Annotated in this window: 54 protein-coding genes (1 of these 54 running past the window's edge); 32 read left to right on the top strand and 22 right to left on the bottom strand. The window is 72.9% G+C overall.

Features of this window, described 5'->3' with window-relative positions; all coding sequences use genetic code 11:
* The 3 genes from folB to folP all read right to left on the bottom strand — a co-directional run.
* Positions 1-37, bottom strand: the 5' portion of a protein-coding gene (gene folB / locus ACIF8S_RS18470; protein WP_024885844.1) for a dihydroneopterin aldolase. 323 nt of this gene lie to the left of the window's left edge; 37 of the gene's 360 nt are visible here — the first part of the coding sequence; its start codon is at positions 35-37; its stop codon lies beyond the left edge, outside the window.
* A 252-nt stretch (positions 38-289) separates the two neighbouring features.
* Positions 290-790: a nuclear transport factor 2 family protein gene (locus ACIF8S_RS18465; RefSeq protein ID WP_400000108.1), complete on the bottom strand. Its 501-nt coding sequence runs from the start codon at positions 788-790 to the stop codon at positions 290-292.
* Positions 787-1692, bottom strand: a complete 906-nt coding sequence (folP, locus tag ACIF8S_RS18460) for a dihydropteroate synthase (RefSeq protein ID WP_400000107.1) — start codon at positions 1690-1692, stop codon at positions 787-789. Before folP ends, ACIF8S_RS18465 begins: the two co-directional genes overlap by 4 nt.
* A 576-nt stretch (positions 1693-2268) precedes the next feature.
* On the opposite strand from folP, the gene ACIF8S_RS18455 reads away from it, so the two are divergent.
* A complete protein-coding gene (locus ACIF8S_RS18455; RefSeq protein ID WP_400000366.1) occupies positions 2269-3639 on the top strand; it encodes a hypothetical protein in 1371 nt (456 codons plus the stop codon).
* A 64-nt stretch (positions 3640-3703) separates the two neighbouring features.
* On the opposite strand, the gene ACIF8S_RS18450 is transcribed toward ACIF8S_RS18455, so the two are convergent.
* A complete protein-coding gene (locus ACIF8S_RS18450) occupies positions 3704-5038 on the bottom strand; it encodes a PH domain-containing protein (RefSeq protein WP_400000106.1) in 1335 nt (444 codons plus the stop codon).
* Complete coding sequence (locus ACIF8S_RS18445; protein ID WP_400000105.1) at positions 5035-5631, bottom strand: PH domain-containing protein; 597 nt, start codon at positions 5629-5631, stop codon at positions 5035-5037. Before ACIF8S_RS18445 ends, ACIF8S_RS18450 begins: the two co-directional genes overlap by 4 nt.
* Before the next feature lie 31 nt (positions 5632-5662).
* Here ACIF8S_RS18445 and ACIF8S_RS18440 point away from each other — a divergent pair, with 31 nt between their 5' ends.
* Positions 5663-6814 (top strand): NADH-quinone oxidoreductase subunit D, encoded by a 1152-nt coding sequence (locus ACIF8S_RS18440; RefSeq protein ID WP_349795156.1) that lies wholly within the window; start codon positions 5663-5665, stop codon positions 6812-6814.
* Positions 6815-6817: 3 nt separating this feature from the next.
* On the opposite strand, the gene ACIF8S_RS18435 is transcribed toward ACIF8S_RS18440, so the two are convergent.
* Positions 6818-7840, bottom strand: coding sequence for an SAM-dependent methyltransferase (locus ACIF8S_RS18435; protein WP_400000364.1), 1023 nt, complete (start codon positions 7838-7840; stop codon positions 6818-6820).
* A gap of 173 nt (positions 7841-8013) precedes the next feature.
* Here ACIF8S_RS18435 and ACIF8S_RS18430 point away from each other — a divergent pair, with 173 nt between their 5' ends.
* The 3 genes from ACIF8S_RS18430 (at position 8014) to ACIF8S_RS18420 (ending at position 10615) form a co-directional block, all read left to right on the top strand.
* Complete coding sequence (locus ACIF8S_RS18430) at positions 8014-9216, top strand: sensor histidine kinase (protein WP_400000104.1); 1203 nt, start codon at positions 8014-8016, stop codon at positions 9214-9216.
* A gap of 74 nt (positions 9217-9290) precedes the next feature.
* Positions 9291-9962 carry a response regulator transcription factor gene (locus tag ACIF8S_RS18425; protein ID WP_349795154.1) on the top strand — a complete coding sequence of 224 codons (672 nt, stop codon included), beginning with the start codon at positions 9291-9293 and terminating at the stop codon, positions 9960-9962.
* A 32-nt stretch (positions 9963-9994) separates the two neighbouring features.
* Complete coding sequence (locus ACIF8S_RS18420; protein ID WP_400000103.1) at positions 9995-10615, top strand: AAA family ATPase; 621 nt, start codon at positions 9995-9997, stop codon at positions 10613-10615.
* A 39-nt stretch (positions 10616-10654) separates the two neighbouring features.
* On the opposite strand, the gene ACIF8S_RS18415 is transcribed toward ACIF8S_RS18420, so the two are convergent.
* Entirely contained in the window at positions 10655-11761 is a 1107-nt protein-coding gene (locus tag ACIF8S_RS18415; protein ID WP_400000102.1) for a DUF5937 family protein, read from the bottom strand.
* Positions 11762-11860: 99 nt separating this feature from the next.
* On the opposite strand from ACIF8S_RS18415, the gene ACIF8S_RS18410 reads away from it, so the two are divergent.
* A complete protein-coding gene (locus ACIF8S_RS18410) occupies positions 11861-12220 on the top strand; it encodes a hypothetical protein (protein WP_400000101.1) in 360 nt (119 codons plus the stop codon).
* 41 nt (positions 12221-12261) lie between these two features.
* Here the strand turns inward: ACIF8S_RS18410 and ACIF8S_RS18405 are convergent, their stop codons facing one another.
* Complete coding sequence (locus tag ACIF8S_RS18405) at positions 12262-13464, bottom strand: threonine aldolase family protein (RefSeq protein WP_400000100.1); 1203 nt, start codon at positions 13462-13464, stop codon at positions 12262-12264.
* Positions 13465-13659: 195 nt separating this feature from the next.
* Between ACIF8S_RS18405 and ACIF8S_RS18400 the strand changes: the two genes are divergently transcribed.
* From ACIF8S_RS18400 to ACIF8S_RS18355, 10 genes are all read left to right on the top strand, one after another.
* On the top strand, positions 13660-14607 hold the full coding sequence (locus ACIF8S_RS18400) for a Rossmann-like and DUF2520 domain-containing protein (RefSeq protein ID WP_400000099.1): 948 nt from the start codon (positions 13660-13662) through the stop codon (positions 14605-14607).
* Positions 14608-14680: 73 nt separating this feature from the next.
* The gene (gene panC, locus ACIF8S_RS18395; protein ID WP_400000098.1) at positions 14681-15679 is read left to right on the top strand and encodes a pantoate--beta-alanine ligase; all 999 of its coding nucleotides are present in this window, start codon (positions 14681-14683) and stop codon (positions 15677-15679) included.
* Positions 15676-17379 carry an L-aspartate oxidase gene (locus tag ACIF8S_RS18390; RefSeq protein ID WP_400000097.1) on the top strand — a complete coding sequence of 568 codons (1704 nt, stop codon included), beginning with the start codon at positions 15676-15678 and terminating at the stop codon, positions 17377-17379. The genes panC and ACIF8S_RS18390 overlap by 4 nt, the downstream gene beginning before the upstream one ends.
* A 5-nt stretch (positions 17380-17384) precedes the next feature.
* Positions 17385-18362 carry a carboxylating nicotinate-nucleotide diphosphorylase gene (nadC, locus tag ACIF8S_RS18385; protein ID WP_400000096.1) on the top strand — a complete coding sequence of 326 codons (978 nt, stop codon included), beginning with the start codon at positions 17385-17387 and terminating at the stop codon, positions 18360-18362.
* An 8-nt stretch (positions 18363-18370) separates the two neighbouring features.
* On the top strand, positions 18371-19168 hold the full coding sequence (locus tag ACIF8S_RS18380) for a type III pantothenate kinase (protein ID WP_349795146.1): 798 nt from the start codon (positions 18371-18373) through the stop codon (positions 19166-19168).
* A 123-nt stretch (positions 19169-19291) separates the two neighbouring features.
* Positions 19292-19882, top strand: a complete 591-nt coding sequence (locus tag ACIF8S_RS18375) for a hypothetical protein (RefSeq protein ID WP_400000095.1) — start codon at positions 19292-19294, stop codon at positions 19880-19882.
* 26 nt (positions 19883-19908) lie between these two features.
* Positions 19909-20091: a hypothetical protein gene (locus ACIF8S_RS18370; protein WP_400000094.1), complete on the top strand. Its 183-nt coding sequence runs from the start codon at positions 19909-19911 to the stop codon at positions 20089-20091.
* A gap of 157 nt (positions 20092-20248) precedes the next feature.
* Positions 20249-20647 (top strand): BlaI/MecI/CopY family transcriptional regulator, encoded by a 399-nt coding sequence (locus ACIF8S_RS18365; protein ID WP_400000093.1) that lies wholly within the window; start codon positions 20249-20251, stop codon positions 20645-20647.
* 9 nt (positions 20648-20656) lie between these two features.
* Complete coding sequence (locus tag ACIF8S_RS18360) at positions 20657-21190, top strand: amino-acid N-acetyltransferase (RefSeq protein ID WP_145829316.1); 534 nt, start codon at positions 20657-20659, stop codon at positions 21188-21190.
* Positions 21191-21403: 213 nt separating this feature from the next.
* Complete coding sequence (locus ACIF8S_RS18355) at positions 21404-21739, top strand: Lsr2 family protein (RefSeq protein ID WP_024885867.1); 336 nt, start codon at positions 21404-21406, stop codon at positions 21737-21739.
* Here ACIF8S_RS18355 and ACIF8S_RS18350 read toward each other — a convergent pair.
* Positions 21718-22395, bottom strand: coding sequence for an SCO3374 family protein (locus ACIF8S_RS18350; RefSeq protein ID WP_400000092.1), 678 nt, complete (start codon positions 22393-22395; stop codon positions 21718-21720). The two genes, ACIF8S_RS18355 and ACIF8S_RS18350, sit on opposite strands and share 22 nt — an antisense overlap.
* A 431-nt stretch (positions 22396-22826) precedes the next feature.
* Here ACIF8S_RS18350 and ACIF8S_RS18345 point away from each other — a divergent pair, with 431 nt between their 5' ends.
* Positions 22827-25352, top strand: a complete 2526-nt coding sequence (locus tag ACIF8S_RS18345; RefSeq protein ID WP_024885869.1) for an ATP-dependent Clp protease ATP-binding subunit — start codon at positions 22827-22829, stop codon at positions 25350-25352.
* A 74-nt stretch (positions 25353-25426) separates the two neighbouring features.
* On the opposite strand, the gene ACIF8S_RS18340 is transcribed toward ACIF8S_RS18345, so the two are convergent.
* On the bottom strand, positions 25427-26110 hold the full coding sequence (locus ACIF8S_RS18340; protein WP_400000091.1) for an HAD family acid phosphatase: 684 nt from the start codon (positions 26108-26110) through the stop codon (positions 25427-25429).
* Between the two features lie 440 nt (positions 26111-26550).
* Between ACIF8S_RS18340 and ACIF8S_RS18335 the strand changes: the two genes are divergently transcribed.
* Complete coding sequence (locus tag ACIF8S_RS18335) at positions 26551-27288, top strand: M23 family metallopeptidase (RefSeq protein WP_400000090.1); 738 nt, start codon at positions 26551-26553, stop codon at positions 27286-27288.
* A gap of 53 nt (positions 27289-27341) precedes the next feature.
* Here the strand turns inward: ACIF8S_RS18335 and ACIF8S_RS18330 are convergent, their stop codons facing one another.
* Entirely contained in the window at positions 27342-27938 is a 597-nt protein-coding gene (locus ACIF8S_RS18330) for a TetR/AcrR family transcriptional regulator (protein WP_400000089.1), read from the bottom strand.
* A 137-nt stretch (positions 27939-28075) separates the two neighbouring features.
* On the opposite strand from ACIF8S_RS18330, the gene ACIF8S_RS18325 reads away from it, so the two are divergent.
* Positions 28076-29650: an MDR family MFS transporter gene (locus tag ACIF8S_RS18325; RefSeq protein WP_400000088.1), complete on the top strand. Its 1575-nt coding sequence runs from the start codon at positions 28076-28078 to the stop codon at positions 29648-29650.
* 45 nt (positions 29651-29695) lie between these two features.
* Here ACIF8S_RS18325 and cseC read toward each other — a convergent pair whose 3' ends face one another.
* The 6 genes from cseC to ACIF8S_RS18295 form a co-directional block, all read right to left on the bottom strand.
* Entirely contained in the window at positions 29696-31039 is a 1344-nt protein-coding gene (gene cseC / locus ACIF8S_RS18320) for a two-component system sensor histidine kinase CseC (RefSeq protein WP_400000087.1), read from the bottom strand.
* Positions 31040-31047: 8 nt separating this feature from the next.
* Positions 31048-31746: a two-component system response regulator CseB gene (gene cseB, locus ACIF8S_RS18315; RefSeq protein WP_400000086.1), complete on the bottom strand. Its 699-nt coding sequence runs from the start codon at positions 31744-31746 to the stop codon at positions 31048-31050.
* Positions 31747-31914: 168 nt separating this feature from the next.
* Positions 31915-32574 (bottom strand): hypothetical protein, encoded by a 660-nt coding sequence (locus ACIF8S_RS18310; protein ID WP_400000085.1) that lies wholly within the window; start codon positions 32572-32574, stop codon positions 31915-31917.
* Positions 32562-33101, bottom strand: coding sequence for a SigE family RNA polymerase sigma factor (locus tag ACIF8S_RS18305; protein ID WP_024885877.1), 540 nt, complete (start codon positions 33099-33101; stop codon positions 32562-32564). Before ACIF8S_RS18305 ends, ACIF8S_RS18310 begins: the two co-directional genes overlap by 13 nt.
* A 284-nt stretch (positions 33102-33385) precedes the next feature.
* Positions 33386-34321 (bottom strand): A/G-specific adenine glycosylase, encoded by a 936-nt coding sequence (locus tag ACIF8S_RS18300; protein WP_024885878.1) that lies wholly within the window; start codon positions 34319-34321, stop codon positions 33386-33388.
* A 763-nt stretch (positions 34322-35084) separates the two neighbouring features.
* Positions 35085-35738 carry a phosphatase PAP2 family protein gene (locus ACIF8S_RS18295; protein ID WP_400000084.1) on the bottom strand — a complete coding sequence of 218 codons (654 nt, stop codon included), beginning with the start codon at positions 35736-35738 and terminating at the stop codon, positions 35085-35087.
* 173 nt (positions 35739-35911) lie between these two features.
* On the opposite strand from ACIF8S_RS18295, the gene ACIF8S_RS18290 reads away from it, so the two are divergent.
* Complete coding sequence (locus ACIF8S_RS18290; RefSeq protein WP_400000083.1) at positions 35912-36787, top strand: hypothetical protein; 876 nt, start codon at positions 35912-35914, stop codon at positions 36785-36787.
* Positions 36788-36864: 77 nt separating this feature from the next.
* Here the strand turns inward: ACIF8S_RS18290 and disA are convergent, their stop codons facing one another.
* Positions 36865-37989, bottom strand: a complete 1125-nt coding sequence (disA, locus tag ACIF8S_RS18285) for a DNA integrity scanning diadenylate cyclase DisA (RefSeq protein ID WP_024885883.1) — start codon at positions 37987-37989, stop codon at positions 36865-36867.
* 69 nt (positions 37990-38058) lie between these two features.
* The gene (gene radA / locus ACIF8S_RS18280; RefSeq protein WP_145829330.1) at positions 38059-39471 is read right to left on the bottom strand and encodes a DNA repair protein RadA; all 1413 of its coding nucleotides are present in this window, start codon (positions 39469-39471) and stop codon (positions 38059-38061) included.
* A gap of 207 nt (positions 39472-39678) precedes the next feature.
* Between radA and ACIF8S_RS18275 the strand changes: the two genes are divergently transcribed.
* Positions 39679-41481 (top strand): hypothetical protein, encoded by a 1803-nt coding sequence (locus ACIF8S_RS18275; RefSeq protein ID WP_400000082.1) that lies wholly within the window; start codon positions 39679-39681, stop codon positions 41479-41481.
* Between the two features lie 105 nt (positions 41482-41586).
* Here ACIF8S_RS18275 and ACIF8S_RS18270 read toward each other — a convergent pair whose 3' ends face one another.
* Entirely contained in the window at positions 41587-42459 is an 873-nt protein-coding gene (locus tag ACIF8S_RS18270; RefSeq protein WP_400000081.1) for a hypothetical protein, read from the bottom strand.
* A 95-nt stretch (positions 42460-42554) separates the two neighbouring features.
* On the opposite strand from ACIF8S_RS18270, the gene ACIF8S_RS18265 reads away from it, so the two are divergent.
* The 4 genes from ACIF8S_RS18265 to ilvD all read left to right on the top strand — a co-directional run bounded on the left by ACIF8S_RS18265 (position 42555) and on the right by ilvD (position 47169).
* A complete protein-coding gene (locus ACIF8S_RS18265) occupies positions 42555-43487 on the top strand; it encodes a Ppx/GppA family phosphatase (RefSeq protein ID WP_400000080.1) in 933 nt (310 codons plus the stop codon).
* 175 nt (positions 43488-43662) lie between these two features.
* The gene (locus tag ACIF8S_RS18260) at positions 43663-44508 is read left to right on the top strand and encodes a sugar phosphate isomerase/epimerase (protein WP_024885888.1); all 846 of its coding nucleotides are present in this window, start codon (positions 43663-43665) and stop codon (positions 44506-44508) included.
* Complete coding sequence (locus ACIF8S_RS18255; RefSeq protein WP_400000079.1) at positions 44505-45146, top strand: TetR family transcriptional regulator; 642 nt, start codon at positions 44505-44507, stop codon at positions 45144-45146. Before ACIF8S_RS18260 ends, ACIF8S_RS18255 begins: the two co-directional genes overlap by 4 nt.
* 169 nt (positions 45147-45315) lie before the next feature.
* Positions 45316-47169: a dihydroxy-acid dehydratase gene (gene ilvD, locus ACIF8S_RS18250; RefSeq protein WP_400000078.1), complete on the top strand. Its 1854-nt coding sequence runs from the start codon at positions 45316-45318 to the stop codon at positions 47167-47169.
* A 34-nt stretch (positions 47170-47203) separates the two neighbouring features.
* On the opposite strand, the gene ACIF8S_RS18245 is transcribed toward ilvD, so the two are convergent.
* Entirely contained in the window at positions 47204-49312 is a 2109-nt protein-coding gene (locus tag ACIF8S_RS18245) for a serine/threonine-protein kinase (protein ID WP_400000077.1), read from the bottom strand.
* Positions 49313-49492: 180 nt separating this feature from the next.
* Here ACIF8S_RS18245 and ACIF8S_RS18240 point away from each other — a divergent pair, with 180 nt between their 5' ends.
* The 7 genes from ACIF8S_RS18240 (at position 49493) to proC (ending at position 54109) form a co-directional block, all read left to right on the top strand.
* Entirely contained in the window at positions 49493-49810 is a 318-nt protein-coding gene (locus tag ACIF8S_RS18240; RefSeq protein WP_400000076.1) for an SH3 domain-containing protein, read from the top strand.
* Between the two features lie 82 nt (positions 49811-49892).
* Positions 49893-50174, top strand: a complete 282-nt coding sequence (locus ACIF8S_RS18235; protein ID WP_400000363.1) for an SH3 domain-containing protein — start codon at positions 49893-49895, stop codon at positions 50172-50174.
* A gap of 103 nt (positions 50175-50277) precedes the next feature.
* Positions 50278-50787, top strand: a complete 510-nt coding sequence (locus ACIF8S_RS18230) for an EamA/RhaT family transporter (protein WP_400000075.1) — start codon at positions 50278-50280, stop codon at positions 50785-50787.
* 40 nt (positions 50788-50827) lie between these two features.
* Positions 50828-51613 carry a class I SAM-dependent methyltransferase gene (locus ACIF8S_RS18225; RefSeq protein WP_400000074.1) on the top strand — a complete coding sequence of 262 codons (786 nt, stop codon included), beginning with the start codon at positions 50828-50830 and terminating at the stop codon, positions 51611-51613.
* 32 nt (positions 51614-51645) lie between these two features.
* Entirely contained in the window at positions 51646-52449 is an 804-nt protein-coding gene (locus ACIF8S_RS18220; protein ID WP_400000073.1) for an ABC transporter ATP-binding protein, read from the top strand.
* Complete coding sequence (locus ACIF8S_RS18215) at positions 52446-53201, top strand: ABC transporter permease (protein ID WP_400000072.1); 756 nt, start codon at positions 52446-52448, stop codon at positions 53199-53201. Before ACIF8S_RS18220 ends, ACIF8S_RS18215 begins: the two co-directional genes overlap by 4 nt.
* Positions 53202-53296: 95 nt before the next feature.
* Complete coding sequence (proC, locus tag ACIF8S_RS18210) at positions 53297-54109, top strand: pyrroline-5-carboxylate reductase (protein ID WP_400000071.1); 813 nt, start codon at positions 53297-53299, stop codon at positions 54107-54109.
* An 8-nt stretch (positions 54110-54117) separates the two neighbouring features.
* On the opposite strand, the gene trpS is transcribed toward proC, so the two are convergent.
* Positions 54118-55149 carry a tryptophan--tRNA ligase gene (trpS, locus tag ACIF8S_RS18205; protein WP_400000070.1) on the bottom strand — a complete coding sequence of 344 codons (1032 nt, stop codon included), beginning with the start codon at positions 55147-55149 and terminating at the stop codon, positions 54118-54120.
* Positions 55150-55796 lie beyond the last annotated feature (647 nt).

The following is a 55796-nucleotide window of genomic DNA, read 5'->3' as shown; positions in this document are numbered from 1 at the left end:
CGCGGGCCTTCAGGCCGCGCAGCGCGACACGATCCACGCGAATCACTCCTGCAGTCGTCGGTCCGGCCGGTCGGTGCCTGTGCGGACGGCACACCGGCCCGTCCTCGAATCTACCCGCGGCGGACGACGGAGCCGGTGGCGCGGGGTGGCCGCCGCGGTCCGGCGTCCGTTGTCCTCACTGTGCGTCTGCCCAGCCGGGGCGGGGTGCTCACGGGCCGGTGGCGCCCGTCGCACCCCCTGTGGTGATTCCCGCCACGCGGGGCGGGCCGCCGGGCGCGTCCCGTGCCGGTCAGGCCGGTGCCTCGTCGTCCTCGTCGTCCTCCTGGGCGAGGACGGGCGAGGCGTGGTGGGACCAGAGCTTCCAGCCGGCCGGGGTGCGGCGGTAGACGTTGGTGGCGACGACGAGCTGGCCGACCAGCGGGCCCAGCTCCTCGCCGGCCTCGGGGGCCGGCCCGCCGCTGAGGATGTTCTCCGTGCAGGTCACCACGGCGGTGTCACCGGTGACGGAGACATGCACGTCGGTGAGGAAGAACTGGATGTAGTCGGTGTTCGCCATGATCAGGGCGTACGACCTGAGGACCTCGCCGCGCCCGGTGAGCACGGGCCAGCCGGGGTGCACGCAGGAGACCACGCCGCTGTCGGCGGGGTCGTGGTAGGTCTCGTCGACGCCGAGGTCGGCGGGGGTGAGCCAGGCGGAGGCGACCTCTTCGAAGTCGCCCCGCTCCAGTGCCTCGTAGAAGGCGGTGTTGGCGGCTTCGACCTGCTCGACGTCGGTGTGGGGAGCGGTCACCGGGCTCCTTCCGCGCCGGATGCGGGAGACGCGGGGCCGTCGGCGCGCGCCTGGGTTATCGCTCGGACGACCCGTACGGCGTCGGCGCTGGCGCGGACCTCGTGCACGCGCACCGCCCAGGCGCCGGCCTGTGCGGAGAGGGCGGAGACGGCGGCGGTGGCCGCGTCGCGCTCCCGGGCGGGCGGGGGCGGGGCGTCGGGGCCGGCCAGCACCCGGCCGAGGAACCGCTTGCGGGACGCGGCGACGAGCAGGGGGTGGCCGAGGTCGGTCAGGCGGTCGAGCCGGGCGAGCAGCGCGAGGTCGTGTCCGGCGTCCTTGGAGAAGCCGAGGCCGGGGTCGACGATCACGCGGTCGGCGGCCACACCGCCCTCCAGCACGGCCTCCACGCGTGCGCGCAGTTCGTCGGCGACCTCGGTGACCACGTCGTCGTACACGCCCCGGACGTTGCCGCCCTCCAGGAATCCGCGCCAGTGCATGACGACGAACGGCGCGCCGGCGGCGGCCACGACGCCGATCATGGCGGGGTCGGCGAGGCCGCCGCTGACGTCGTTGACCAGGGCGGCGCCGGCCGCGAGCGACTGCTCGGCGACGGAGGCGCGCATGGTGTCGACGGAGACGGTGACGCCTTCGGCGGCGAGGCCGCGGACGACCGGGATGACGCGCTTGAGTTCCTCGGCCTCGTCGACGCGGGTGGCGCCGGGGCGGGTGGACTCGCCGCCCACGTCGACCAGGTCGGCGCCCTGGGCGACCAGGTCGAGGCCGTGCTTGACGGCGGTCGTCGTGTCGAACCAGCGGCCGCCGTCGGAGAAGGAGTCGGGGGTGACGTTCACGACTCCCATGACCGCGCACCGGTCCCAGTGGGGGAGGCCCGCGATCCGACGGCGTCCGCTGTGATTGCTCATACGTTCAGCGTAGGCCCCGGGGCGGGTCCCGGACGCCGCGCGGGCCGGTGGGCGGGGAGCGGGGAAACGCGGTGGCGGGGATTGCGGTGTCTTTCGCCGTCGCTTTGCGGCGGGGCCGTGCGCGTGAGATCGCGGGGGGCGGGAAAGGGCGGGAATCGTGGTTCACCGGGGGTGGGCGGAACGGGATCTCCGGCCGGTGGATCGGCATCGGGGAGGCGGCCCGGGTGGGGTGCCGTTGTGGGGCGAGCGGGTGGGAGCGGGCCGGGGACGGGCGCGGCGCGGGCGGGGGCGCGCCCGGAGGGTGGGGCGCGGGACGGGGCGCGGAGAGGGCTTCGGCGTGGCGGCGGCGGCGAAGTGGAATGCCGGGAGGGGGAGTTGTACGGTGATCCGGCTCGGAAATGATCTTGATGAAATTGCAAGGTGCCGCTATTCACGACTGCCCGGGTTCGCCGTTGGGCTGTGAAACGCCTCAACTCGCTTTCTTTTTGCGGGGCGGGGCACCATCATTCGCCTACGCGCGGTAAGTTTCTGGCCATGCCACGTGGACGTCACCGTCATTCCCCGCCTCTGCACAGGATGCTGCCCCCGTCGGCGATCGCAGGCGTCTCCGTCGTCTGCGCCCTGGGGCCCTGGGTGTTCACACAACCGGTGGTGCTTCGTCTCCTGGCCGCGGCCGCCGCGGTCACGGCGATCGCGGGTGCCGTCGTGATGCGTCACTGGGACGCCCAGGCGGGCAAACGCGTCGCCGATCTGACGCGCGCGCGGGCGAGCGACGAGTGGCGTTTCGAGGAACGGGTCGCCGAACTCGAGTCGGACCTCGAGGAGTCGCGTGAGCTGCGGATGAAGCTGGAGCAGCGGCTGCGCGCCAAGCGCGCGGAACTCGCCGGACTGCGCAACGAGCACGCTTCGCTGCTGCGCCGGTACGCGGCGGCCGAGGTGGACCGGGCGAGCGTCCTGGAGGAACGCCGGGTGCTCGAGATAGAGGCCACCGTCCCGGCGCGCGCGCTGCCGGCGGGGACCTCGTCGGCGCCCGCGGCCGAGCCCGTGGAGGCACCGGAGCCCACGGCACCCGTGACCCCGGAGAGCGCGGCGGACACCGTGGCGGACGCCGACGAGCCGAAGGGCGGGCAGGACCCGGAGACCTCCGGCGTCTTCTCCCCGGAGGGGTCGAAGCTGTACCTGCGGGCCGACGCGGCCCTGGCCCGGTTCACCGGGAAGCCGGGGCCCGAGGGTGCGAAGGCCCCGGACGCCGGCCGCGACGACGCGACGGACACCGGCGCGGCGGACACCGAGGCGACCGACGCCAAGGCGACCGACACCGAGGCGACGGAGCAGGCCGCCCCCGAGGCCGCCGTACCTGCCGCGCGGAAGGAGAGCGCCCCGGGCGCTCCCGCCGCCCGGCCCATCTCCGAGGACACCCCGCATCGGGGCGGCGCCCCCAGGACCGACTCCGCCCCCAAGGGCGGCGGCACGCCCGAGGACGACGGTCCCGAGCCCACGAAGCGGCCCCGGCCGGATCAGGCGCAGGAGGACGAGGCCGGGGGGCAGTCCCGGGCGGTCGGCGACCATGAGCGCGCGGCCGCCCCCACCGGACCGGCCACTCCCGGCAGTTCGGCCGTGCGGCAGCCCTCGGGGCACTTCACCGTGCCGACCGCCGTCGCGGTCGTCCCGCCGACGGCGCCCGTGCGGCGGCCCGTGACGGGGGGCGGCTTCGACTTCTTCGGCACGAAGCAGGAGACGGAGCGCTCCGCCCTGGACGCCGTGCAGAACGAGGACCTCGCCGACGTGGTCGGCCAGGAGGCGCTCGCGCTGCACAAGGCGGAGGCCGAGGCGCGGTACAAGCCGGCCGCCGAGGAGACGCGCGGTGCCGGTCAGGTCATCGACCTGACGGCCCACGACGAGACCGAGCACATCGACGTCCAGGGTCTGCGCAGCGCGGTCTCCTGAGTCCGCCCGCGACCGTCGACGGGGCCCCGCACTCGCGGGGCCCCGTTCGCCTGTCCGGGGCCGGTCAGGCCATCCAGCGGTCCGGAAGGGCGTCCCCGCGGCCGGTGCGGGATCGTTCCGCCTGTGCGCGCAGCAGCACGGCGGCCTCGTCGGCGGGGCGAAGGCGGGCCGCGACGGTGCTGTTGGCGCCGGTGTCCACATGGACGTCGGCGACCCCGCGGGCCCGCTGCCACGGCCCCTGGACCAGCCGGACGCTCTGCACCTTCGCGTGCGGCACCAGCGACAGGCTGCGCCGCAGCAGCCCGCGCCGGGCGGCGAACACCGCGTCGGTGACGGCGAGTCCGTAGCCCCGCCACCACACCGGCACGCACCAGCGCGCGCGTCGCGGCGGGCGGACGAGTGCCTCGGGCGTCGGGACGGTCACCCCGGGCAGCACGCGGGCGACGACCGACTCGGCGATCTCGCGCGGCGCCACCGGCAGCAGCAGGGAGTTGGACGAACCGGCCACGTCGAGTTCCACGCGCACCCAGCCGCGCCTGCGCCACAGCAGCGGCTCGACCAGCCGCACGGTCTGCACGCGGCCCGGCGGGACCGTCTCGTGCGCCCGGTCCAGCAGCCCGTGGTCGATCCGGAGACCGTCGGGCGACTCGCCCAGCGTCCAGTCGTACTCGGCGACGAAGCGTCCCACGCTGCTCGCGCCCGCCGCGCCGAGCATCGGCACGCCCGCCGCGAGCACCGTCCACAGGCTGTGGGTGGCCGTCCACAGCAGCGGCAGCGCCACCGCGGCGACCAGCAGCCAGACCCAGGTCGCGCCGGTCAGCAGCAGTGAGACGGCGAGGACGCCCGGCGGCACCCGCAGCATCTGCCGGGAGGGTGCCTCGCCCACCTCGTGCGCGGTGTCCGGGGCGAACCCGGCCGCCCGCGCCAGCAGTTCCGCGCGCAGCGCCCGCGCCTCGCCGGCCCCGAGAAAGGCGAGCTCGTCCTTCTTGTCGGTGCCTATGACGTCGAGTTTCAGCTTCGCCACGCCCGCGACCCGCGCCAGCAGCGGCTGGGTGACGTCGATGGCCTGGATCCGCTCCAGCCGGATGTGCGCGGTGCGCCGGAACAGCAGCCCGGTCCGCACCCGCAGTTCGCCGTCGGTCACCGCGAAATGGGTGAACCACCAGCTCAGGAAGCCGTAGAGGGCGGCGGCCGGGATGAGCACCCCGAGCCCGACCAGCAGCGTGGTGGTGGTCAGCCGGGTGAGCTGGCGCTGCGCCCCGTCGAGGTCGTGCACCACCCAGCCCATCAGGACGGCCACGGGCGCCCATGCCCGCCGCAGCGGCGTGACCGGGTGCAGCCGCCTCTCGGTCACGGGCGGCCGGTCGTGTACGTCCTTCTGGACGCCGGTGGTCGTCACAGTCCCGCCGACCGGGCCTCGCCCAGCTCGGTGAGCCGGTCGCGCAGCCGTTCCGCCTCGGCCGGGTCGAGGCCGGGGATGGTGGCGTCGGTGGCCGCGGCGGCCGTGTGCAGCTGCACGCTGGCCAGCCCGAAGTACCGCTCGACGGGTCCGGACGTGACCTCCACCAGCTGCATCCGCCCGTACGGCACGACCGTCTCCTCGCGCCAGAGGACACCGCGGCTGATCAGCAAATCGTCGGCGCGCTCGGCGTACCGCCAGGAGCGCCAGTTGCGCTCCAGCATCACCCAGCCCCAGACGAGCACGGCCAGCGGCAGCACCGCGAAGGCGGCCCAGCCGGGTCCGGTCAGCAGGCCCGGCACCAGCGCGGTGGCCAGTGTCAGCAGTCCCAGCCACACCACGACCAGCAGCCGTCGCATCTTCAGCAGCCCGGGCGGCAGCGCCCGCCACACCGGCTCCGCCGCACCGGCACCCGGCTCCGCCACCGCTTCCGCCGCACCGGCATCCGGTACGGCCGGCGCGTGTGCCGCGTCCGGCGCCGCCGCCTCCGGCACGTCCGCTGTCCCCGTGTCGTGCGGGCTCCCCGTCTCCATGGAGCCAGCGTACGTAGGACAGACTGTGTGCATGACTCCTACGACGGAGACCATGGTCGGAATCGGCGGCGCCGCGGAGAGCACCGACATGGTGCTCAACATCGGCCCGCAGCACCCGTCGACGCACGGCGTGCTGCGGCTGAAGCTCGTCCTGGACGGCGAGCGGATCGTCCGCGCGGAGCCCGTGATCGGCTACATGCACCGGGGCGCGGAGAAGCTGTTCGAGGCCCGCGACTACCGCCAGATCATCGTGCTGGCCAACCGTCACGACTGGCTGTCGGCCTTCTCCAACGAGCTGGGCGTGGTCCTGGCCGTGGAGCGGATGCTCGGCATGGAGGTCCCCGAGCGCGCGGTGTGGCTGCGCACGCTGCTCGCCGAGCTGAACCGGGTGCTCAACCACCTGATGTTCCTCGGCTCCTATCCGCTGGAGCTCGGCGGCATCACCCCGATCTTCTACGCCTTCACCGAACGCGAGGAGCTCCAGCACGTCATGGAGGAGGTCTCCGGCGGGCGCATGCACTACATGTTCAACCGTGTGGGCGGCCTCAAGGAGGACCTCCCGGCGGGCTGGACGTCCCGGGCCCGCGGCGCCGTCGCCGGGGTGCGCTCCCGCATGGACCGCTTCGACGACCTGGTGCTCGGCAACGAGATCTTCCGGGGCCGCACCCGGGGCGTCGGTGTGCTGTCCGCCGAGGCCGTGCACGCGTACGGGGTGAGCGGGCCGATCGGGCGCGCCTCGGGCGTCGACTTCGACCTGCGCCGCGACGAGCCGTACCTGGCCTACGGCGAGCTGGGTGACGTCCTGAAGGTGGTCACCCGCGAGGAGGGCGACTGCCTCGCCCGCTTCGAGTGCCTGCTGGAGCAGACGCACAACGCCCTGGACCTCGCCGACGCCTGCCTGGACCGGCTGGCGGAGCTGCCTCCCGGCCCGGTGAACCAGCGGCTCCCGAAGGTCCTCAAGGCCCCGGAGGGCCACACGTACGCGTGGACCGAGAACCCGCTCGGCATCAACGGCTACTACCTGGTCAGCAAGGGCGAGAAGACGCCGTACCGGCTGAAGCTGCGTTCGGCGTCGTACAACAACATCCAGGCGCTCACCGAGCTGCTGCCGGGCACGCTGGTCGCGGACATGGTGGCGATCCTCGGGTCGCTGTTCTTCGTCGTCGGTGACATCGACAAGTAGCCGTCACCCGGTGAGGACGTCCCCGGTCCCCACCGGCTGCGCCAGCCAGCCGAAGTCCCCGAGGCCGCCCGCGGCGGTGAGTTCGGCGGCTTCCCCGGCGGCGGCGAGGGCGCGGACGTAGCCGGCCGGGTCGGTGCCCGCCAGGGACAGCGGAGGACGCCCGCCTGTCACGCCGAGCGTGCGCAGGGCGTCCCGCTGCGTCAGCAGGCGCGCGCCCGGCAGGGCGGGGGCGGCGGCGCACGCGTCCAGCGCGACGTGCGCCGTGAGATCGCGGGAGCCGTCCGGCACCGGCGCCGTCTCGCGTCCCTCCCGGAACGCGGTCAGCGTGCCGAACGGGGGCCGCGCGCCGGCCGTGTGCGCGTAGTCCACGGCGACGGCCAGCCCGCGCTCCAGGGTGCCGACGGCCGCCGCCCAGGCCTCGTCCCGGGGCAGTCCGATCTCCGCGCGCAGTCCCTCCTCGGCGGGCAGCGGCCACCACCGGGCCAGCCACGCGGCCTCCGGTCCGGTGAGGGGTTCCCCGAGCCGCTCGGTGCCGTCCGCCCGCACCAGCACCCGCCGGGGGACGCCGGAGGCGTCCACCTCGGCGACGTCCACGGGCACGTTGTCCAGCCACTCGTTGGCGAACAGCAGGCCAGTGACCCGCTCCGGCGGCGCGGCCCGCCACTCGACCCGCCCGTCGAGCCCTTCCGGACGCCCGGCCAGCTCGACGGCGTACGGGCGCACCCGGTCCGCCACGTCGGCGGGGAGTGCGCTCAGGACGCCGGTGACCAGTTCGCCCCGGCCGGCCGCCATGTCCACGAGGTCGAGCGCCGGCGGGCGTCCCAGCGCCTCGTCGACCCGGCACAGCAGCCGTGCCACGGCCCCGGCGAACAGCGGCGACGCGTGCACGGAGGTACGGAAGTGTCCGGCCGGACCCGCTCCGCCGGGCCGGCGGTAGAAGCCGTCCGGCCCGTACAGGGCCTCCTCGGCCGCCTCCCGCCAGCCGCGGAAGCCGTCCCGTGCCGTCCCCGCGGTCCCCGCCGTCACCGCTTCCCCGCGCTCGTCGCCGCCGTCGTCACCGGCCCAGAGTACGTGCGCGCGGCGGCCCGGATCAGGTGCGCGCATCGGTCCGGCCTCCACCTTGCGGAGTACACGTACCGGGCGGGGATCGGCCCTCCGGTTGACCCCTGCACGCATTTCACTTCCCTACGCTGGGTTACGTGCAGCGCCTCTATGACTTCCTCCGCAGGCACCCGACGTGGGTCGACGGCTTCTGGGCCGTGATCCTCTTCGGGATTTCGGTGGTCGGCGGAGCGGCCACGGGGGCGTCCAGGGGCACCGACCGGGCGGCTCTCGTCGTACCGGTCGTCCTGTTCCTGTCCCTGGTGGTGGCGCTGCGCCGCCGGATGCCCGAGCGGATGCTGGTCCTCGCCGTGGCGGTCGGCCTGGGACAGCTCGCCGCCGACGTGGCCCCCCTGCCCGCCGACTTCGCCCTGCTGGTGATCGTCTACACGGTCGCGGCGACCGGTGCCCGCTGGGCCTCCCGCCTCGCGCTGACCGCGGGCCTGTGCGCGGCCCCGTTCGCGACGCTGCGCTGGCCCAGCGAGGACACGGGGACGGCCGGCAACATCGCCATCACGGTCTTCCAGGCCGTGCCGTTCGCCCTGGCGTGGGTGCTGGGCGACTCCATCCGCACCCGGCGCGCGTACTTCGCGCAGCTGGAGGAACGCGCGGCCCGGCTGGAGAAGGAGCGCGAGGCGCAGGCCAAGGTGGCGGTCGCCGCCGAACGCGCCCGCATAGCCCGCGAGCTCCACGACGTGGTCGCGCACAACGTGTCGGTGATGGTGGTGCAGGCCGACGGCGCCGCCTACGTCCTCGACGCGGCGCCCGACCAGGCCAAGAACGCCCTGGAGACCATCTCCAGCACCGGCCGGCAGGCCCTCGCCGAGATGCGCCGCCTGCTGGGCGTCCTGCGCACCGGCGAGCACCAGGAGGCGGGGGAGTACGTCCCGCAGCCGGGGGTGCAGCAGATCGAGGACCTCGTCGAGCAGTGCCGGGAGTCCGGGCTGCCCGTGGACTTCAAGATCGAGGGCACCTCGCGCGAGCTGCCCAGCGGGGTCGAGCTGACCGCGTACCGCATCGTGCAGGAGGCCCTGACCAACACCCGCAAGCACGGCGGGCCCAACGCGGGCGCGAGCGTGCGGCTGGTGTACTTCGACGACGGGCTCGGCCTGCTCGTGGAGGACGACGGCAAGGGAGCCCCGCACGAGCTGTACGAGGAGGGCGGGCTCGACGGCCAGGGACACGGACTGATCGGGATGCGTGAGCGGGTCGGCATGGTCGGCGGAACGCTGGACGCCGGACCGCGGCCGGGCGGAGGATTCCGCATCAGTGTGCTGCTGCCGCTCAAACCCGCGCATTGACGCATCCGCACGCCCCCTGTTGACACCTGTCACGCCCCCTGCGGCGACCCGACGACCGAACGGAAGAAGCCACGATGACGATCCGCGTGATGCTCGTCGACGACCAGGTGCTGCTGCGCACCGGGTTCCGGATGGTGCTCGCCGCCCAGCCGGACATGGAGGTCGTGGCGGAGGCGGGCAACGGCGTGGAGGCCCTGGAGGTGCTGCGGTCCACAGCCGTCGACGTGGTGCTGATGGACGTCCGCATGCCCAAGCTCGACGGGGTGGAGGCCACCCGCAGGATCTGCGCGGACACCGACCCGCCGAAGGTGCTCATCCTGACGACCTTCGACCTCGACGAGTACGCCTTCTCCGGGCTGAAGGCGGGCGCGTCCGGCTTCATGCTCAAGGACGTGCCGCCCGGTGAACTGCTGACCGCGATCCGCGCGGTGCACAGCGGCGACGCGGTGGTCGCCCCGTCCACCACCCGCCGGCTCCTGGACCGGTTCGCGCCGATGCTGCCCAGCACCGGCAAGCAGCCCGAGCACAAGGAACTGGAGCGGCTCACCGAGCGCGAGCGCGAGGTCATGGTGCTGGTCGCCCAGGGCCTGTCCAACGGGGAGATCGCGGCGCGGCTGGTGCTGTCAGAGGCGACCGTGAAGACGCACGTGGGCCGCATCCTCACCAAGCTGGGGCTGCGGGACCGGGTGCAGGTGGTCGTCCTCGCCTACGAGACGGGTCTGGTGCGGGCCGGCGGACACGGCTGAGCCGAGCCCCGCCCGCCGGTAGGGTGCCGCGCATGCTCCTGTGGATCAACGGCCCCTTCGGGGGCGGCAAGACACAGACCGCACACGAGATACGGCGCCGCCTGCCCGGCAGCGTCGTCTGCGACCCGGAGCAGCCCGGCTTCGGCCTGCACCGCATGCTGCCGCCCGAACTGCGCGGCGACTTCCGGGATCTGAGGTCCTGGCGGCACGGGGTCGTCGAGGTCCTCGACCTCACCCTCACCCGGCGCGAGGGCGTGGTGATCGCGCCGATGACCGTCACCGACCCCGGCCACTTCGCCGAGACTGTGCACCGGCTGCGCGAACTGGGCCACGAGGTGCGGCACTTCACGCTTCTCGCCGAGCGGGAGACGGTGCTGCGGCGGCTGCGGGAGCGGGGCCTCGGGCACCTGCTGGGCGGCGCCCGGAGCCTGCGCCGGGAGAGCTGGGCGGTCGAGCGGCTCGACCACTGCCTGGAGCGGCTCGCCGAGCCGGAGTTCGCCGAACACCTGTGGACCGACCACACCACGGTGCCGAGGACGGCGGACCGCATCGCCGTCCTCGCCGGCCTCACCCTGCGCCCCAACCACGAGGGCCGGCTGCGCACCCGCCTCCGCCAGGCGGGCGTGGGCGTCCGGCACATCCGGCTGGGCTGACGGCGGGCATACGTCCCCGTGCACGGCCCGGGGGTGGCCTCAGCGGAGGATGCTCTCCAGGAAGTCGCTGCCGAGGCGGGCCACGACGGTCACGTCCAGCTGGTGGAGGACGTACCGGCCGCGGCGCCGGGTGGTGATCAGCCCCGCCTTCTTCAGCGCGGCCAGGTGCCGGGATATCTCCGGCGCGGTCATGCCGTGCACCTGGGCCAGCTCGCTCGTGGTGAACGCGCCGCGGGCGAGGTTGCGGCACATCCGCATGCGCACCGGATGGGACAGCGCGGTCATCCGCAGGCTCAGCTGGCCGACGCTCGGCGGCGCGGCCGGCTCCGGTGAGCCGACGGGATAGTGCAGCACCGGCTGCCAGTCGTGGCGGTGCAGCACCATCAGATGCGGCCAGCCGAGGCTGGTGGGGATCAGCAGCAGCCCGCCGTCCCCCGTGACGGAACGCCCGTCGCCCAGCTTGTCGACGGTGATCCGGGCCGCCGCCGCGTCCAGCGTCACGGCGGGGGAGACCGCGGCCAGTGCCTCGCCCAGCCCTTTGTGCCGCAGCAGGTCCGTCTTGAGACGGGCGTCCGCGGCGAGCTGGTGCCGCAGCCGGGACCACGTCTCCGCGAAGAACGCCTCGTCGCAGTCGTGCAGGAACTGCCGCAGCCAGTCCCTGATCCGCGGCGGGTCGGCCAGCAGCCGCTCGGTGAACAGCACCTGGCTCGGCCCGCGCGCGGCGGCCAGTTCCAGCGCGCGGCGGCGCAGACCGTCGTCGACGAGCGGGCCGCCCCCCGGCACGCCGTAGGGGAGGGCGCAGGTGAACTCCAGGGCCGCGTCCACGAACTGCTCGTCCGACAGCTTGTCCAGCAGGTCCAGCTCCTCGGTGAGCGTGGTGCCGGGCAGCGTCGTCCTGCCCGGCAACCCGGCGCACGGCAGGAACAGGTCGGAGAACGTCGTGCGCCACAGGAAGTCCGCCTCGCACATGCGGTCCGCCAGGTGAGGGTCGAGCCGCGCGGTCACCCCCGTCACCCAGGCCTGCAGTCCCGGGTGGTGCGCCGGCTCGGACAGCGCGTGCAGCGCCATGCCCAGCTCGGCCAGCGGAGAGAGCACGACGGCGGCTCTCTCCGGCCGCAGCCCCGTGATGTCGATGTGCACGCCCATGACCACATGGTGCACCGGGCCACCGACACCGCGGACCCCGATTGACGGGCCGCGTCAATCGAGGAGACGCGGCGGCCGGGAAGGCGCAGCGTGGACGGCATGAGCCTCACGCAGCAGTACCTCCTCGACACCTACCGTGCCTCCCGGCTGGGCGTGCCGGCCCCGCCCGCACCGGGCCTCGAAGACTGGCAGGCCGTCCGCGAACTGGGCGGCGAACCGCACCGCCTCCGCGCGGTCGGCGCGGCCCGCGCGGCCCGCGCGGCCCGCGCCGACCGCGCCGACCGCGGCACCCGCACGGCCCACCGGCTCCGCCGCGCCCTGACCCACCTGCTCCCACGCCACCCCGGCCCGCCCTCCGTCCCGACCCCTCGCCCGGCCGCCACCCAGCCCCGCCGGGCCTCCGGACCGGCGTGCCGCCCGGCACCCGGACCGGCATGCCGCCCGGCCGGGACCGCTTGAGCCGAACGGCCGGGACCGCCTGAGCCGAACGGCGGCGCGGCCTACGCCGGGGATGCGGCGGTCAGGCGGTGGGCGAAGTCCGTGGCCGCCTCGCGTACGTCGTCGGCCGTCCACTCCAGGGCGGCGGCGCGGACGTAGACCTCGGTGAACGTCAGCCCCGGGCCCTTCGGGTCCCAGTGGTTGGCGAACAGCATGCTGCCCGTCTCCTCGCCCGCCCGGATCGCCGTCTCCGCCACCACCTCGGTCGCGTACGGCAGCCACAGCTGGAAGTCATGGGTGTGCGGCACCTCGGGGTGGATCCGGAACCAGGGCAGCCCCCCGGCTTCCAGCCCTTCGCGCAGGGCGGCGGCCACCACGCGCGCGTGGCGGACGTACTCCGGCAGCCGGGGCAGCTCCCGGTCGAGGCCGATCAGCGCGGACAGCGCGGTCGGGAACTGCTGGAACACCGCGCCCCCGTACCGGTGCCGCCAGGTCCTCGCCTCCTCGATCAGTGAGGCGGGGCCGGCGAGGGCCGCGCCGCCGAACGCGTCGAGGGACTTGTAGAAGGACACGTAGACGCTGTCCGCGAGGCCCGCGATCTCCTCCAGCGACCTGCCGAAGTGCTCGGTGCACTCCCACAGCCGGGCGCCGTCGAGGTGCACGATCGCGTCGCGTTCCCGCGCGGCGTCCGCCAGCTCGGTCAGTTCGTCCCAGGTGGGCAGCACGAACCCGGCGTCCCGCAGCGGCAGTTCCAGCATCAGCGCCCCGAAGGGCTCCGCGAAGTCGCGGACCTCCTCGGCGGTGGGCAGCCGCGGCTCGTTCGCGAAGTGCACCGGGCGCAGGCCGCTGACCTGACTGAACGCGTTCCGCTCGTGCACCTCCGGGTGGCTCAGCGGGTGCAGCGCCACCGCCGGGTTGCCGGTGCGCCCCGCCCAGCAGCGCAGGGCCACCTGCTGGGCCATCGTGCCGGTCGGGAAGAAGGCCGCGGCCTCCGTGCCGAGCAGCTCCGCCACCCGCCGCTCCAGGGCCTCCACGACCCCGTTGCCGTAGAGGTCCGAGGTCTCGTCGAGGTCGTAGACGTCTCCCGCCGCCGCCAGCAGCGCCAGCCGCTCCCTGAGCGGGGCGAGGAAGCCGAGGCGCGCCAGCACGCGCGGGGCGTTCCGCCAGGCCGCGATGCGTCGTTCACGCGGTGTGGGCGCGGCGGCCTCCGCCGTCGTCGGTCCGGTGCCGTCGTGGTCAGCTGTGTCAGTCATGCCCGCGATCATGCCCCGCGCCCCTTCGCGGGGTCACCCGCGATTCCGTGCGCGGGCGGGGGCGGACGCGGTCCGTACGCGAGGGCGGGCGCGTCCACGGAAACCCACAGCCTGTGGACAACCGGTGGCCGCCGGAACCGATCGCGTTAACATGACGAGAAATCGTCCGGTACCCCGAGCGGACTGGAACGGGAAGGCCACCCTCGCGTGAACACAACCCCACAGCCCGATCCCCGGGACCGTCCCGCGCGGCTCACCGTCGGCGTCGTAGGCGCCGGACGCGTGGGTCCCGCCCTGGCCGCGTCCCTCCAGCTGGCCGGGCACCGCCCGGTGGCCGTCTCCGCCGTCTCCGACACCTCCCGCAGGCGCGCCGAGGAGATGCTGCCGGACGTGCCGGTGGTGCCGCCCGCCGAGGTGCTGGAGCGGTCCGAGCTGGTGCTGCTGACCGTCCCCGACGACGCCCTGCCCGAGCTGGTCACCGGCCTCGCCGACACCGGCGCGGTGCGCCCCGGCCAGCTCCTCGTGCACACCTCCGGCCGCTACGGCGCCAAGGTGCTCGACCCCGCCCTGCGGGCCGGCGCGCTGCCGCTGGCCCTGCACCCGGCGATGACGTTCACCGGCACCCCCGTGGACGTGCAGCGGCTCGCCGGCTGCTCCTTCGGCGTGACCGCGCCCGACGAGCTGCGGCTGGCGGCCGAGGCCCTGGTCATCGAGATGGGCGGCGAGCCGGAGTGGATCGCCGAGGAGAACCGCCCGCTCTACCACGCGGCCCTCGCCCTGGGCGCCAACCACCTGGTCACCCTGGTGGCCCAGTCGCTGGAGCTGCTGCGCACCGCGGGCGTCGGCGCCCCCGACCGGATGCTCGGCCCGCTGCTCGGCGCCGCCCTGGACAACGCGCTGCGCTCCGGTGACGCGGCCCTCACCGGACCCGTCGCCCGGGGTGACGCCGGCACGGTCGCGGCGCACGTCGCCGAGCTGCGCGAGCACGCCCCCGGGACCGTCGCCGGGTACCTGGCCATGGCCCGCGCCACGGCCGACCGCGCTCTCGCCCACGGGCTGCTGAAGCCGGAGCTGGCCGAGCCCCTCCTCGGGGTGCTGGCCGGCCCGTCCGACGCGGCCGGCGGCACCGGAGACACCCCGGGGGACCCGACATGAGCGGCACCGCCCGCATCCCTCACGCCCACGCCACCCGTACGCCCCCGCGCGCGTCCCGGAACGGAGCCGCCCGATGACCGCCACCCTGCTGCGCACCGCCGCCGACCTGCACGCCCGCGCGCGTACCGGCCGCCGTGCCGTCGTCATGACCATGGGCGCGCTGCACGAGGGCCACGCCACGCTGATCCGCGCCGCGCGGAGGATCGCCGGTCCCGACGGCGAGGTCGTCGTCACGGTCTTCGTCAACCCGCTGCAGTTCGGCGCCGGTGAGGACCTGGACCGCTACCCGCGCACCCTGGACGCCGACGTCGAGCTGGCCGGGATGTCCGGCGCCGACGCCGTGTTCGCCCCGTCCGTCGACGAGGTCTACCCCGGCGGCGAACCGCAGGTGAGGGTCGGCGCCGGACCCATGGGTGAACGCCTGGAGGGCGCCGCCCGCCCCGGCCACTTCGACGGCATGCTCACCGTCGTGGCGAAGCTGCTGCACCTCACCCGTCCCGACGTCGCGCTGTACGGGCAGAAGGACGCCCAGCAGCTCGCCCTGATCCGGCGCATGGTGCGCGACCTGAACTTCGGCATCGAGATCGTCGGCGTGCCCACCGTCCGCGAGGAGGACGGGCTCGCCCTGTCCAGCCGCAACCGCTACCTCTCGCCCGCCGAGCGGCGCACGGCGCTCGCCCTGTCGCAGGCCCTGTTCGCGGGCCGCGACCGGCACGCCGCGCAGGAGGCGCTGCGCGCCCGGGCCCGCGAGGTGCCGGCCACCCGCGAGCGTGCCGAGGCGCTCAGCGCGATCGGGGAGTCCCGCGCCGCGGCCGACGCGCACGCCGTGGCCACCACCGCCGGCGGCCCCGCCGCGATCCGTGCCGCCGCCCGCCTGGTGCTGGACGAGGCCGCCCGCCTGGACCCGCCGCTCCGGATGGACTACCTGGCGCTGGTCGACCCGTCGGACTTCACCGAGATCGGCGACGACTTCACCGGCGAGGCCGTCCTCGCGGTCGCCGCACGTGTGGGCGCCACCCGGCTGATCGACAACATCCCCCTGACCTTCGGAAACCTCGGAGCCGCCTCGTGACCAGCACAGGCATACGACTGCACGCCCCCGCCCCGGGGTGGTCCATCGACGCGGACGTGGTGGTCGTCGGCTCCGGCGTCGCAGGACTCACCGCCGCCCTCCGCTGCGAGGCCGCGGGACTGACGACCGTGGTGGTCACCAAGGCGCGCCTCGACGACGGATCCACCCGCTGGGCGCAGGGCGGCATCGCCGCGGCCCTCGGCGAGGGCGACACCCCCGAACAGCACCTGGACGACACCCTGGTCGCCGGCGCGGGCCTGTGTGACGAGGAGGCGGTGCGCATCCTGGTCACCGAGGGCCCCGACGCCGTACGGCGGCTCATCGCGACCGGCGCGCGGTTCGACGCGTCCACCGACGGCCGGCTGGAACTCACCCGCGAGGGCGGCCACCACCGCCGTCGCATCGCCCACGCGGGCGGCGACGCGACCGGTGCGGAGATCTCCCGCGCCCTGGTCGAGGCGGTCCGCGCGCGCGGGCTGCGGACGATCGAGAACGCGCTCGTGCTGGACCTGCTGACCGACGCCGAGGGCCGCACCGCGGGCGTCACCCTGCACGTCATGGGGGAGGGCCAGCACGACGGCGTGGGCGCGGTGCACGCGCCCGCCGTGGTGCTCGCCACCGGCGGCATGGGCCAGGTGTTCTCCGCGACCACCAACCCGGCCGTCTCCACGGGCGACGGCGTGGCCCTCGCGCTACGCGCGGGCGCCGAGGTGAGCGACCTGGAGTTCGTCCAGTTCCACCCCACGGTGCTGTTCCTCGGCCCGGACGCGGAGGGCCAGCAGCCGCTGGTCTCCGAGGCGGTGCGTGGCGAGGGCGCCCACCTGGTCGACGCCGACGGCGTGCGCTTCATGCTGGGCCGGCACGAACTGGCCGAGCTGGCCCCCCGGGACATCGTCGCCAAGGGCATCATGCGCCGCATGCGGGAGCGCGACGCCGAGCACATGTACCTCGACGCCCGCCACTTCGGCGCCGAGATGTGGGAGCGCCGCTTCCCGACGATCCTGGCGGCCTGCCGCGCCCACGGCATCGACCCGGTCACCGAGCCCGTGCCCGTCGCCCCGGCCGCCCACTACGCCTCCGGCGGCGTCCGCACCGACTCCCGCGGCCGCACCACCGTGCCCGGGCTGTACGCCTGCGGCGAGGTCGCCTGCACCGGCGTGCACGGCGCCAACCGGCTGGCGTCCAACTCGCTCCTCGAAGGCCTCGTCTACGCCGAGCGCATCGCCTCCGACATCGCCTCCACCGGCCTCCACGCGCGCGTGCCGCAGCCGCTGCCCGCCGCCGGGCGCCCCGCGCACCCGCTGCTCCCGCCGGAGGCCCGCTTCACCATCCAGCGGACCATGACCCGCGGCGCGGGCGTGCTGCGCTCCGAGGCGTCCCTGGCCGAGGCCGCCGACCGCCTGCACCGGCTGCACGCCGACGCGCGCGACGCCCTCGACGAGAACGGCAAGACCGCCGAGCCGGGCGTCGACACCTGGGAGGCCACCAACCTGCTGTGCGTGGCCCGCGTCCTGGTGGCCGCCGCACGGCAGCGTGAGGAGACCCGCGGCTGCCACTGGCGCGAGGACCGCCCCGAACGGGACGACACCGCATGGCGCCGCCACATCGTCGTACGGCTGAATCCGGACCGATCGCTGGCGGTGCGCACCACCGACACCACAGACTTCCCCCCGACCCTCCCTCAGGCCCAGGAGCAGTGACAGCAGTGACCACCCCCGACCTTCCCCTCGTCTCCTCCGGCGGCTGTGGCGACGGCTGCGCCTGCGGCGCCGGCGACGAGGACACGTACCTGGAGTGCGGGCTCGACCCCGCGCTCGCCCAGCTCCTGGCCGACGCGGGCCTCGACCCCGTCGAGGTCGAGGACATCGCCAACGTGGCCCTTCAGGAGGACCTGGCGCACGGCGTGGACGTGACCACGGTCGCGACCATCCCGGAGGAGGCCGTCGCCACCGCCGACTTCACCGCGCGGGAGGCGGGCACGGTGGCCGGCCTGCGGGTCGCCGAGGCGGTCATGTCGATCGTCTGCACCGAGGAGTTCGAGGTCGAGCGCCACGTGGAGGACGGCGACCGCGTGGAGGCCGGGCAGGTGCTGCTCTCGGTCACCACCCGCACGCGCGACATCCTCACCGCGGAGCGCAGCGCCCTCAACCTGCTGTGCCGCCTGTCCGGCATCGCGACGGCCACCCGCGCGTGGGCGGACGCCCTGGAGGGCACCAAGGCGAAGGTGCGCGACACCCGCAAGACCACCCCGGGACTGCGCAGCCTGGAGAAGTTCGCCGTGCGTTGCGGCGGCGGGGTCAACCACCGGATGTCCCTGTCGGACGCGGCGCTGGTCAAGGACAACCACGTGGTGGCCGCCGGCGGCGTCGCGCAGGCCTTCACGGCGGTCCGCGAGCAGTTCCCCGACGTCCCGATCGAGGTCGAGGTCGACACCCTGCACCAGCTCCGTGAGGTGCTGGACGCGGGCGCCGACCTGATCCTGCTGGACAACTTCACCCCCGGCGAGTGCGAGGAGGCGGTGTCCCTCGTCGACGGCCGCGCGGCGCTGGAGGCCTCCGGCCGCCTCACCCTCGCAGGCGCCAAGGCGTACGCCGACACGGGCGTGGACTACCTCGCCGTGGGCGCCCTCACCCACTCCTCGCCGATCCTCGACATCGGCCTCGACCTGCGCGCCGCGGAGTAGGACCGGTCATGCTGCTGACGATCGACGTGGGCAACACGCACACCGTTCTCGGCCTGTTCGACGGCGACGAGATCGTCGAACACTGGCGCATCTCCACGGACGCGCGGCGCACGGCGGACGAGCTGGCCGTGCTCCTCCAAGGCCTGATGGGCATGCACCCGCTGCTGGGCGACGAGCTGGGCGACGGCATCGACGGCATCGCCATCTGCGCGACCGTTCCGTCCGTGCTGCACGAGCTGCGCGAGGTCACCCGCCGCTACTACGGCGACGTGCCCGCGGTCCTGGTGGAGCCCGGCGTGAAGACGGGCGTGCCGATCCAGTTCGACAACCCCAAGGAGGTCGGCGCCGACCGCATCATCAACGCGGTCGCGGCGAACGAGCTGTACGGCGGGCCGGCGATCGTCGTCGACTTCGGCACGGCGACGACGTTCGACGCGGTCTCCGCGCGCGGGGAGTACGTCGGCGGCGTCATCGCGCCCGGCATCGAGATCTCCGTGGAGGCGCTCGGCGTGAAGGCCGCGCAGCTGCGCAAGATCGAGGTGGCGCGGCCCCGCACCGTCATCGGCAAGAACACGGTCGCCGCGATGCAGTCGGGCATCGTGTACGGCTTCGCCGGCCAGGTGGACGGGGTGGTCAACCGCATGGCCCGGGAGCTGGCGGAGGACCCGGACGACGTGACGGTCATCGCCACCGGCGGGCTGGCGCCCACGGTGCTGGGGGAGAGCACGGTGATCGACGAGCACGAGCCGTGGCTGACGCTGATAGGGCTGCGCCTGGTCTACGAGCGGAACGTGTCCCGCATGTAGCGCGTACGCCGCCCCACGGTGGCCCCACCCGGGCATCGCGCCTGGTCGGGCCACCCGGGTGGTGACCGCGCCACACCTGCGGCTTTGATCCACATTTGTCTGATTAGCGCGTATCGTCGCAGCATGCCCACGCCCTACGGATCCCGCGGCGGCCTGGCGTTCGGTGCGGAGGAGCTGCGTGTGCTCCGCCGCGCCCTCGCCCTCGCCGTGCACCCCAGCCCCGCCTCGGCCGACGACGTCCAGGACTGCCTCCGCCTCGCCGCGTCCCTCGACGAGGCGAGGCGGGAGAGTGCCCGGCTGCGCGCCTTCCTCGTGGCCGATCTCGGCCGCTACCGCGCCGCCCTCCCCGGCACCGCCGCCGGGTACCTCGCGCTCCTGGAGGAGGCGCTGGGGGCCGGATACCGGCCCCACCCGGACGATCTGGCCGCCCTGCGCGCCCTGCGCGGCAATCCGACCGCCGCGGACCTGCTGCGGCACTGCGAACGCGTCCGCCTGACCGCGCTGCCCGGCGGGCGCGCGGACTCCGAGCAGGAGCGCGAGCCGGCCGAGCGGCCCTCGACGCCGCACCCGGCGCCCAACCCGAGCCCCGCGCCCACGCCGGCCCCCGCCCCGGGCACGCCGAAGCCCACCCGCAGGCCCGTGCCCACGCCCGGCGAGGTCTTCCCGCGGCGCAAGCCCGCCACGCCGCCGGACCAGCACCTGGCCGCCGGCTGAGCCGTCCGCCTGGCTACCCTGGACGCATGGACTACGTCTCCGCGCTCCTGCCCCCGGTCGTCATGGCCGTCTTCTTCATCGGCGTGATCCGCGTGATCGTGAAGACCCAGGGCGGCGCCAACAAGACCAAGGAGGACGCCGTGGTGGACGCGGCCCTCGCCCGGACGGAGGCCGCCCAAGCGGCCGCCGCCCCCAAGACCGACGCCTGACCGGCCCGCCGGGCGCCGGACACCGACCGCAGTCGCACCACAGGGGCGTACGACGAACCGTCGTACGCCCCTTTTGTCAGTGTTTGTCGGTGATCATGCCTGCCCGGCACGCCATGGGCGGGATCTCCCACTATTGTTCTGAGTTGTGCCTCGCCCCTTGGGAGAACTCGAAGACGCGGTCATGACGCGGGTGTGGAAGTGGAACCGCCCGGTGACCGTTCGGGAAGTCCTGGAAGATCTTCAGAAGGACCGGTCCATCGCGTACACCACGGTGATGACCGTTTTGGACAATCTCCATCAGAAGGGCTGGGTGCGCCGGGAGTCCGAAGGCCGCGCCTATCGATATGAGGCCGTCTCCACTCGCGCCGCCTACGCCGCGGCCCTGATGAACGAGGCGTGGTCGCAGAGCGACAACGCCGCCGCCGCTCTCGTGGCGTTCTTCGGCATGATGAGCGAGGAACAACGCCAGGCTCTCACGGACGCCATGCGGATCGTCCAGCTCCCGGAAACCCCTGACGACAACCCCGGCTCTCCCGACGGGCCCGGCGGGCGATAGCGTCCGTTCATGTCAGCAGACAGCCCCGAAGTCACCGCAAATGCCCTCTCCGTCCGACGGGCCCGCACCAGCGATGTGCCGGCCGTACGCGACCTGCTGGACGACTACGTCCGCGAGGGCATCCTGCTCGACAAAGCGACGGTGACGCTTTACGAGGACATCCAGGAGTTCTGGGTCGCGGAACGGGACGACAACGCGGAGGTCGTCGGCTGCGGCGCCCTGCACGTGATGTGGGAAGACCTCGCGGAAGTGCGCACTCTCGCCGTGAAGCCGGGTCTGAAGGGGGCCGGTGTCGGACACCGGCTGCTGGAGAAGTTGCTGCAGACCGCCCGCTGGCTAGGTGTTCGCCGCGTTTTCTGTCTGACCTTCGAAGTGGACTTCTTCGGCAAGCACGGCTTCGTGGAGATCGGTGAGACACCCGTCGACCGGGATGTGTACGCGGAGTTGCTGCGCTCCTATGACGAGGGTGTCGCGGAGTTCCTCGGCCTCGAACGCGTGAAACCGAACACCTTGGGCAACAGCCGGATGCTTCTGCATCTGTGATCTGTGTCAGGGCGCCCTATCCGGGTGCCCTATGTCCGAAACGCGCATGTTTCCGGGCCATGTGCGGGGGCCGGGCCTCTGCCGGGGGTTTGTGTTTTTACGTCAAAAGCGGTTTGCTTTCCGAGGTACTGCAGTACTGCATATAACAAGGGGCGGCGATACGGCGGACGCCGGCTCACCCCGGCCCTCAAGTTATCGATGAAAGGAAATCCGGTGGCACAGAAGGTTCAGGTCCTTCTTGTCGACGACCTCGACGGCGGCGAGGCGGACGAGACCGTGACGTTCGCGTTGGACGGCAAGACCTACGAGATCGATCTCACCACCGCCAACGCGGAGAAGCTCCGCGGCCTTCTCGAGCCTTACGTGAAGGGTGGCCGTCGTACCGGGGGCCGCGCTTCCGGCGGGCGCGGAAAGGCGCGTTCCTCCTCCGGCGGCAGCCAGGACACCGCGGCCATCCGCGCCTGGGCCAAGGAGAACGGTTACGAGGTCAACGACCGCGGCCGCGTTCCCCAGTCCATCCGCGAGGCCTACGAGAAGGCCAACGGCTGACCCTCTGCTGCCCGCGCGGCGGCGCCCGCACCGGCCCGCCGCAGGCGGACGCGGTGGATCTGCGTCGCCACGGTGTTCACCAGCCGCACGAGGTCCGGGGGGCCGGCACCGTCCCCTCGCGAGCTCCTCGTGCCCATCGCCGACAGCGTCGGCAGCGAGGCCCCGGCCTCGCGCCCCGGTTCGGGGGGTCGCAGCCACACGGCGGCCCCCTGCGGACCGTCACCGCCCCGGCCGCACGTCCCGGCGCTCCGGGCCCCGCACGGCCCGGCCACGGGTGTCCAGGGGGCGGGGGCGTCCATGAAGCCGCCCTCGCCGACCGCCAGCAGGTCCAGGCCCACCCCGCCCCACTCCAGCCACTCCAGCAGGCCCGGCAGCTCGTCCGCGCCTCCGGGGGCCACCAGGAGCCGCAGCCGGCCCGCCTGAAGGGCGACCGGAAAGCCCTGCCCGGCGGCGCCCAGACGCTCCAGCGCCACGCACCCCGCCTCCGCGGGGACGTCCAGGACGTCGAAGACCGGCCCCACCACCAGCCGCGGCGGGGCACCGGGCACCGTCGGCCAGCCCAGTACGTTCTCGTACCAGAGGCGTGTCCTGTCGCCCTGTGCGGATCCGTCCGGCCCTCGTGGGGGCGGGACGGTGACGGTGCGGGTGGAGGCCATGCCCGGCGCAACGGCCGACACCCCGTCGGGTTACGCTGGGTGTGCGGACGCATGCGCACGGTGGCGAACACGGGGGCGCGCGGGGGTGCGGCGGGGAGCAAGGTTGTTCGCCCGTAGCGGAGGGAACCCGTGCACTCGGCATGGACGGTCCGTAGCAGCGGGTAAGACATCCCTAGTGGGAGGGGGCGACACGCAGGTCGGGACGGCTCCCGTTCGCCACGGGCGTACTGGCGAAGGGGGTAACTGCCTGGCCTGCGGGAACATCGTCTCGCACCATCGGGTTGGAGCAGATGTCGGCGTGAGCGGGGTCAGGAGGCCATCGACGGTGTCGGCAGTTGGAATGAGCGGTCCCCGCTTGCGGGACTAAGCTGCGGAAGGACAGGGAGGGGAAGTTCCCCCCACTGCCTGACCGCTCTGAGGAGCGATTAACGATGTTCGAGAGGTTCACCGACCGCGCGCGGCGGGTTGTCGTCCTGGCTCAGGAAGAAGCCCGGATGCTCAACCACAACTACATCGGCACCGAGCACATCCTCCTGGGCCTGATCCACGAGGGTGAGGGTGTCGCCGCCAAGGCCCTTGAGAGCCTCGGGATTTCGCTCGAGGCGGTCCGCCAGCAGGTGGAGGAGATCATCGGGCAGGGCCAGCAGGCCCCGTCGGGTCACATCCCCTTCACCCCCCGTGCCAAGAAGGTCCTGGAGCTGTCGCTCCGCGAGGCCCTTCAGCTGGGCCACAACTACATCGGCACGGAGCACATCCTGCTCGGCCTGATCCGTGAGGGCGAGGGCGTCGCCGCCCAGGTCCTGGTCAAGCTGGGCGCCGATCTGAACCGTGTGCGGCAGCAGGTCATCCAGCTGCTCTCCGGTTACCAGGGCAAGGAGACCGCCACCGCCGGCGGTCCTGCGGAGGGCACGCCTTCCACGTCCCTGGTCCTCGACCAGTTCGGCCGGAACCTCACCCAGGCCGCTCGTGAGTCCAAGCTCGACCCGGTCATCGGGCGCGAGAAGGAGATCGAGCGGGTCATGCAGGTGCTGTCCCGCCGTACCAAGAACAACCCGGTGCTGATCGGTGAGCCCGGCGTCGGCAAGACCGCCGTCGTCGAGGGTCTCGCCCAGGCCATCGTCAAGGGCGAGGTGCCCGAGACCCTCAAGGACAAGCACCTCTACACCCTCGACCTCGGTGCCCTGGTGGCCGGCTCCCGCTACCGCGGTGACTTCGAGGAACGCCTGAAGAAGGTGCTCAAGGAGATCCGCACCCGCGGCGACATCATCCTGTTCATCGACGAGCTGCACACGCTGGTCGGTGCGGGTGCCGCCGAGGGCGCCATCGACGCGGCGAGCATCCTCAAGCCGATGCTGGCCCGCGGTGAGCTCCAGACCATCGGTGCGACCACGCTGGACGAGTACCGCAAGCACCTGGAGAAGGACGCGGCCCTCGAGCGCCGTTTCCAGCCCATCCAGGTCGCCGAGCCGTCCCTGCCGCACACGATCGAGATCCTCAAGGGCCTGCGCGACCGCTACGAGGCGCACCACCGCGTCTCCATCACGGACGAGGCCCTGGTCCAGGCCGCCACCCTGGCCGACCGCTACATCTCGGACCGCTTCCTGCCGGACAAGGCGATCGACCTGATCGACGAGGCCGGTTCCCGGATGCGCATCCGCCGGATGACCGCGCCGCCGGACCTGCGCGAGTTCGACGAGAAGATCGCCGGTGTCCGCCGGGACAAGGAGTCCGCGATCGACTCGCAGGACTTCGAGAAGGCCGCCTCGCTGCGCGACAAGGAGAAGCAGCTCCTGGCCGCCAAGGCGAAGCGGGAGAAGGAGTGGAAGGCCGGCGACATGGACGTCGTCGCCGAGGTCGACGGCGACCTGATCGCCGAGGTCCTCGCGACCGCCACCGGCATCCCGGTCTTCAAGCTGACCGAGGAGGAGTCCAGCCGCCTGCTCCGCATGGAGGAGGAGCTGCACAAGCGGGTCATCGGCCAGAACGACGCCGTCAAGGCGCTGTCCAAGGCGATCCGCCGTACCCGCGCCGGTCTGAAGGACCCGAAGCGTCCGGGTGGCTCGTTCATCTTCGCCGGCCCGTCCGGTGTCGGTAAGACGGAGCTGTCCAAGGCGCTCGCGGAGTTCCTCTTCGGTGACGAGGACGCGCTGATCTCCCTCGACATGTCGGAGTTCAGCGAGAAGCACACGGTCTCGCGTCTCTTCGGTTCGCCCCCCGGTTACGTGGGCTACGAGGAGGGCGGCCAGCTGACGGAGAAGGTGCGCCGCAAGCCGTTCTCGGTCGTCCTCTTCGACGAGGTCGAGAAGGCCCACCCGGACATCTTCAACTCGCTGCTGCAGATCCTGGAGGACGGTCGTCTGACCGACTCCCAGGGCCGGGTCGTGGACTTCAAGAACACGGTCATCATCATGACGACCAACCTCGGCACCCGGGACATCTCCAAGGGCTTCAACCTGGGCTTCGCCGCCGCGGGTGACACGAAGACCAACTACGAGCGCATGAAGAACAAGGTCTCGGACGAGCTCAAGCAGCACTTCCGGCCCGAGTTCCTCAACCGCGTCGACGACGTGGTGGTCTTCCCGCAGCTGACCCAGGGCGACATCCTGCGGATCGTGGACCTGATGATCGACAAGGTGGACGAGCGCCTGAAGGACCGGGACATGGGCATCGAGCTCTCCCAGTCCGCCAAGGAGCTGCTGTCCAAGAAGGGCTACGACCCCGTGCTGGGCGCCCGGCCGCTGCGCCGGACCATCCAGCGGGAGATCGAGGACTCGCTGTCGGAGAAGATCCTCTTCGGCGAGCTGCGTCCGGGTCACATCGTCGTCGTGGACACCGAGGGCGAGGGCGAGTCCCAGACCTTCACCTTCCGCGGCGAGGAGAAGTCGGCCCTGCCCGACGTCCCGCCGATCGAGCAGGCGGCCGGCGGCGCCGGCCCGAACCTGAGCAAGGACGCGTAAGCGCCCTGCCTCACGGCCTGTGAAAGGGGCCGGCACCCGCGAGGGTGCCGGCCCCTTTCCGTGTCCGGGGACCGTCAGGACAGCTGGCCGTCGTAGTCCGGGAGCTTGAAGGCGCGCTCGGCGTGGCCGCCCGAGAGGTCGGTGGCGCTGTTGCCGATGTTGGCGATGATCGTGTAGCCCTTGCGCTCGATGGCGACGCGCTGCGCCGTCTTGTAGTCGGCGACGTTCCTGAAGAGGTCCAGGAAGCCGCGGACGTACAGACCGGAGGACTCGTAGCCGGCGTGGTCGAGGTTCCACTCGGTGGGCGCGTAGATGATGCCGGGGCGGGCGGTGACGAAGAACAGGTCGACCCCGCGCTCCTCGGCGTACCGGGCGACCTCCAGGACCGGCTCGTTGGCGGGCTGCGGGAAGCTGAAGCCGAAGTCGGTCTCCAGGGCGGTGTTGTCGATGTCGAGGACGATGGCCTGCTTCTCGCCCGGCCGGGCGTCGGCGATGCGCTGCTTCACATAGGGCAGCGCCTGGTCCATCACCGCCCGGCAGTCGCGCTGCCAGGTGTCGCGGTCGACGTCGGCCGCGAGGGCGGAGGGGGCCGCAGGAGCCGCAGGAGCCGCGGGGGCGGCGGCCTGCAGGGCGGCGGGGGCCGTCGCGGGCGTCGCGGCGGCGGGTGTGGCCTCGGCCGGTGCGGCGAGGGCCACCAGGGCGGTCGCGGAGACGGTGGTCACCGCTACGCGGCGCGACCAGGGGCGTCGGCTTCTCATGTCGTGGGGGTCCTCTCACGTCCGTGACGCTGCCAACATGTCGTGTGCATGCTCGTGTGCGAGGGTGACGCGAGGTGAACCGTAGGGTTACCGCGCGGTAGGCGACCAGAGGCCTGCGCCACATTTCTGCGACCGCTTTTTCACTCCGCCGGTGACGTGCCGCACAGGAGCCACGTCACGTACGGCTCGGAATAGTAGAGGGACACCGAAACCAACTCGGGCATTCAGGGTGAAAGCGCCAACGAACGGCTTGAAATGGGGCTTTCGCCCGCTGTGAGCCCCGTCTCACACGGTGCTCAATCCGGCCGCTGTCTACGAATTTCCCTCGTAGGTCACACCTTTGCGGCTTATCGGGCGAAAGGGTTACCACTGAGAGGCCACCACGTCGCGGGCTTCGCGAGCAGGTGGCTCTCCTCTGTCCCCTCCCCCACGAGGTTTTGATGTTCGAGCGCGTCACGTCCCGTTTCCCCCGTACGTCCGCCACCCGTACCCGTGCGGCCGTCCTGGCCGCCGGCCTGGGAACCTCGGCCGTCCTGGGAGCCGGGGTCGCGGCCGCCGTCGACAACACGGCCGCCTCCGGCGCGGCCGGCGCCGTGCAGGCGCAGGCGGCCGCCCAGTCCAAGGTCGCGGAGGTCCAGGCGAAGGCCGTCCAGGCGCAGGCCGCCAAGGCCCAGAAGGCCGCCGAGGCGAAGAAGGCGGCCGCCGCGAAGGCCGCGCAGGCGAAGAAGGCCGCCAAGGCCGCCGCCAAGAAGAAGGCCGCGTCCTGGATCGACCCGGTCAAGAGCTACAAGCTGTCGGCGAGCTTCGCGCAGAACGGCGGCATGTGGGCCCACAAGCACTCCGGCCAGGACTACGCCGTCCCGACCGGCACCCCGGTGATGGCCGCCCACGGCGGCACCGTCGTCAAGGCCGGCGGCAACGGCGCCGGTGACGGCCCCGCGTACGGCAACGCCGTCGTGATCAAGCACGGCAACAAGACGTACTCCCAGTACGCCCACCTGTCGTCGGTGAAGGTGAAGGTCGGCCAGGTCGTCAAGACCGGCCAGAAGATCGCCCTGTCCGGCAACACCGGCAACTCCAGCGGTCCCCACCTGCACTTCGAGATCCGCACCACCCCGAACTACGGCTCCGCCGTCAACCCCGTGACCTTCCTGCGCGGCCACGGCGTGACGGTCTGACCCGCGGGGAGCGGACAGGCGTACGTGCCTGAGCCCTGCGGTCCCGCGGTGGGCTAAGCCTCCGCGGGACCCCGGTGGGCCTGGGTGATCAGATCGACGGCGACCTCGAGGACGGCCTTGCGCTTCTCCTCGGGGTCGCTTTCGGTGTCCTGGAGGATGTGCATCCCCGCGTGCAGGGTGAGCAGGGCGCTGACGCAGCGCACCTGGTCGACCAGGTCGGCGTCCGGATCGATGAGGATGTCCCGCAGCCCGAACATCCGGGTCTTGAACAGCTCGCCGATGCGCAGCTCGCGGATGGTGGCCTGGTTCTCCTGCATGAAGCGGAAGAGCGGGGCCGCCGCCGCGAGTGCCTCGCTGTAACGGCGCAGGATCTCCTGCTTGGTCCTCAGCGAGTGGGGCTGCTCCCGCCCCCAGGCGATCAGGTCCTCCAGCGGCCGGGAGAGGTCCTCGAAGATGCTGACGAGGATCTCTTCCTTGGTCTTGAAGTGGTAGTAGAGCGCCGCCTTGGTGACGTCCAGCTGCTCGGCGATCTCGCGCAGCGAGGTCTTCTCGTACCCCTGCTCGGCGAAGAGTCCGAGGGCCACGTCCTGGATGCGCTGGCGGGTGTTCCCGCGGCGCCGCTGTCTGGTGCCGTCCATGGTGACGCCCATCCTCCTACTCGGACCCTCTTGACGAAAACTTACTTGACGCCCGGCTAGTTGCGCGTCTAGCTTCCCAGTGTAGTGAACTAGCCGGGCGGCAAGTAAGTGGAAGTGGGCCACACACCGTGGCCGGGGGAGTGGGATCCATGACGGACACAGTGGCGGCGAAGGCCGCCCGCACGGACGACGGCAAACAGCCGGGAAGCGTGCGGGTGGTGCTGCTCGCGCTCATGATCGCGATGATGCTCGCGATGCTGGACAACATGATCATCGGCACCGCGATGCCGACCATCGTGGGCGAGCTGGGGGGTCTTGAGCACCTGTCCTGGGTGGTCACCGCCTACACGCTGGCGACCGCGGCCTCCACCCCGGTGTGGGGCAAGCTCGGGGACATGTACGGCCGCAAGGGCTCCTTCCTGACCTCCATCGTGATCTTCCTGGTCGGCTCCGCCCTCAGCGGCATGGCGCAGGACATGGGGCAGCTGATCGGCTTCCGCGCGGTGCAGGGCCTGGGCGCCGGCGGTCTGATGGTCGGCGTCATGGCGATCATCGGCGATCTCATCCCGCCCCGGGAGCGGGGCAAGTACCAGGGGATGATGGCCGCCGTGATGGCCCTGGCGATGATCGGCGGCCCGCTGGTCGGCGGCACCATCACCGACAACTGGGGCTGGCGCTGGGCCTTCTACATCAACCTGCCGCTCGGCGCGATCGCGCTGGCCGCCGTGGGGGCCGTGCTGCACCTGCCGAAGAAGCGGTCCAAGGCGGGCATCGACTACCCCGGGGTCGCGCTGCTGACCGTCGGCATCACCGCGATCGTCCTGGTCACCACCTGGGGCGGCACGGAGTACGCCTGGACCTCCGCGCGGATCATGGAGCTGATCGGTCTCGGGGTCGCCTCCCTGGTCGGCTTCGTGTTCTGGCAGACCCGGGCCGCCGAGCCGGTGGTGCCGCTGCACATCTTCCGCAGCCGCAACTTCACGCTGATGTCCGTCATCGGCTTCGTCGTCGGCTTCGTGATGTTCGGTGCGACGCTCTTCCTGCCGCTGTACCAGCAGTCGGTGCAGGGCGCCTCGGCCACCAACTCCGGCCTGCTGCTCCTGCCGATGCTCGGCGCGATGCTCGTCACCTCGATGGTCGCGGGCCGGGTGACCACCAGCACCGGCCGGTACAAGGTCTTCCCCGTGGTGGGCAGCGTGCTGCTGGTCGTCGGCCTGTTCCTGCTGTCCACCATGGACACCGGGACCTCCCGCCTCACCTCCGGCGTCTACATGGCCGTGGTCGGGCTCGGCATGGGCTGCCTGATGCAGATCACCATGCTGGTCGCGCAGAACAGCGTGGAGCCCCGGGACATGGGGGTGGCGTCCTCGTCGACCACCCTGTTCCGCACGCTCGGTTCGTCCTTCGGCGTCGCGGTCATGGGCGCGCTGTTCAACCACCGGGTCCAGGACGTCATGGCCGAGAAGGCCGGTGCGCTGGGCTCCAAGGTGACCGAGCGGTCCGCCCAGCTGGACGCGGCGAGCCTCGCCAAGCTGCCGGAGGCGGCGCGTGAGGCGTACCAGCACGCCGTGTCCTCCGGTACGCACGGGGCGTTCCTGCTCGGCTCGGTGATCGCGGTGCTGTCGCTGGCCGCGGCGGTGTTCGTCAAGGAAGTCCCGCTGAAGGGCGCGGGCCCGCAGCGGGAGGAGACTCCGGCGGCGGCTCCGGCCCCCGAGGCGGTCTGAGCCGGGAAGCGCTTCCGGGGCGTCGCGCGCGCCCCGGAAGGGTGCTCACTGCCCCAGTACCGGATAGCTCCCCGTGTTCGTGGGGGCGTGTTCCGGGAGCCAGAGGACGGCGACGGCGCCCTCGGGCGGCCTGTCGTCCGGGGCACCCGCCGGGCGTACGTTGCGGAAGGTCAGCCGGGCGCCCAGCACCCGGGCCTGGCCGGCCGCGATGGTCAGGCCCAGGCCGTGGCCCCGGCCCGCCCGGTCCGCGCTGCCGGTGCGGAACCGGCTCGGCCCCTCGGCGAGCAGGTCCTCCGGGAAGCCTGGCCCGTGGTCGCGGACCCGGACGACCCGGCCCTCCACGGTGACCTCGATGGGCGGCGCCCCGTGCCGGGCGGCGTTGGCCAGCAGGTTGAACAGCACCCGCTCCAGCCGCCGGGGATCGGTGGTGACCTCGGACTCGTGCACCACGCGCACGGTGGCGTCCGGGTCCTTCGCCGTGACCCGCCGGGCGACGAACTCGCCGAGCAGGATGTCCTGCAGCTCGGCCCGTTCGGAGGCGCTGTCGAGCCGGGCGACCTCCAGGACGTCCTCGACGAGGGTGCGCATCGCCTTGGCGCGGTCCTGCACCAGCTCCGTGGGCCGGCCCGGCGGCAGCAGTTCCGCCGCGGTGAGCAGGCCGGTCACCGGGGTGCGCAGCTCGTGGGCGATGTCGGCGGTCACCCGGCGCTCCGCCTCCAGCCGCTGGCGCAGCGCGTCCGCCATCGCGTCGACCGCGCTGGCGAGGTCGTCGGTCTCGTCCCGCACCACCCCGCCGATGGCGTCCCGCACCCGGACGTCCGTCTCGCCCCCCGCGACCCGGTTGGCGGCGGTGGCCGCCTTGCGCAGCCGCCGCGACAGATGCCCGCCGATGAGGACGCCGAGCGCGCAGCCGCCCAGGACGGTGGCGAGGGAGCCGATCCACAGGGCCTGGTCGAGGTCCTTGAGGATGTCCGAGCTGCGGTCGGTGAAGCCGGAGTGCAGCGACATCACGTGCCCGTTCTTCAGCGGCACCGCCGCCCAGATGTCGGGCGCCCCGCCCATGTCGGCCACGTAGGTCGCCCGGCGGCCCTCGTCGACCTTGGCCCTGAGCTCCCGGGGCAGCTGGGGGTCGTCGATCTTGGTGTTGGGGAAGTTCAGCCGTCCGGACAGCTCGTAGTTGCGCTGCGCGATCATGATGCGCTCGTCGGCGAGATCGCGCGCGTTGTCCAGCATCGACACCCGGGCCGCGTTGTGCACCACCAGGCTCAGCGCGACCGCCACCAGCGCCCCGACCAGCGCGATCGCCGCGCTGAGCTTCCACCTCAGGCCGGCGCCGATGCCCGCCCGCCGGACGAGCGCCGTCACCAGGCGCCGGAAATGCCCACGCATCCGTCCGCTCAGGCCTTCAACTTGTAGCCGAAACCGCGGACCGTCTCGATGCGGTCCTGGCCGATCTTCGCCCGCAGGCGCTGCACATGGACGTCGACGACCCGGGTGTCCCCGCCCCAGCCGTACTCCCAGACCCGTTCCAGCAGCTTGTCGCGGGAGAGCACGGTGCCCGGCGCCGCGGAGAACTCCAGCAGCAGCCGCATCTCGGTCGGGGTCAGCGCCACCGGCTCGCCCGCCTTGCGCACCTCCATGCCCTCGGTGTCGATCTCCAACTCGCCGAACGCCAGGACGGCGCCGGCCTCGTCGTCGTCCCGCCCCCGTCCGGACCCGCCCGCCCGCTCGAAGCGGCGCAGCACCGCGCGGATCCGGGCGACCAGGACGGCGGCGTCGAACGGCTTGGTCACGTAGTCGTCGGCACCCGCCTCCAGGCCCAGCACCACGTCGATGGCGTCGGCGCGGGCCGACAGCATGATCACCGGAACCATCGACTCGTCCCGGATCCGCCGGCACAGGCTGACCCCGTCCAGCCCGGGCACCATGACGTCGAGGAGCGCGATGTCCGGCCGGTCGGCGCGGAACGCCTCCAGACCCGACAGCCCGTCGGGCATCGCGGTGACCGCGAAGCCGTCCCGCTCCAGGGTGAGCTGGGTGGCCTCGCGGATGACGTCGTCGTCCTCGACGAACAGGACGTGGGTCTGGTCTGCCATCCCGCTGCTCTCAGTTCTCGTGTGGTCCGGGCCGGGCGGGCCCCCGTCCCCGCCCGGTCACGGCGCTTGCTCTCTCCGCCCCACCCCACGGGACGCGCCGGCCGCACGACGGGTTCATCCCTTCATCGTCCGGCGGCACGCTGCCGGTTCCCGCATGTGAGCCAGGTCTCAGCTGTCGGGTGCCGGTGTCGCCGCGGGGCCGGCCACCGGGCCGTACTCGTTGTGGGTGCGGTACTTCTCGACGAACCGGCCCGACACCCAGCGGTACGTGATCACGATCTCGACGGACGGGTTCGACACCTGGTCGCCGCGGTCGTAGACCTGCTTGCTCACCACCAGGTCGCCGCGGTCGATCTCCGCGTACACCGGCGGCTCCTCCGCGCTGAACACGTTGACGTACGCGTCGCCCTGGTGCTGGTACACGTACGTCCCGATCCCGACCGCGTCGCCGCAGGTCAGTACGTTGACGACGACGTCGTCCAGAGCCTCGCCGGTGAGGTTGCCGTAGCTGACGTCCACCGGGTACTCGTCGGCGACGCAGGGCTTGAGCTCCCGCTTCACCTCGGCGGAGACCGCCGGGTCCCGCAGAACCAGCCGTACGGCGTCGATCCGGTCGGGGGTCGGCGAGGGCGCCGTCGAGGGCGCCTTGGAGGCGGCGGGGCTGGTCGGCCCGTCCACGCGGGCCGGGCCCTCGTCCCGCGCGCCGGTGCCGCTCGCACCGCACCCGCTGACGAACAGCACGCCGACGGCGAGCACGGCCGTCGCCGTACTCGCCGTCCTGGCGGCGGAACGGGTCCGTGCGGACCCCGCGCCGGTCACGCCGCGCAACGCTCCCGCTCCTCACGCTCCAGCGCGCGTGCGTCCAGGTCGCGGGACTCCAGCTCCTCGCGGAGCCGGGCCAGCGCCCGGTGCAGCGTGCTCTTGACCGTTCCGGCCGACATGCCGAGTGCCGCGGCCGTCTCCTCGGTGGACATCTGCTCCCAGTGTCGCAGCACCACGACACTGCGCTGTTTCGGGGCGAGGACCTTCAGCACGTCCATCAGCAGGGCGCGGTCGGCGTACTGCTCGGTGGCGTCGTCCACGCAGGGCTCGGGGAGCTGCTCGGTGGGGACCTCCTCCAGCTTGCGCGCCCGCCACCACTCCGTCCGCGTGTTGATCATGACCCGGCGCAGGTAGGCGTCGGCCAGCCGCTTGTCCACGATGGTCTCCCAGCGGCCGTACGTACGCACCAGGGCCGTCTGGAGCAGGTCCTGCGCGTCGACGGGGTCCGGGACCAGGCGCCGGGCGCTGCGCAGCAGCGCGTCCTGCCGGGTGCGGACGTACTCCTCGAACTCGAGCACCTCGCCCTGCGCCATGGTGTACCGCCTTCCGCTCCCCGTTCCGGCAGGCCCGCTGCGGGCCGGCCGTACCGCCTGTGATCCGTGTCGGCGTGCCCTTGTCGAGCACGTGATCGAAGGTACGGAGGCGTTGTCACGGCACTGTGCGGAGCACCCTGCGGGCAGCGCTCGGCTGTCCGTCGGTTGTGTAACGGAGGAACGAACGGGACGAAGCGACGGACCGTTCAATGCGGGTATGCGGTGATATCGCCCGTCGCACGGGATGTGACGGGTGTGAACGGTGTGACGGGAAGCGGCTCGGGTCAGCTCAGCGGCAGCCGGTACAGACCGCCCGGCATCGGCTCGACCAGACCGTCGGAGACCAGACCGTCCAGCGCGCGGGCGCGCTGCACCGGTTCGTGCCACACCCGGTCGAGCGCCGCCTGCGGCACCGGCCCGTGCGCCTCCCGCAGCACGGCCAGCAGCCGCCCGCGGACCTGGCGGTCGGTGCCGGCGTACGTCTGGCCGCGGCGCGGCGGACCGTCGTGCGCGGGCTTGCCCGCCAGCCGCCAGGCGCACAGTGCGGCGATCGGGCAGCTGTGGCACGCCTCGTTCTTCGCCGTGCACACCAGCGCGCCGAGCTCCATCGAGGCGGCGGCCCAGCGGGCGGCCGTCTCCGCGTCCTCGGGCAGCAGCGCGCGGGCGAGGCGACGCTCGGCGGCCGTGGTGGCGTTCGGCGGGTACTGCGTGCCGGTGACCGCGCGGGCGAACACCCGGCGGACGTTGGTGTCCAGCACCGCGTGCCGCTGCCCGTACGCGAACGACGCCACGGCCGCGGCCGTGTACTCGCCGATGCCGGGCAGCGCCAGCAGCTGCGCGTGGTCCGCCGGTACGTCGCCGCCGTGCCGTTCCGTTATGGCCACGGCGGCTCCGTGCAGCCGCAGCGCGCGGCGCGGGTAGCCGAGCCGGCCCCAGGCGCGGACGGCCTCGCCGGGCGCCTCGGCGGCGAGATCGGCGGGGCGCGGCCACCGGGCCATCCACTGCTCGTAGACGGGCAGCACCCGGTTCACCGGGGTCTGCTGCAGCATGAACTCACTGACCATCACCCCCCACGCGCCGGCCTCCGGGCGTCGCCACGGAAGGTCCCGGGCGTGCTCGTCGAACCAGTCGATGACGGGGGAGTGCAGCGGCTCACCGGGAGCATGCTCGGACGCGGAATCGGCGGCGGTGCCGTACGGGGGCTTCGTGGGAGCAGTCATGACCTGTCCGATCCTGCCACGCCGGGCCCCGTCGACGGCCGAGCGCCACGGGGAAGGACCTCCCGGAAGGTGACACGGGACCTGACGATCGGCAGGGGCGGGGGCCGGCGTCCGCTTGTGGCGTCGGGCGCACGGACCGTGCCCGCACCGCCGTCGCCACCGCGCCGGCCGCGCGCCGCCCGCTCGCCGCCTTCGCCCTCACGGCCGCCCTGTGCGTCGCCGCCGCCCCCGCCCTGATCACCCTCTCCTACGGCCCCACGCTCGCCGTGTTCGCCCTGCTGCTCGGGCCGCGGGACGGCCGCGCCGCCCCCGCCGCCCTCTGCCTGCGTCGCCGCCGGCGGTGCCGGGACCGGCGCACGGCTCTGGCGCACGGCTCTGGCGCCAGGTGGCGCCCGACCTTTCCGGACGGCACCGGGTTACGGCGGTAGACCTGCGCGCGGCGGCCGAGGAGGTCGTCCCCACCGTGCCCGGCACGACCGGCGCCGTCCGGACGATGCCCCCCGAACAGGCGCACTCGGAGAGCGTGTTGGCCGGCGGCGCACCGGCGCTCCCTGCTCAGGTGCGGCGATCCCCACGAACTACTGCGTGGGCTAAGGGCGGTGGAGGGCGGCTGGTCCGCGAGGCCGACGCGCGGGCCCGCGCGGCACCGCTCATCACGGTGAAGGCGTACGCCAGCGCGGAACTGGACCGGCTCGGTGTACGCGATCGCGTACGAGGGGCGAACAACGAGGAGTTGAGCCCGTCCGCCGGCGCGCTCGCCTCGTCAGTCGTGGTGGTGGGTGGCGTACGGCGTGGGGGCGGTCGCACCGGAACGCGGGCCCGGTCCGGTGAGCCACCGCGCGGCGGGCGCCGTCGAGCCGCGCATCGCCGCGGCCGGCCGGAGCGCCGGACGTGTGGCCAGGCCCACGACGGCGAGGGACACCAGGCTGCCGAGCAGCAGTCCCGCGGCCACGTCGTGCGGGTAGTGCACACCGACGAACACCCGTGAGAACGCGACGAGTAGAGCGAGTGGCGCCGTCAGCCAGACCAGCGCGCGGCGCACGAGGGCCGGCGTGACGGCCGAGGCACCGGCGATGGTGGCGTGGTTGCTGGGCAACGACCAGTCGCCGTGCGGCGGACATTCCGCCAGGGGAGGAGCGGCACCGACCACGGCGCGGCACGGACGCTCCTCCGCCACACCGGACTTGAGGAGTTCGCTGCACACGTACGCCGCAGCCGTGGCCAGGGGTGCAAGGGCCGCGATCGCGAACACCCGGGTGTCCGCGTGCCGGGCCCGCCACCAGCCGACCACGAACAGCGCGACGACCACGAGCAGTCCGGCCTCCGTCCCGATCTCGGCCGTGTGCCGCAGCCACGTCGGGGCGTCGTACGCGTGGTCGGTGATGTCGCGGTAGAGCCCGCTGTCCACGAAGTCCATGGTCACCGACCGTAAGGGAACGGGTGGAACGGTCACGCCGAGCGATCGTCAGGTGCCGTACCTGACGAAAGACAGGGTGTGCGGCCGGTAACCGGGATGATGATCCTGAAAAGTTGCGCGCTGAGCGGCGGGTGGGACAAGCGAACGCTCGGATCTCTCGTACAGTTTGCGCCGTGGGATCTCTGCGCAATCCGGTCGGGCCGCTTCCCTCCTCCATCTACTGGCGTCGGAGGGCCGTACTGCTGTCCCTGCTCGCCGTGTTGGCGTTGTTGATCACCTGGGTCGTGGTTTCCGGCGGCGGCAGTGGCAACAACCGGGACAACGGCGCCAACGGCAAGAATCCCGTGCCCTCCATCACCCCTGGACCCTCCGGTTCGGGTCCCGCGATCAGCCAGGCACCGGGCGGACGCGACGAGACGGGTGACGGCGGGTCGGAGGGGTCCGGCGGGTCCGGTGGATCCGGCGGGTCCGGTGGGTCCTCGGACGGCGCGGGCGGCGACGGCGATCCCTCGGACGCCGCGGGCGCGGGTGGTGCGGACGGATCGGGCGGTGGCGCCGGCGGCAGCGCGGGCGGCGGGTCCGAGGGCGGCACGTCCGCCGGGGTCGGCTCGGGCGACGCGCTTCCGGCGGGCTCCGGGTCCGGGCTCCCCAACTGCACCACGAACGCGGTCCGGTTCAGCCTGCGCAGCGAGGAGAACACGTACGGTCCCGGGCAGACGCCCACCTTCCTGCTCACCGCGCGGAACACGTCCGGCGCCGACTGCAAGATCGACCTCGGGCCCGAGCACACGGTGGTGACGGTCTCCCAGGCCACGGGTGACGACGTGTTCTGGGCGTCGGACGACTGCCCCAAGGGCGCCCGCAGTCTGGTGTTCCGGGTGCCGGCCGGGGACAGCATCACGTACACCGTGAAGTGGGACCGCAAGCGGAGTGCGGCGCAGTGCGCCACGCCCAAGGGCGGGGCGGCACAGCCGGGGACGTACCTGGTGGAGGCGAAGGCCCCCGGCTACGAGAAGGTGCGGACGTCGTTCGTGCTGAAGGCCGACTAGGGCTTTCAGATACGCGGTGACCTGACGGTCGGTGGGAGTTGTTCGCGCAGTCCCCGCGCTCCTTCAGGGGCGTTTTTCTACACGTAGCGTTCGAGGATGCTGCTTTCCGCCAGGCGGGAGAGGCCCTCTCGGACGCTGCGGGCGCGGGCCTCGCCGACGCCGTCCACCGTCTGCAGGTCGTCCACGCTCGCGGCCAGCAGCTTCTGCAGACCGCCGAAGTGCTCCACCAGCCGGTCGATGATCGCGCCCGGCAGCCGCGGCACCTTGGCCAGCAGCCGGAAGCCGCGCGGCGACACCGCCGAGTCCAGCGTCTCCGGGGAGCCGGTGTAACCGAGCGCCCGCGCCACCGTCGACAGCTCCAGGAGCTCCGCGTGGGTGAGCACGTTCAGCTCGTGCAGCGCCTCGTCGACCGTGCGGGAGCGCTTGGCGGTCGGCTCGGGGACGTAGTCCCGTACGACCAGTTCACGCTCCGGCTCCACGCCCGCGATCAACTCGTCGAGCTGGAGCGCGAGAAGACGGCCGTCGGTGCCCAGTTCGACCACGTATTCGGCGATTTCGGTGGCGATACGGCGCACCATCTCAAGCCGCTGCGCGACCGCCGAGACGTCCCGGACCGTCACCAGGTCCTCGATCTCCAGCGCGGACAGCGTGCCCGCGACCTCGTCGAGGCGGAGCTTGTAGCGCTCCAGGGTGGCGAGCGCCTGGTTGGCGCGGGACAGGATCGCCGCCGAGTCCTCCAGGACACGGCGCTGACCGTCGACGTAGAGCGCGATCAGGCGCATCGACTGGGAGACGGAGACGACCGGGAAGCCGACCTGCTTGCTCACGCGGTCGGCGGTGCGGTGCCGGGTGCCGGTCTCCTCCGTGGGGATCGTCGGGTCCGGCACGAGCTGCACGCCCGCCCGCAGGATCTTGGACAGGTCGGAGGACAGCACGATGCCGCCGTCCAGCTTGCACAGCTCACGCAGCCGGGTCGCGGTGAACTCCACGTCCAGCACGAAGCCGCCGCTGCACAGCGTCTCGACGGTCTTGTCGGAGCCGAGCACGATGAGACCGCCGGTGTTGCCGCGGAGCACCCGCTCCAGGCCGTCACGCAGGGCGGTACCGGGCGCCACGGCGCTCAGCGAGGCGCGCATCAGGCCATCGGAACCGGCACTCCCACCGGACTTTCCGGGAGCTGCTGCCCGGTCGTTGGCTGCCACTGCACTCCTCCGGTCGCAGGTTCTGGGCGCCCCCGCGCTTCGTACGGACGGGCGAGACCTGGGCAAAGTCTACCGGCGGTCCTCCGACTCCCGTGGGGCCTCTCGCCGACGGGAGCGGGGAAGGACCCGCAGCGCGTCCCCTATGTCCGCCACTTCCAGGACCTTCATGCCCGCCGGGACCTTGCCCGGATCGCCCGGCACCAGGGCGTGCGTGAAGCCCAGGCGGTGCGCCTCGGCGAGCCTGCGCTGAACTCCCGTGACCCGTCTCACCTCGCCCGCGAGGCCGACCTCGCCGATCGCCACGAGGTTCTTCGGCAGCGGGGTGTCGCTCGCCGCCGAGGCCAGCGCGAGCGCCACGGCCAGGTCCGCGGCCGGCTCCGACAGCTTCACCCCGCCCACCGTCGCGGAGTAGATGTCCCTTTTGCCCAAGGCGCTGATGCGCCCGCGCTGTTCCAGCACCGCCAGCATCATCGACACCCGGGAGGTCTCCAGGCCGGAGGTGGTGCGGCGGGGGGAGGGGATCTGCGAGTCCACGGTGAGCGCCTGCACCTCGGCGACCAGGGGGCGGCGGCCCTCCAGGGTGACGGTCAGACAGGTGCCCGGGACCGGTTCGGCACGACGTGTCAGGAAAAGTCCGCTCGGGTCCGCGAGGCCCGTGATGCCCTCGTCGTGCAGTTCGAAGCAGCCGACCTCGTCGGTCGTGCCGTAGCGGTTCTTGACGCCGCGGACCAGGCGCAGGCGCGCGTGCCGGTCGCCCTCGAAGTGCAGGACGACGTCCACCAGGTGCTCCAGCAGGCGCGGGCCCGCGATGGCGCCGTCCTTGGTGACATGGCCCACGAGCAGCGTGGACATCCCGCGCTCCTTGGACGCCCGGATGAGGGCGCCCGCGACCTCGCGCACCTGCGCCATGCCGCCCGGGGCGCCGTCGATCTCCGGGGACGCCACCGTCTGCACCGAGTCCAGGATCAGCAGCGACGGCTTCACCGCGTCCAAGTGGCCGAGCACGGCGGCCAGGTCCGTCTCGGCGGCGAGGTACAGGTGGTCGTCGATGGCGTGGATGCGGTCGGCGCGCAGCCGCACCTGGCTCGCCGACTCCTCGCCCGTGACGTACAGGGTGCGGTGCTCGTCGCTCGCCGACTTGGCGGCGACGTCCAGCAGCAGCGTGGACTTGCCGACGCCCGGCTCTCCGGCCACCAGCACCACGGCGCCGGGGACCAGGCCGCCGCCCAGCACCCGGTCCAGCTCGGGCACGCCGGTGGAGCGGGCGGTGGCCTGGCGGCCGTCGACCTGGCCGATGGGCAGCGCGGACGTGGTGACCCGGCCCGGCGCGGTCGTCCGGACGGCGGGCGCCGAGCCGTACTCCTCGACCGTCCCCCAGGCCTGGCACTCGGGGCAGCGGCCGAGCCACTTGGCCGTCTGCCACCCGCACTCGGTGCAGCGGTAGGACGGACGGTCCTTGGAGGTCTTGGTACGGGCAGCCATGCGCCCAAGGTAACGGCCCCCTACGACAACGGGTCCGGCGCCCGCCCGCCGACGGGAGCGGGGGCCGGGGGCGTCCTGGCCGCTCAGCGGCCGGGGAAAGGTTCCTGTCCCCGGCCCGTCCCCGGATTGAGGGATCGTTTCACCCGTACGGATTAAAAGTGCGCAGGGCACCGGAAGGCGCCGCCCCGCGCCCCCTACGGTCGCCGAATGACGAGCAGCGGCCCGGAGACCTCGACCCGTACGTCCACCCGTACGACCGGAACACACCGGACCCCCCGCGAGGCGCGCGACCACGCGGCCGCGCGCACGCTGGCGCAGCGGCCGGCCGCCCGCTACACGCCGCACCTCGACGGCCTGTTCACCTACTGCCTGTCCGTCCTGTGCGACCACGACGCGGCGACCGCGGCCCTGGCCGACGCGCTGCACCTCGCGGAGCGCCGCGACCGGCACGTCCCGGAGGAGCTGGGCAGCCGCCGGGCCTGGCTGTACGCCCTGGCCCGCTGGGCCTGCCTGCGCAAACTCGCCGAGGCCAGGCAGAAGCGTCAGGCCTCCCACGCCGGGGGCCGCAGGCAGCGCGTGTCCAAGGAAGCCGCGGGGAGCGCCCCCGCCCCGGCCGTGTCCGCCGAGGTCCAGGAGCGGCGCCGGCGCGAACTGGCCGCCCTGGCCTGGCCGGAGGCCGCCGGCACCACCCCGGAGCAGCGCGAGGCCCTGGAGCTCGCGGTCCGCCACCACCTCGCCGCCCACGAGGTCGCCGCCGTGCTCGGCATGGCACCGGCCGCGGCGCGCGAGCTGCTCGCCACCGCGGCCTGCGAGGTGGAGCGCACCCGCGCGGCGCTCGCCGTCGTGGAGACCGGCACCTGTCCGGGCGTGGCGCATCTCACCGGCGAGCAGGGGCTGGTGCTCGGCACGACGCTGCGCCGCGAGCTCGTGCGCCACGTCGACGACTGCCCGCGCTGCCGCCGTACCGCCGAGCGGGCCGTCCCGGGCCGGTGGCCCGGCACCAGCGTCACGCCGGACGCCCTGCCCGTCCTGCCCGTGCCGGACGCCGCCCTGGTCACCGCTCTCGCGCACCACCCCCGCGTGCGCGGCACCGCGCCCCGTTTCGACCGGCGCGGCTTCCCCGTGGACCCCAAGGACCGGGTGGCCCGCCGGGACCGGCTGCGCTCGCGTGCCGTCACCACGACCGTCGTCGCCACGGTCGTCGCGGCGCCCGTGCTCGCGCTGTGGGCCGCGTACCGGGGCACCCCGGTGGGCGAGGGAACGGACGGCGGCGCGGCCTCCGCGCGGGAGGACGGCACCGTCGACTTCGACGGCCGCGACGGCGGCGCGGGTTACGAGAACGCCGGCAACGCCGCGCCCCGGCCCGGCACCACCGGGTTCGGCACGGACGGCGAGCCGGACGTGTCCGTGGAGGTCGTCGAGGTCGCGGGCGCCGGACGTGAGGGCGCCGCCGTGATGGGCGTGACGGCCGCCCACAGCGGCGACACCACGCTGATCACCCTGACCGCGAAGGGAGCGGGCCCGGTCCGCTGGTCCGCGTCGACGGGCGCGTCCTGGCTGTACCTGAGCCGGTCCGCGGGGACCCTCGCCCCCGGCGAGTCGGTGACGATCAGGGTGTACGTCGACCAGCTGCGCGAGCCGTCCGGCCACTGGAGGGCCACGGTGGCGGTCTCCCCGGCGGGTTCCGTCGTGTCCATCGAGGGATACGGCCCCGTCCCGTCCGCCCCGGCCGACGGCTCTCCCTCGGGCACGCCGGGCACCCCGGGCACCCCGGGCAGTCCTCCTCCGTCGTCCCCCGACCCGGACCCCACGCCCACCACACCGACACCCTCGGACCCCACTCCGACCGACCCCCCGTCCTCCCAGGACCCCGACCCCCGGCCCTCGACGGGCGACCCGGACCCCGGTGGTCCGGCACCGGGCGATCCGGGCTCCACCACACCCGGATCCCCCACCCCGGACGACTCCGCCCCGGCCGGCACGGGCACCCCGGACCCGGGCACGTCCTGACGCCACGCGGGCCGCCCCTCCCATGGACCGGCGACGCGCGGACGCCCGCCCCCTTCCCGCGGTGCGGGGAGGAGACGGGCGTCCGGGGCCGTCCAGGCCGTCGGGTCAGGCGGGGTCCGCCGGATGCGGCGCCAGCAAAGGCAGTTGCGACGCCAGCCGCTCCTCGCACAGCTCGACCAGGCGGTCGTACCCGGCCTTGCCCATCAGTTCGATCAGCTCCGGGCGGTAGGAGACGTACACCGGGTCGCCCGCGCCGTGCGCCGAGGTGGCCGAGGTGCACCACCAGTGCAGGTCGTGGCCGCCGGGGCCCCAGCCGCGCCGGTCGTACTCACCGATCGACACCTGCAGTACGCGGGTGTCGTCCGGCCGGTCGATCCAGTCGTACGTACGCCGGACGGGGAGCTGCCAGCAGACGTCCGGCTTGGTCTCCAGCGGCTCGCGGCCCTCCTTGAGGGCGAGGATGTGCAGCGAGCAGCCCATACCGCCCTCGAAGCCCGGGCGGTTCTGGAAGATGCACGACCCCTGGAACGGGCGCGTCTGGCGCTCGCCGTCCTCGTCCTCGGAGACCCAGCCGTTCCTGGTGCCCTCCGCGTGGTGCTGCCAGATGTCCGGTGTGAGCCTCGCCACATGCTCGGCGACCCGCTTCTCGTCGTCCTCGTCCGAGAAGTGGGCACCCAGGGTGCAGCACCCGTCGTCCGCGCGGCCGGCCTGGATGCCCTGGCAGCCGCTGCCGAAGATGCAGTTCCACCGAGAGGTGAGCCATGTCAGATCGCAGCGGAAGACCTGCTCGTCGTCCGCGGGATCGGGAAATTCCACCCAAGCGCGGGCGAAGTCGAGGCCCTTCTCGTCGTCAACCGGCGCCGCCCCCGGCGGCTGCGGTGCTGGCACCCGCGAGGGACCCCCGGTCAATCCGGCCATCTTGTCCTTCCTGGCCTTCTTGTCCGTCTTGTCGTCCTTCGCCTTTTTCGTCTTTGGCACTCGTCCAGGGTAAGTCGCCCGGCCCCCGCTCCGGCACCGGTCCGGCCGTGGCGAACCGGGCAACACGGCGTGCGTCGGGCAGTAGCGTTCCGTACATGAGACTCGGTGTCCTCGACGTGGGTTCGAACACGGTGCATCTGCTGGTGGTCGACGCCCACCCCGGCGCGCGGCCGCTGCCCGCGCACTCGCACAAGGTCGAACTGCGCCTCGCCCAGCTCCTCGACGACGACGGATCGATCGGGCCCGACGGCATCGACCGGCTGGTGTCGGTCGTCCACGAGGCGCTCCAGGCCGCCGAGGACAAGGGCGTGGAGGAGATCGTGCCGTTCGCGACGTCCGCGGTGCGTGACGCCCGCAACGCCGACGACGTGCTCGGCCGCGTCCGCGAGGAGACCGGCGTCGAACTGCGGGTGCTCAGCGGTGAGGAGGAGGCCAAGCTCACCTTCCTCGCCGCCCGCCGCTGGTTCGGCTGGTCGTCGGGGAAGCTGCTCGTCGTCGACATCGGCGGCGGCTCGCTGGAGATCGCCTACGGACTGGACGAGGAACCGGACGCGGCCGTGTCGCTGCCGCTCGGCGCGGGCCGGCTCACCGCCGGGTGGCTGCCCGGGGACCCGCCCCGGGCGGAGGACGTACGCGCGCTGCGCCGTCACGTCCGCACCGAGATAGCGCGCACGGTCGGCGAGTTCAGCCGGTTCGGCGCGCCGGACCACGTGGTCGCCACCTCCAAGACCTTCAAGCAGCTCGCCCGGCTCGCCGGCGCCCCGGGGTCCGCCGAGGGCCCGTACGTCCAGCGCGAGCTGAAGCGCGAGTCGCTGGAGGCCTGGGTGCCGCGGCTGGCCGGGATGACCGCCGCCGAACGTGCCGAGCTGCCGGGCGTGTCCGAGGCCCGCGCGGGCCAGCTGCTCGCCGGGGCCATGGTCGCCGAGGGAGCCATGGACCTGTTCGGCGTGGAGCGTCTGGAGATCTGCCCCTGGGCCCTGCGCGAGGGCGTCATACTCCGCCGGCTGGACCACATGGTGCAGGCGTGAGCACTGGCCGGTCCTTGGACGGGGCCCGGGTCACCCGGGCTCCGTACCTGGCAGGGCCCGGGTCCACAGGGGAGGTCCGGCGGGTCGTCCCGCGGGGGCGGGCCGCTATGGCAAACGCCACAACGGCCAAGCAGCACCCCGCACCGCCCCCACCCCACCCCGTAACCTGAGGCTCGTGGCAGAAGCAAGGGACGTAGTCCGCATCCCGGATGCGAAGGTCGCCCTGTCGACGGCCTCCGTCTACCCGGAGTCGACGGCGACGGCCTTCGAGATCGCCGCGCGCCTCGGGTACGACGGCGTCGAGGTGATGGTCTGGACCGATCCGGTCAGCCAGGACATCGAGGCCCTCCGCAGGCTCAGCGATTACCACCGCATCCCCATCCTCGCCATCCACGCGCCGTGCCTGCTGATCACGCAGCGCGTGTGGTCCACCGACCCCTGGACCAAGCTCCAGCGGGCCCGGGCCGCCGCCGAGAAGCTCGGCGCCTCGACGGTCGTCGTCCACCCGCCCTTCCGCTGGCAGCGGCAGTACGCCCGCGACTTCGTGGACGGTGTCTGGCGGATGGCGAACGAGACCGACGTGCGGTTCGCCGTGGAGAACATGTACCCGTGGCGCTACCGCGACCGCGAGATGCTGGCCTATGCCCCTGACTGGGACGTCACCAAAGAGGACTACCGGCACTTCACGATCGACCTCAGCCACGCCTCCACCTCCCGCACCGACACCCTGGGGATGGTCGAGCGGATGGGCGACCGGCTGGGGCACGTGCACCTGGCCGACGGGCGGGGCTCCGCCAAGGACGAGCACCTGGTGCCCGGACGGGGCGACCAGCCGTGCGCCGAGGTGCTGGACCGGCTGGCGGCCGGCGGCTTCGACGGGCACGTCGTGATCGAGGTCAACACCCGGCGCGCCATGTCGAGCGCGGAACGCGAGGCCGATCTGGCGGAGGCCCTGGCCTTCACCCGCCTCCACCTCGCCTCCGCGTCCTCCCCGTCCGCCCTGCGGGTGCCCCGGCGATGACCGGCGTCACCGCGGGCGACGGCCCGGCCGCTTCCGCACCCGGCGCCACCCGGCGCCGTGGCCGCCCCCCGCGCACCGAGTCGGCCGGCACCCGCGACCGCATCCTCGACGCCGCCCGCGAGGAGTTCTCCGCACGGGGGTACGACAAGACGTCCGTACGGGGCATCGCCAAGACCGCCGGGGTGGACTCGGCGCTGGTGCACCACTACTTCGGCACCAAGGAGCGCGTCTTCGAGGCCGCCGTGGAGGTCGCCTTCGGGCCGGTGCTCGACGAGCGGGAGGCGGTGCTCGAAGGTCCCCTCGACGAGGTGGGCGAGCGGATGACCCGCATGATCATCGGACTGTGGGAGAACCCCGTCACACGCGCCCCGCTGCTCGCGATCGTCCGCTCCGCCGTCAACAACGACACCGCGGCCGCCGTCTTCCGCCGCCTCGTCGCCAGCCACCTGCTGCGCCGGATCGCCGGACAGCTCGACCGGCAGGACGCGGAGCTGCGGGCCGAACTCGCCGCCGCGCAGCTCGTCGGGATCGCGATGATCCGGTACGTGATCCGGGTGGAGCCGCTCGCCTCGGCGGACCCCGAGGACATCGTCCGGCGCGTGGCCCCGGTGGTGCAGGGACACCTCACCGGCGACTGAGTCCTCCCGACACCTCACCGGCGACTGACGCCTCCCGACGCCCTGCCCACCGAGACAGGCGTCCCGTATTCCGGACAGTGTGTCCCGCCCTCTGGATGACCGGCGTACGCTCGGTGCAGTCAGAACTCTCTGGCGGAGACTCCCCGAAGGTCTGAAGGAGCGAGCGACGATGCCCGAGCTGAGGTCCCGCACAGTCACCCACGGCCGCAACATGGCGGGCGCCCGCGCCCTTATGCGCGCCTCCGGTGTACCCGGTGCGGACATCGGCCGGAAGCCGATCATCGCGGTCGCCAACAGCTTCACGGAGTTCGTCCCCGGCCACACCCACCTGGCGCCGGTCGGCCGGATCGTCAGCGAGGCGGTCGTCGCGGCCGGCGGCATCCCGCGCGAGTTCAACACCATCGCCGTCGACGACGGCATCGCGATGGGCCACGGCGGCATGCTCTACTCGCTGCCGTCCCGCGACCTGATCGCGGACAGCGTGGAGTACATGGTCGAGGCCCACTGCGCCGACGCCCTGATCTGCATCTCCAACTGCGACAAGATCACCCCGGGCATGCTCAACGCCGCGCTGCGGCTGAACATCCCCACGGTCTTCGTCTCCGGCGGCCCGATGGAGTCCGGCCGGGCCACGCTCGTCGACGGCACGGTCCGCACGCTCGACCTGGTCGACGCGATGTCGGAAGCGGTCAACGACAAGATCTCCGACGAGGACATCCTCCGCATCGAGGAGAACGCCTGCCCCACCTGCGGCTCCTGTTCGGGCATGTTCACCGCCAACTCGATGAACTGCCTGACCGAGGCCATCGGCCTGTCCCTGCCCGGCAACGGCTCGGTCCTCGCCACCCACACCGCCCGCAAGGACCTGTACGTCCGCGCGGCCCGGACGGTCCTGGACCTCACCCGCCGCTACTACGAGCAGGACGACGACTCGGTCCTGCCCCGCAACATCGCCACCCCCGCGGCCTTCGAGAACGCCATGGCGCTCGACATCGCGATGGGCGGCTCCACCAACACGATCCTGCACCTGCTGGCCGCCGCCCAGGAGGCGGAGGTCGCCTACGGCCTCACCGAGATGGACGCCCTCTCGCGCCGCGTCCCCTGCCTGGCGAAGGTCGCGCCCAACGTCGCGGGGGACCGCACGTACTACATGGAGGACGTGCACCGCGCGGGCGGCATTCCGGCTCTCCTCGGTGAACTGCACCGCGCGGGCCTGCTCAACGAGGACGTCCACTCCGTCCACAGCCCGTCCCTGGCCGACTGGCTGAAGACCTGGGACATCCGCGCCGGTTCCCCGTCCGCCGAGGCCGTGGAACTCTGGCACGCGGCCCCCGGCTGCAAGCGCTCCGCCGAGGCCTTCTCCCAGTCCGAGCGCTGGGACTCCCTGGACGTGGACGCCGAGGGCGGCTGCATCCGCTCCGTCGAGCACGCCTACTCCAAGGACGGCGGCCTCGCGGTCCTGCGCGGCAACCTCGCCGTGGACGGCTGCGTCGTCAAGACGGCCGGCGTCGACGAGTCCATCTGGACCTTCGAGGGCCCGGCGGTCGTCTGCGAGTCGCAGGAGGAGGCCGTCCAGAAGATCCTCACCCAGCAGGTCAAGGAGGGCGACGTCGTCGTCATCCGCTACGAGGGCCCCAAGGGCGGTCCCGGCATGCAGGAGATGCTCTACCCGACGTCGTACCTGAAGGGCCGCGGCCTCGGGAAGGCGTGCGCGCTGATCACCGACGGCCGTTTCTCCGGCGGCACCTCGGGCCTGTCCATCGGCCACGCCTCCCCCGAGGCGGCCTCGGGCGGCACCATCGCCCTGGTCGAGGACGGCGACCGCATCCGCATCGACATCCCGAACCGCTCCATCGAGCTGCTGGTGGACGACGCCGAGCTGGCCCGCCGCGAGGAGGCCCTCGGCGGCCGCTACGCCCCGAAGAACCGCGACCGCAAGGTCTCGGCGGCCCTGCGGGCGTACGCGGCGATGGCCACCAGCGCGGACAAGGGCGCGGTCCGCGACGTGAGCAAGCTCGGCTGACGCCCTTCCGCCGCCGCCACGACCCCGCCGCCTGTCACCAGGCGGCGGGGTCGCGCGCGTCGACGGCGAACACGGTGCCGTCGGGGGCGGAGGCGTAGACGCGGTCGCCGGCCACCACGGGCGCGGGCAGTGCGGCGACGACCCGGTCCCCCTCGCCGAGCCGCGGCGAGGTCTGCCCCACCAGCCGCCCAGTCCCGGCATCGACGGCGAGCAGCCGCCCGTCCGGCGCGACGAGGAAGACGTGCCGACCGTCGGAGACGGGGGCGGAGATGCGAGTGAGACCGGTTTCGAGGGTCCAAAGGCGGTCGCGCGTGCGCGGGTCGAAGGCTTCGAGCGAGCCACCCTGGGCCACGAGGTGCACGACGCTCCCGCTCCCGGTGGCTGCGACGTCGTTGCGCGGCACCGGCAGGGCGTACCGGGTCGTCGCACCGGAGCCCGGCACGTGGCGCACCAGGGCGTCCGTCCGGTCGGAGCGTGGGTCGGTGGAGACGAGGTGCACGGCGTCCCGGTCGGTCCCGACGGGCGTCAGCGATCCCTCCAGCCGTGTCTGCCAGCGCACCTCACCGTCGGCAGGGTCGAGTGCGGTCACCTGGGTGCGGCCGCCGTCCGGTGCGGTACCCGTCACGAACACAGGATCCGACGCGCCGAACACGGTGACCTTCGTGACCTCGCTCTCGCGCGGGACGGTGCGCTCCCACAGCGTCTCCCCGGTGGCGATGTCCACTCCGGTCACCGTGCCCTCCCCGCCGGTGAGCACCACGAGCGCGCCCGTGGCATGGACGTCGACGCCCTCGGGGACCGCCCGGCCCCAGAGCGCCCGTCCGGAGGTGGTGTCGAAGGCCTCCAGCCGAGAGCCGCCCCCGTACGGCAGGACCGTCCCGCCGGAGACGACCGGGACGCGGGCGACCTCGGCGCCCGTGCCGCGCCGCCACAGCACCTCGCCGTCGGACGGCTGAAGCGCGACCACCGTCCCGCCCTGTGCACAGACCACCGCGTCGGGACCATGAGCGCACTGCGGCATGCCGCCCGTGACGGACAGCGGCTCGGACGTCCAGCCGGAGAAGGCTGCCGAGCTGCGGGTGGCGGGCCGCTCCGGCGGAGCGGTGCCGCTCACCTGCACGGCGACGACGGTGCCGACGACCACGGCCGCGAGTGCGGCGCCGCTCACGAACATCCGGCGCCCCGAGGGCCGCCGTCGCGCCGCCGGTTTCTCCGAGGCGGGCTTTTCGAGTGCCCGCTCCGGATGAGGCCCCTCCACGGCTTCCGACTCGTCGGCGATGCGCTGACTCGGTATGAAGACCCGGGTGTCGTACGACGCCGCCACCGCCCGCAGTCCGGCCATCAGCTCGTCCGGCGTGGGCCGTTCCTCCGGCTCCTTGGCCAGACAGCACCGGACCAGGTCGGACAGTTCGCCGGGGACGCCCGTCAGATCGGGCTCGTCATGCACCACTTGGTACGCCACGACATACGGGCTGTCGGAGTCGAACGGCCCACGTCCCGTGGCCGCGTGCACCAGCACCGAGCCCAGCGCGAAGATGTCCGCCGCCGGCCCCACCTCACGCGGCCGGCGGAACTGCTCGGGCGCCATGAACGGCGGTGTGCCGATCAACTTGCCTGTCTCGGTGCGCAGTTCGCTGTCCTTGGGGCGCGAGATGCCGAAGTCGATGACCTTCGGGCCGTCCTCGGAGAGCAGCACGTTGCTCGGCTTGAGGTCCCGGTGCACGACTCCGACGCGGTGGATGTCGCGCAGCGCCTCCGCCAGTCCGGCCATCAGCCGCCGCAGTTGGGACGAGTCCAGCGGCCCGTTCCGCTTCACCTCGTCGGCGAGCGTCGGCCCGGGGATGTAGAGGGTGGCCATCCAGGGGCGTCCGGCCTCGGGGTCGGCGTCGACGACGGACGCGGTGAACGCGCCGCTGACCCGCCGGGCCGCCGCGACCTCCTGCCGGAAACGGCCCCTGAACTCGGGGTCCGCGGCGTACTGGGGATGCACGACCTTGACCGCGAGCTTCAGCCCCGAGGTGCTTCGGGCCAGGTGTACGACGCCCATGCCGCCGGATCCCAGGCGGCGTTCGAGACGGTAGTGACCGGCGAATTCGGGACGTTCCGCTTCCGCGCCCGCCCCGGCGTCCTGCTGTGGCGCCATGGGACCACCCCCGTGCTGTTCGTACGCGCGCGCGATGTCCGGAGCCTAATCGATGTCTCGTACGGGACCGAGGAGGCTTGCTAGCCTCCGTGTTCGAGTTGCGCACGGATGTTGCGCGTGCGACTCGGGGGAATCAACGCGACCCCAACACACGCCTGGGGTCTCACGGGGGAGGTACTCATGTCCGTCGATCGTGTCGAAGAGCCCACGACCACCGAGGACGCCGTCACCACTACGGCCGGCGCGGGCGTCCGCTACTACAACGTCGCGCCCGGCGTCCGGCTGAACGTCCGCAGCGGTCCGGGCACCAGCTACTCCATCGTCCGCGTCCTGCCCGAGGGGTCCCGCGTCGCAATCTACTGCCAGCGGCCGGGCACCCGCGTGACCGGCCCGTACGGCACGTCGGCCATCTGGGACAACATCAGCAACGGCCAGTACGTCGCGGACGCCTACGTCTACACAGGCAGCGACGGCTACGTCGCCTCGCGATGCGCCTGAACCACTACGTGTCCCAGGGGGACGCATGACATCCGTACGCCGCAGATTCGCCCTGTCGGCCGCCGTCGCGGGCGCCTTCCTCATGGTGCTCGGCAGCGCATCCCAGGCGTCGGCCGCCACCACCTACCCGACCGCACCCGGGTACCAGGTGAACGTGCGCAGCGGCCCGGGCACGAACTACACCGTCGTCCGGGTGCTGCAGCCGGGCTCGCAGGTGAGGATCTACTGCCAGACCACGGGCACCAGGGAGACAGGGCCGTACGGCACGTCGAACGTGTGGGACAACATCTCCAGCGGCCAGTACGTGTCGGACGCCTACGTCTACACCGGCAGCGACGGCTACGTGGCTCAGCGCTGCGCCTGATCACCACTCGTCCGGGAAGTGACGGCCAATTCGGCCAACGCTGTTCCTTCTGACCCGCCTCCCGGGAGCCCGGCCCGCCCGGGCCCCCGGGGATAATCGAATCGTGAGCGACGTACACGGCACCCCGGACCACCGCATTCCGGCCACCCCTGCCGGCCCTCAGCCCGAACCCATCCGGTTCTTCGGGACCACCTGGGTCGACCACTCCGGCGGATACGCCGCCCGCCGCGCCGGTGTCGCCGCCGGCTCCCTGGTCGCCGCGGCCGCCGCCTGCTTCGCGCTGCGCTTCGCCTACGACGGCCTCCAGATCGCCGAGGTCGGCAGCTTCGTCTCGCTCCTCGTCGTCGTGATGTTCGCGATCTGCAGCGCGCTCGCCTTCCGCCACACCTGGTCCTCCTTCTCCACCCGCCCGGACCCCGACCGCCAGGCGACCCTGCGCGGCCTGCTGACCATCGGGTTCGTCGGCTCGCTGCTCGCCTACTTCTTCCGCTCCCTCACCGAGGCGCCCGGCGAGAAGCTGCACCGCGCCGAGTACGCGCAGGCCCGCGAGGAGTACGACCGGCGCGTCACCCGCCGCTCGGGCAACCCCTCCAGGAAGCGCCGCCGCTCCTGAACCACGCCGCTGCGGACCGTCGTGCGGCCACCATGGCCGTATGACGACACCCGGCGCCGACAAGGTCACGCACACCGCCCGAGCCCACTCCTTCAACGCCGCGGCCGCGCAGTACGCGGCCCACCGCCCCTCCTATCCGCCCGCGCTGTTCGACACGATCGAGGAGCTGACCGGCCGCCCCCTGACCGGCGCCCGGGTGGCGGACGTCGGGGCCGGTACGGGCATGGCCACCGCCCGTCTCCTCGCGCGCGGCGCCGACGTGATCGCCGTGGAGCCCGGTGCCGGCATGGCGGACGAGTTCCGCCGCGCCCTCCCCGGCGTGCCGGTCGTCCGCGGCGACGGCAACGCCCTCCCCCTCGCCGGCCACAGCGCCGACCTGATCACCTACGCCCAGTCCTGGCACTGGACCGACCCGGCCCGCGCCGTCCCGGAGGCGGTACGGGTGCTGCGCCCCGGAGGGGCCCTCGCGCTGTGGTGGAACACCAGCGCCGTCGACGTGCCGTGGATCGCCGAGGCGTCCGCCCGGGCCGGCCGCCACTTCGGCCGGGACCTCTCCGCCGAGCGCGACCTGGACGCCCGTACCGCCGACCCCTCCGGCCGCCTGCGCTTCCGGCGCCGCACCGCCCGCTGGAGCCGCCGCGTCCCGGTCGACGCCCACCTCGCCAACCTCGGCAGCCACTCCCTCTTCCTCGTCCAGAGCACGGAACGCACCGCCGCCTTCCTCGCCGAGGAGCGGGCGCACGTCCTGGACGTCTTCCCGGACGGCATCGTCGAGGAGACCTACGACGTCGTCCTGCTCCTCGCCTCCACGCCCACGGACGCTTGACGCGCCCACCCCCCGGGAGCACTATTCATCGCATGATGAATTACTTCTCCCCGGCACCGGAGGAACCGGCCGTGCGCGCCCAGGACCTCACCGTCGCCCGGGGCACCCGCACCGTCCTGCGGGGCCTAGGCTTCACCGTCCCGCGCGGCCGGATCACCGGCCTCCTCGGCCCCTCCGGCTGCGGGAAGTCGACCCTGATGCGGGCCGTCGTCGGCACCCAGGCCAAGGTCACCGGCACCCTCGACGTCCTCGGCCGCCCCGCGGGGCACCCCGCCCTGCGCACCCGCATCGGCTACGTCACCCAGGCCCCGTCCGTCTACGACGACCTGAGCGTCCGCCAGAACCTCGACTACTTCGCCGCGATCCTCGACCCCGGCCGGGCCGCCGCCGACCGCCGCCACGAACACGTCACCCGCGCGATCGCCGACGTCGACCTCACCAGCCACGCCGACGCCCTCGCCGGCACCCTCTCCGGCGGCCAGCGCAGCCGGGTCTCCCTCGCCGTGGCCCTCCTCGGCGCACCCGAGCTCCTGGTCCTCGACGAACCCACCGTCGGCCTGGACCCCGTACTGCGCCGCGACCTCTGGCAGCTCTTCCACACCCTCGCCGCCGAGCGCGGGGCCACCCTGCTGATCTCCTCGCACGTGATGGACGAGGCCGAGCGCTGCCACCAGCTGCTGCTCATGCGCGCCGGCGAGGTCCTCGCCGACGGCACCCCCGAGGCCCTGCGCACCCGCACCGGCGCCGACACCGTCGAGGCCGCCTTCCTGCACCTGGTCGACGAGGCGGCCGCCGCCGGACGCACCACCGAGCACACCCCGGAGACCGCCCGATGACCGCCACCGGCACCCTCAGCCCGTCCCGCACCGCCGCCACCGCGGCCCGGGTCCTGCGTCAGCTCCGCCACGACCCGCGGACCATCGCGCTGATGCTCCTCGTCCCGTGCGTGATGCTGTTCCTGCTCCGCTACGTCTTCGACGGCAGCGCCCGCACCTTCGACGCCATCGGCGCCTCGTTGCTCGGGATCTTCCCGCTCATCACGATGTTCCTGGTCACGTCGATCGCCACCCTGCGCGAACGCACCTCGGGCACCCTGGAACGCCTGCTCGCCATGCCGCTGGGCAAGGCCGACCTCATCGCCGGGTACGCCCTGGCCTTCGGCGCCGTCGCGGTCGTCCAGTCGGTCCTCGCCACCGGCCTCGCCGTGTGGGTGCTGGACCTCGACGTCACCGGCAGCCCCTGGCTGCTGCTCCTGGTCGCACTGCTCGACGCGCTCCTCGGCACCGCCCTCGGCCTGTTCGTCTCGGCCTTCGCCGCGTCCGAGTTCCAGGCCGTCCAGTTCATGCCGGCGGTGATCTTCCCCCAGCTCCTCCTCTGCGGCCTGTTCACCCCGCGCGACGCCATGCACCCGGTCCTGGAGGCCGTCTCCGACGTCCTCCCCATGTCCTACGCCGTCGACGGCATGAACGAGGTCCTCCACCACGCCGACCTGACGACCGCCTTCCTCCGCGACCTCACGATCGTCGCGGCAGTCGCCCTCCTGGTCCTGACCCTGGGCGCGGCCACCTTGAAACGAAGGACGCCCTGACAGCCCGTCCGCCCACCGGACACCCCCACCCCCACCACCCCCCGGATGGGACAATCACACCCAGGACGACCCACCCCCGGAGGGCACCCCCAGCCATGACCCAGAAAGTCGCAGTCCTCGGCACCGGCAAGATCGGCGAAGCCCTGCTCAGCGGAATGATCCGCGCCGGCTGGGCCCCCGCCGACCTCCTGGTCACCGCCCGCCGCCGAGAGCGCGCCGACGAGCTCCGCGCCCGTCATGGCATCACTCCGGTCACCAACCAGGAAGCCGCCAAGACCGCCGACACCCTGATCCTCACGGTCAAGCCGCAGGACATGGGCACCCTCCTCGACGAGCTCGCCCCGCACGTCCCCGCCGACCGTCTGGTCATCAGCGGCGCCGCCGGCATCCCGACCGCGTTCTTCGAGGAGCGCCTCACCGCCGGCACCCCGGTCGTCCGGGTCATGACCAACACGCCGGCCCTCGTCGACGAGGCCATGTCCGTCATCTCCGGCGGGCGCCACGCGACCGCCGGCCACCTCGCCCACGCCGAGGAGATCTTCGGCGCCGTCGGCAAGACCCTCCGCGTCCCCGAGTCTCAGCAGGACGCCTGCACGGCGCTCTCCGGCTCCGGCCCGGCGTACTTCTTCTACCTGGTCGAGGCCATGACCGACGCCGGCATCCTGCTCGGCCTGCCCCGCGACAAGGCGCACGACCTGATCGTCCAGTCCGCGATCGGCGCCGCGACGATGCTCCGCGACAGCGGCGAGCACCCCGTCAAGCTGCGCGAGAACGTGACGTCCCCGGCCGGCACCACCATCAACGCCATCCGCGAACTGGAGAACCACGGCGTCCGCGCGGCACTCATCGCCGCCCTGGAAGCCGCCCGCGACCGCAGCCGCGAGCTGGCCTCCGGCAACAACGGCTGACCTCCGGCCTACCGGGCCGCGGCCGGCGTCACCGCCTCCACGTCCGAGGCGGGCAGCAGGCCGATCGCCCGGTAGGCGGCGTCCACCGTCGGCCGCGCCATGTCCCGCGCCCGCTCGGCCCCCTCCCGCAGCACGCCGTCCACGTACGACGGGTCGGCGCACAGCTCCTGGTGCCGCTCCCGCAACGGCCGCAGCACCTCGATCACGGCGTCCGCCGTGTCTCTCTTCAGCGCCCCGTACCCGTCGTACGCATCGGCCAGCCGCTCGGGATCGCCGCCCGTGCACGCGGCCAGGATCTCCAGCAGGTTGGCGAGCCCCGGCCGCGACTCCCGGTCGTAGACCACCTCGCTGCCGCTGTCGGTCACGGCCCGCATGACCTTCTTGCGCACCACGTCGGGCTCGTCCAGCAGGTAGACGATCCCCGGCCCGGAGTCGTCGCTCTTGCCCATCTTCGAACCGGGGTCCTGAAGGTTCATCACCCGCGCCGCCACCGCCGGGTTCGTGGCCCGCGGCACGACGAACGTGTGCCCGTACCGCTGGTTGAACCGCACCGCGAGATCCCGCGCCAGCTCCACGTGCTGCGTCTGGTCGTTCCCGACCGGCACCTCGTCCGTCCCGTACGCCAGGATGTCCGCCGCCATCAGCACCGGATACGTCAGCAGCGACAGCCGTACGCTCCCGCCGCGCCGCTGCTCGCGCGCCGCCTTCTCCTTGTACTGGATCATCCGGCGCATCTCGCCGTCCGTGGCCACGCACTCCAGCAGGTACGACAGCCGCGCGTGCTCATCGACATGGCTCTGCACGAACACCGTGCACAGGTCCGGGTCCAGTCCGGACGCCAGCAGCAGGGTGGCCGCCTGCCTGCTCAGCCGGCGCACCCGCGCCGGATCGTGGTCGACGGTCAGCGCATGCAGGTCGACGATGCAGAACAGCGCGTCCGACCGGTGCTGGTCGACCGTGGCCCACTGCCGCATGGCCCCCAGGTAGTTCCCCAGCGTCAGATGTCCGGTCGGCTTGATGCCGCTGAAGACCCGAGTCATCTCTTCTCCCTCTCCTGTCGAGGCCACCGCCCGTGCGGCCGCCCCTCGGAGTCATGGAGGGAGAAACAAAACGGCCGCCGAAGCGGCGGCCGATGAGTGCACACGCAGGACGGCCGCCGTCAGGCGGCCCGCCAGGACTGGCTGTGCGTGCGCGTCGTCATGGACACGAGACTACGCCCCGGGGGTCGGGCACCGCAGCGAGTTGACACGCGTCCGGGGGATCCGTAGTGTTCTCCGAGTTGTCCGACGTGAGCACCGACTCCGGTCGGCCCCGGACAGCCAATCCGCACCACCACTACTGATACACGTCAGCAGTCTGTCTGCCGGCGCGCCGTCGTCGTGCGTGTGTACGGAATAAGGAATCCGCACCCGAAAGGGAGCAGGACCCCGATTAGGTCGGGGACCGGGAATCCGCTAAAGTCTCACCTCGTCGGAACGGCCCAACGGCCGGGAGGACAAGCCCCGCTGACTGGGGGTCAGAGCGAGAAACTGGATCTGATAAAGTCGGAACCGCCGGAAAGGGAAAGCGCGAAAGCGCCGGCCTGGAAAGCACCGAGGAAATCGGATCGGAAAGATCTGATAGAGTCGGAAACGCAAGACCGAAGGGAAGCGCCCGGAGGAAAGCCCGAGAGGGTGAGTACAAAGGA

The sequence above is a fragment of the Streptomyces sp. NPDC085937 genome (genome assembly GCF_044540535.1).
Classification (GTDB): Bacteria; Actinomycetota; Actinomycetes; order Streptomycetales; family Streptomycetaceae; genus Streptomyces.
The sequence above is the reverse complement of the archived record's forward strand: the minus strand, read 5'-3'. Positions and strand labels throughout refer to the sequence as shown.

Bases quoted from the DNA above. Each gene is read 5' to 3' on its own strand.
- trpS (WP_400000070.1), bottom strand. From the start codon at position 55,149: ATGACTCGGGTCTTCAGCGGCATCAAGCCGACCGGACATCTGACGCTG.
- proC (WP_400000071.1), top strand. From the start codon at position 53,297: ATGACCCAGAAAGTCGCAGTCCTCGGCACCGGCAAGATCGGCGAAGCC.
- ACIF8S_RS18245 (WP_400000077.1), bottom strand. From the start codon at position 49,312: ATGGCGCCACAGCAGGACGCCGGGGCGGGCGCGGAAGCGGAACGTCCC.
- ACIF8S_RS18340 (WP_400000091.1), bottom strand. From the start codon at position 26,110: ATGAGAAGCCGACGCCCCTGGTCGCGCCGCGTAGCGGTGACCACCGTC.
- ACIF8S_RS18275 (WP_400000082.1), top strand. From the start codon at position 39,679: ATGACGAGCAGCGGCCCGGAGACCTCGACCCGTACGTCCACCCGTACG.
- ACIF8S_RS18370 (WP_400000094.1), top strand. From the start codon at position 19,909: ATGGACTACGTCTCCGCGCTCCTGCCCCCGGTCGTCATGGCCGTCTTC.
- ACIF8S_RS18295 (WP_400000084.1), bottom strand. From the start codon at position 35,738: ATGGACTTCGTGGACAGCGGGCTCTACCGCGACATCACCGACCACGCG.
- ACIF8S_RS18455 (WP_400000366.1), top strand. From the start codon at position 2,269: ATGCTGCCCCCGTCGGCGATCGCAGGCGTCTCCGTCGTCTGCGCCCTG.
- ACIF8S_RS18335 (WP_400000090.1), top strand. From the start codon at position 26,551: ATGTTCGAGCGCGTCACGTCCCGTTTCCCCCGTACGTCCGCCACCCGT.
- ACIF8S_RS18300 (WP_024885878.1), bottom strand. From the start codon at position 34,321: ATGACTGCTCCCACGAAGCCCCCGTACGGCACCGCCGCCGATTCCGCG.
- ACIF8S_RS18345 (WP_024885869.1), top strand. From the start codon at position 22,827: ATGTTCGAGAGGTTCACCGACCGCGCGCGGCGGGTTGTCGTCCTGGCT.
- ACIF8S_RS18330 (WP_400000089.1), bottom strand. From the start codon at position 27,938: ATGGGCGTCACCATGGACGGCACCAGACAGCGGCGCCGCGGGAACACC.
- cseB (WP_400000086.1), bottom strand. From the start codon at position 31,746: ATGGCAGACCAGACCCACGTCCTGTTCGTCGAGGACGACGACGTCATC.
- panC (WP_400000098.1), top strand. From the start codon at position 14,681: ATGACCGCCACCCTGCTGCGCACCGCCGCCGACCTGCACGCCCGCGCG.
- ACIF8S_RS18255 (WP_400000079.1), top strand. From the start codon at position 44,505: ATGACCGGCGTCACCGCGGGCGACGGCCCGGCCGCTTCCGCACCCGGC.
- ACIF8S_RS18305 (WP_024885877.1), bottom strand. From the start codon at position 33,101: ATGGCGCAGGGCGAGGTGCTCGAGTTCGAGGAGTACGTCCGCACCCGG.
- ACIF8S_RS18445 (WP_400000105.1), bottom strand. From the start codon at position 5,631: ATGGAGACGGGGAGCCCGCACGACACGGGGACAGCGGACGTGCCGGAG.
- ACIF8S_RS18325 (WP_400000088.1), top strand. From the start codon at position 28,076: ATGACGGACACAGTGGCGGCGAAGGCCGCCCGCACGGACGACGGCAAA.
- ACIF8S_RS18380 (WP_349795146.1), top strand. From the start codon at position 18,371: ATGCTGCTGACGATCGACGTGGGCAACACGCACACCGTTCTCGGCCTG.
- ilvD (WP_400000078.1), top strand. From the start codon at position 45,316: ATGCCCGAGCTGAGGTCCCGCACAGTCACCCACGGCCGCAACATGGCG.
- ACIF8S_RS18425 (WP_349795154.1), top strand. From the start codon at position 9,291: ATGACGATCCGCGTGATGCTCGTCGACGACCAGGTGCTGCTGCGCACC.
- ACIF8S_RS18235 (WP_400000363.1), top strand. From the start codon at position 49,893: ATGGTGCTCGGCAGCGCATCCCAGGCGTCGGCCGCCACCACCTACCCG.
- ACIF8S_RS18360 (WP_145829316.1), top strand. From the start codon at position 20,657: ATGTCAGCAGACAGCCCCGAAGTCACCGCAAATGCCCTCTCCGTCCGA.
- ACIF8S_RS18405 (WP_400000100.1), bottom strand. From the start codon at position 13,464: ATGATCGCGGGCATGACTGACACAGCTGACCACGACGGCACCGGACCG.
- ACIF8S_RS18440 (WP_349795156.1), top strand. From the start codon at position 5,663: ATGACTCCTACGACGGAGACCATGGTCGGAATCGGCGGCGCCGCGGAG.
- folP (WP_400000107.1), bottom strand. From the start codon at position 1,692: ATGAGCAATCACAGCGGACGCCGTCGGATCGCGGGCCTCCCCCACTGG.
- ACIF8S_RS18240 (WP_400000076.1), top strand. From the start codon at position 49,493: ATGTCCGTCGATCGTGTCGAAGAGCCCACGACCACCGAGGACGCCGTC.
- ACIF8S_RS18350 (WP_400000092.1), bottom strand. From the start codon at position 22,395: ATGGCCTCCACCCGCACCGTCACCGTCCCGCCCCCACGAGGGCCGGAC.
- ACIF8S_RS18220 (WP_400000073.1), top strand. From the start codon at position 51,646: ATGATGAATTACTTCTCCCCGGCACCGGAGGAACCGGCCGTGCGCGCC.
- ACIF8S_RS18420 (WP_400000103.1), top strand. From the start codon at position 9,995: ATGCTCCTGTGGATCAACGGCCCCTTCGGGGGCGGCAAGACACAGACC.
- ACIF8S_RS18265 (WP_400000080.1), top strand. From the start codon at position 42,555: ATGAGACTCGGTGTCCTCGACGTGGGTTCGAACACGGTGCATCTGCTG.
- ACIF8S_RS18225 (WP_400000074.1), top strand. From the start codon at position 50,828: ATGACGACACCCGGCGCCGACAAGGTCACGCACACCGCCCGAGCCCAC.
- cseC (WP_400000087.1), bottom strand. From the start codon at position 31,039: ATGCGTGGGCATTTCCGGCGCCTGGTGACGGCGCTCGTCCGGCGGGCG.
- ACIF8S_RS18415 (WP_400000102.1), bottom strand. From the start codon at position 11,761: ATGGGCGTGCACATCGACATCACGGGGCTGCGGCCGGAGAGAGCCGCC.
- ACIF8S_RS18410 (WP_400000101.1), top strand. From the start codon at position 11,861: ATGAGCCTCACGCAGCAGTACCTCCTCGACACCTACCGTGCCTCCCGG.
- radA (WP_145829330.1), bottom strand. From the start codon at position 39,471: ATGGCTGCCCGTACCAAGACCTCCAAGGACCGTCCGTCCTACCGCTGC.
- ACIF8S_RS18375 (WP_400000095.1), top strand. From the start codon at position 19,292: ATGCCCACGCCCTACGGATCCCGCGGCGGCCTGGCGTTCGGTGCGGAG.
- ACIF8S_RS18215 (WP_400000072.1), top strand. From the start codon at position 52,446: ATGACCGCCACCGGCACCCTCAGCCCGTCCCGCACCGCCGCCACCGCG.